The following is a 55,752-nucleotide window of genomic DNA, read 5'->3' as shown; positions in this document are numbered from 1 at the left end:
ACGATGGATTTGAGGGAACACTCGCCGCGCCGTTAGCGTTGCACCCGCCGTTCTCGCCAACGCTGTCCGAGAGCTTTAGTCCGTGCCCCCTCGGAAAGCCTGCGAATGACGACCTCCCTCGAACGTGCGCGTGCCATCGTCGCGCCTGATCCCACCGTCCGGATGCTCGCGGTGTTCGCCCTGGCCCTCGGCGGCTTCGGCATCGGCACCACCGAGTTCGTCGCGATGGGTCTGCTGCCCGACATCGCGACGGGCTTCGGCATCAGCGAGCCCACCGCCGGTCACGTCATCTCCGCCTACGCGCTGGGCGTCGTTGTCGGAGCGCCCGTCATCGCCGCCCTCACCGCACGCTGGCCCCGCAAGGCCCTGCTGCTCACCCTGATGGCGGTATTCACCCTCGGCAACCTGGCCAGCATGCTGGCGCCGACCTATCCGACCCTGGTGATCGCTCGGTTCGTCGCGGGTCTACCGCATGGTGCGTTCTTCGGGATCGCGGCGCTGGCCGCCGCCCATCTGATGGGTCCGCAGAACCGGGCCAAGGCCGTGGCGTATGTGCTGTGCGGACTGACCGTCGCGACCGTCCTGGGCGTGCCGCTGGCGTCCTGGCTCGGCCAGGCCCTGGGCTGGCGCAGCGCGTTCGGCCTTGTGGTGGGCGTCGGCCTGATCACCCTGGCCGCCCAGTGGCGGTGGCTGCCCCAACACCTACGGACCATGCACGTCACCAGCCCGCTGACCGAACTCGGCGCGCTGCGCCGCCCTCAGGTGTGGCTGGCGGTGTTGGTCGGCATGATCGGCTTCGGCGGCATGTTCGCCGTGTACACCTACATCAGCACCACGATGACCGATGTGACGGGCTTGTCCCGGTCGATGGTTCCCGTCGCGCTCATGGTGTTCGGCCTCGGCATGGTTGCCGGCAACCTCATCGGTGGCCGGCTGGCCGACGCCTCGGTGATCCGGGCGCTGTACCTGTCCTTGGGCTCGCTGGCGGTGCTGCTCGCAGCGTTCTCGCTGGGCTCGCACAACCCGTGGACCGCGCTGCCGCTGCTGTTCGGCGTCGGCATGGCCGGCTCGGCAGTCGGTCCCGCGCTGCAGACGCGGTTGATGGACGTCGCCCGCGACGCCCAGACGCTGGCCGCCGCGCTCAACCATTCCGCCCTCAATATCGGTAATGCGACGGGCGCCTGGGTGGGCGGCCTGGTGATCGCAGCAGGCCTCGGCTACACCGCACCTGCGGCTGCCGGCGCCCTGCTGGCCGTCGGCGGATTGCTGGTGTTCACCGTGTCGGTGGCACTGCAGCGCCGGAGCTCTACTCCTCGATGATGTGGACCGCGGCCTCTTCCGCGGAGGCCGCGCCACCGTTGATGCCGACGTCGGTGCCGAGCAGCTCGGCCTCGTCGTCCTCACCGAAGCCGGCATCCGGGGCGACCAGCCGGCCCGAACGCTGACCGCCGACCTCGTCGTCGCCGGCCTGCTCGTCGGGGGAATCGTCGTCATCGAGCTGCATCGCGGGATCGGGCTCTTCCTCGGCCAGCTGCTCATCGAGGGTCTCGTTGTCGCGGGGTTCGCGCCAGCGGTCCGGTGGTGAGTAGCCCTCGTCGAGCAGGTCCTCGACACCTCGGTCGATCAGGGTGTCTTCCTGAGTCAACTGGTCTTCGTCATCGATGCTGTACTCGTCAGAACTGCTCATGATTCAACGATGGCACAGATCCGTCACAGTGACCGGCTGATGATCTCTTTCATGATTTCGCTTGTACCGCCGTAAATCTTATTGACCCGAGCCGCCGCGTAGGCCCGGCCGATCGGGTACTCCATCATGTAGCCGTAGCCGCCGAAGAACTGCACGCAACGGTCCACCACGGCCACACCTTTGTCGGCGGCGATCAACTTGGCCATCGACGCGGTGGCCGGATCGTTGCGCCCGTCGATGTAGGACTGCACGCAGTAGTCGACCGTCGCCTTGATCGACAACACCTCGGCCTTGAGCTCTGCGAGGGCAAACCGGTTGTGCTGGAAACCGATCAACGGCTTGCCAAACGCTTCGCGCTCCTTGGTGTAGCGGATCGCCTCGAGCACGGAGGCCTCGGCCATACCGGAGCACACCGACGCGATGGCCAGGCGCTCGCGGGCCAACTGCTCCATCAGCTGATAGAAGCCCAGGCCCTCTTGTTCGCCGAGCAGGTTCGCGACCGGAACCCGCATGTCAGAGAAGAACAGCTCCCGGGTGTCCTGGCCGTGCTGGCCGACCTTCTCCAACACCCGTCCGCGTTCGAAGCCCTGCAGCCCGTCGTTGGTCTCCGCAACGATCAGCGAGATCCCCGCTGCACCTTGCGAGGGGTCGGTCTTGGCGACGATCACCAAAATGTCGCAGTGAGTTCCGTTGGAGATGAACGTCTTCGACCCGTTGATGATGTAATCGTCACCGTCACGAACGGCCGTGGTGCGGACCGCCTGTAGATCCGAGCCGGTGCCAGGCTCGGTCATCGCGATCGCCAGGACCGCCTCGCCGCTGACGATCTTCGGCATCCAGCGCTGCTTCTGCTCGGTATTGCCGTAGGTGTTGATGTAGTGCGCGACGATCGGCGAGTGCACCACCCATCCCGATGCTGAATCGTGCGCCAGCGCGAGCTCCTCGGCGACCACGGCCGAGAAACCGAAGTCGCCCCCGGCCCCGCCGTACTCCTCCGGTAGATCCAGCCCCAGCAGTCCCGCGTCGCCGAGCTTGTTCCAGAATTCACGGTCGACCTGGTGATTGCGGGCCCAGCGTTCTTGATTGGGCGTGGCCTCTTTGCGAAAGAAGTCTGCGGCGTGACGGCGCAGCTCCCGGTGTTGATCCGTCTCCCAGGACGCCCGGTAGTCGGGAAACAGTTCAGACATCGTCGCCACCTCAGCTTGGTCGCAGTCACCAATTACGATACAAATGTATCGTCTGGAAGTCAGATGTACAGGGAGATGTCGCCATGGTCAACCCGCGGGCCACCAACGAGGACCTGACGGCAAAGGCCCGCATTCGCAATGCCGCACTCGACCTGTACTCGAAATCCGGTCCGGACCGAATCTCATTGCGCACCATCGCTTCCGAGGCCGGAGTCACATTGGGCCTGGTACAGCACCACTACAAGTCCAAAGCCGGACTACGCGCGGCCGTGGACCAGCTGGTGGTGGACTACTTCGCGGCGGCACTCGCAACGGTCCCCGACATCGACCGCCCCTCGGATCTCGCCGCCGCCCGCGACAGCGCCGTCCGCCAGATGCTGGAGGAGAACCCGGCGGTGGTCAACTATGTGCGCCGGGCGATATTGGACCCGTCCGGCGAGAATCTGCATCTTCTCGACGTCCTCGTCGAGCTGACCGCACGCGAGGTCAGCACACTGCGCAAGGCAGGCCGTGCATCGACTAAGCGCCGTGAGTCGACCCAGGTCGTGGCAGTCCTGGTACGTCAGATGGGCGAGATGCTACTGGCCCCGTTGGTCGATGCGGTGTGGGACCGCGTTGACGGTTCCGGAGCCGAACGCAGACCGCGGCTGCGGATCACCGTCGAGGACAGCTGAGCCAGTCACCGCCGTCCCACACGTCTGCGCGGCCAACGGCAGTTGCTCAGCGGAAGATTCCGTCCGGAACCGACGGATGGGTTTGACGCTCCGCCGTTGGCGGCCGCCTCGGCCAGAGGGGTACCACTGCCGAGCGCAGCTTCCACAGAGCCACCCGGGAAAGCTGACCCGCTTCCTGAGAAATTCCGCATTTTCAGCTGAGAATTCTGGAATTTTCGAACCCAGTTCCCAATTAGACGTAGTAGGTGGCAACCGGAAGTAGTGGGACTTCTGGTGCCGCCGGCAACGGAGGGTTGGGAAATGAAGTCATATACCATCGCCACATTAACTGCGGGCGGGTTGGCCGCCGCCGGTTTCCTCGGGGGCGTCGCCGCTGCCGCCCCGACCGAACAGTCAGCCGAGCAGACCGTAAAGAGCCTACAGACCAGCGGATATCACGTGATCGTCAACCGCACGGGCGCCGCGCCACTGGCCAATTGCACCGTACTCGGCGTACGCCAGGGCCAGACGATCGCCACCAATGACTCCAGGGGCGGCAGTTCCATCAACACCACCGTCATTTCAAAGACGGCATATGTCGATGTCGCCTGCTGAGTGAGGAATAAAACAGGGAGCGCATTTGTTTGATCCGCCAAACCGCATGTAGCTGTTTGGTGAAATCACGATGTCCGCAATCGGCCGCACAGTTTGTGCGGCCGATTGTCATTTGCCCGGCAGTTGCGGTGAGCGTCGCGTCGAATCGACTTGTCAGGGGGTCGGCGTACGGTACCGAACATGAGTTCGATATTGGCATCCGAGAGGGATCTCGAGCGGTCGATCGTCGGCGAAGCCCTCGATCACCTCAACGCCGCCTGCAAAGAAATCGATGCGCTGTCGGTGCATGCCCTGACGCGCTCGGAGCTCCATGAGGTGTTGAGTCGGCTCGACGCCGGGGAAAAACGTTTGGCCACCGCACAACAACGGCTGCTGGGGCGAATGGTGGCCACCGAGACCGCGTCGCCGCCGCGGTTCGATCCGGCCGCCGTGCTGGCCCGAAGACTTCGGATCTCGCCGGCCGAGGCCCGGCAGAGAATCGCGGCGGCGGAGCAAACGTCCGACTGAGGGTAGAACCGAGAAGTTCGGCGGCGGGCGCAGTGGGGTACCCCATCGGCTGTGGCATTCGACATCACCCCCACAGCGGCGCAACATGACCTCGCCCGACGGGCACACGAGTTCGCCGAGCAGGTCATCAGGCCGGTCGCCGCCGAATATGACCAGCGGCAGGAGTTTCCGTGGCCGGTGCTCGAAGAAGCCGCCACCCAGGGCTTCTACAGTCCACTGTTCTACCGAGACCTGATCGGCGATCCCACGGGCCTGTCTCTCCCGATGTTCATGGAGGAACTGTTCTGGGGGTGTGCCGGGATCGGCTTGGCCATCGTTATGCCGGCACTCGCGCTGTCGGCGATCGGCCAGGCCGCCTCACCGGAACAGATGCTGCAGTGGGCACCAGAGTGTTTCGGCACGCCGGGCGACCTCAAACTGGCTGCGCTGGCGATCTCCGAACCCGAAGGCGGCAGTGACGTACGAAACCTCCGCACGTATGCCACCCGGAGCGGCTCGGGACCGGACGCGGACTGGATCATCGACGGCCACAAGATGTGGATCGGCAACGGCGGCATCGCCGATGTGCACGTCGTCAACGCCGTGGTCGACAAGGATCTCGGCCACAAGGGGCAGGCCCTGTTCGTGGTGGAGGGTGGCACGCCTGGCCTGGAGATGGTGCGGAAACTGGACAAGCTCGGCTGCCGTGCCTCCCACACCGCCGAGCTCAAGTTCAACGGTGTCCGGGTACCGGCCGGCAATCTGCTCGGCGGACAGGAGAAGCTCGAATACAAACTGGCACGGGCCCGCGAAGCGGTGGAGGGTGCGCGGCATTCCGGCTCCGCCACCCTGGGCACCTTCGAACAGACCCGGCCGATGGTGGCTGCGCAGGCGCTCGGGATCGCCAGGGCCGCATTGGAATACGCCACGGAATACGCGAACCGCCGGATCGCGTTCGGTAGCCCGATCATCGACAACCAGGGCGTGGCGTTTCCGCTCGCCGACCTGGCCACCCAGATCGACGCGGCCCGGCTGCTCACCTGGCGGGCGTCGTGGATGGCCGCCAGCGGCGTGCCGTTCGAACGGGGCGAGGGGTCGATGTCGAAGCTGGCCGCCAGCGAGGTTGCGGTCAGAACCACCGAGCGGGCCATCCAGACCATGGGCGGCTGGGGTTACATCACTGAGCATCCCGTCGAGAAATGGTATCGGGACGCCAAGCTGTACACGATCTTTGAGGGCACCAGTGAGATCCAGCGCATGGTCATCGCGCACGCTCTCGGCGCCGCCGACGGAAAGCCTCCACTACACGTCGACTTGGAGCCGTCCGGTGGGCCGTTGAACCGCTGGTTCGGTCGGGGCACGCCGCTGCGCACCCGGGCCGCGAACACGGCGCTGTCCGCCAGGGATCGGGTGCCCGATCCGGTCATGCGGCTGGCGATGAAGGTGATACAGCCGCCCCGGAAGTGAGGCCGCCCGATAGATTCGACGGCCATGACCGTCACCGTCGACGCGCTCGATGTCGCCGATCCGCCGGACGCCTGGGCGCGAGCGGGATTCAGTGTGGATCCCGATGGCACCTGCCGGGTGGGCCACGTGCGCATCCGTCTCATCGGCGACGATCGCGGCACCGGCATCACCGGGTGGGCATTGCGCGGTCTGCCGGGGTACGGACCGGTCGAGGACCTCGACGGCATCCCCACACGGCGATCGACCACGAACATCGCAGACCCCGGCACCCACCCGAACGGCGCCACCGCGATCGACCACGTCGTGCTGTTGTCCCCGGACCTGCGCCGCACCGTTTCGTCACTGGGCGCCATCGGCGTGCAACCACGCCGGGAGCGGGATGCCGAATTGGGCGGCCGGCCTATGCGGCAAATTTTCTTCCGGCTCGGGGAGCTGATCCTGGAGGTCGTCGGGTCGCCGGAGACCGCGTCGGACGGTCCCTCGAAGCTGTGGGGGATCACGTATGTCGTCGACGACATCGACGCGACCGCCGCCTTTTTCGGCAACCACACCGCACCGATCAAGGACGCCGTACAGCCGGGGCGCCGAATCACCACGGTCCGGAACCGCGACTTCGGTATGTCGGTCCGCACCGCCGTGATCTCGGCGACTCCACGCCGTTGACGTGTGTCGGGGCGCCGACCACCCGATGCCGTTGCCTATCCTCAGCGCATGACCGACGCCGGACCCCTGAACCACGACGTCGTGGTGATCCACACCGACGGGGGCTGCCGGCCCAACCCCGGACCTGGCGGATGGGGTGCGGTGCTGCGCCATCGTGAGCATGTACGCGAGATGTACGGCGGCGACCCCGGCACGACGAGCAACAACCGGATGGAGCTGATGGCGCCGATCATGGCGCTCGAGGCGCTCACCCGGCCCGTGGTGGTGCATCTCCACACCGACAGCACCTACGTGCGCAACGGCATCACCAAGTGGGTGCTCGGTTGGGAACGCAACGGCTGGCTGACCGCGGCGAAACAGCCGGTGAAAAACGTCGACCTTTGGCAGCGGTTGCAGGCTGCCTGCGCGCAACATCAGGTCGAGTGGTTCTGGGTGAAAGGTCATTCAGGTATCGCCGACAACGAACTGGCCGATGAGCTGGCTACCAAGGGCCTGCGGGAAGCACTCGACGGTTCCCGCGATCTAGTGTCCTGACTCCCACACCACCTCATCCGGCGTCTTGTCCGGGCGGAGACCCCGCCAACTGGGCTGGCGCAGCCGGTGATCCGAGGTCCGCTCGCTGTAGCGGACCTCACCGACCAGTTCGGGCCGGACAAAGGTGACGCCCTTGGCGTCTAGCTTGGGCAGCGGTGCGTCGAACGGCGATTCCTTGGTGTGCAGGGGTTTCAGCATGCCCTTGAGCTTGGTCAGTTCCTTCTCGGTGAACCCGGTGCCGACCCGCCCGGCGAACTGCAATCCGTCGGGGCCCGGCACCCCGAGTACCAGTGCGCCGATCCCGCTGCTGCGCCCACCCTCACCTTGGCGCCAACCACCGATGATCACTTCCTGGGTGTTCCAGATCTTGTCCTTGATCCACGACGCCGAACGCCGGCCCGGCTGATACGTCGAATCGCGCTTCTTGGCCACCACACCTTCGAACCTTTGCTCGCGGGCATGGTCCATGGCTTCCGGACCGTCCCCGGGCAGCGGTTCGGGGACGATCAGACCCCCACCGATAGCTAACGCCTCCAACAACTTTCGCCGGTCGGAATACTTGGCCCGCAACAACGACCGGCCATCCAGCCACAAGATGTCGAACGCCCAGAACTCCACCCGGGTAGACCGGGCCCGGTTCTGCATCTCGCCGAAGCTGGGCACCCCATGGTCATCGAGTGCCACCGCCTCGCCATCGAGAACAACGTGGTGATCGGCCAGATCGGCTGCCAGCGCCTGAAACTGGGGGTATTCCGCGGTCACGTCGCGTCCGCGGCGCGAACGGAGTTGCAGCCGACCGTGATCGGCATCCACCAGCACCCGGTACCCGTCCCACTTACCCTCGAACGCCCACTGCGTCGCCTTGAGCTTGTCGACCGAACCCTCGGTGGCCAGCATGGGCGCGAAGTCCTTGGGGTCGGGCGTCGAGGATTTCTGGTCCTTCATCCGGTGCGCCAGCCAGTTCTTTCCCTCGGTTTGGATCAGCGCGTACCGGCCCTGGATCTTCGCCCCGTGCAACGTGACGATGACTTCCCCGCCCTTGTCCGGCCCGTGGGGTGAGTTGTCGTTGAACTTCTCCGTCTCGTAGGTACCGGTGTCCCACACGATGACCTTGCCCCCGCCATATTCCCCTTTCGGGATCTCGCCGTGGAAGGTCAAATACTCCATCGGGTGGTCCTCGGTGTGCACGGCAAGCCGGTTCTCCGAGGTGGTCTCCGGCAGATTCTTCGGCACCGCCCAGCTCACCAGCACTCCGTCGCGTTCCAGCCGGAAGTCGTAGTGCAAGCGGCGGGCATGATGCTCCTGGATCACGAACTTGTCGTTGTTGCCCGTCTTCGGTGACTGTTTCGGCACCGGCTCCGGTGTTTTGGCGGCGTCACGCATGCTGCGGTAGGTGGTCAGCTTGTCGGCCACAGGTGCATCGTCATCCAGTCCGGACAGCAGGTCGCCGTCATCGGAAACCCGTTGCAGCACTTCATCGAATCGCAGGTGGCGCAGATCAGGATCGCCGATCTCGTCCCAGGTGCGGGGCACGGCGACGGTCGGGTGTTCCCGGCCCCGCAGCGAGTACGGGGCGATCGTGGTCTTGGCGGCATTGTTCTGGCTCCAGTCCAGGAACACCTTGCCGGAGCGCAGGCTGCGAGTCATGGTGGCGGTTACCAGTTTCGGCATCGCCTGTTCCAGTTGCACAGCTACCCGTTTGGCCAGGACCGAGGCGCCCCGCGAGCTGATCGCCTCGGCCAGCGGCACATACAGATGCAGGCCCTTGCTCCCGCTGGTGAGCGGATACGTCGTGAGTCCGATGTCCCCCATCAGCTCGCGCACCGCCTGCGCCACCTCGCACAGCTGCGGCATCGTGACACCCTCACCCGGGTCGAGGTCGAACACGATGCGGGTCGCCGGCCCCTGGCCGCCGTCGGAATCGAACCGCCATTGCGGCACATGCACTTCGAGTGAGGCTTGCTGCGCAATCCAGGCCAGGCCCTCGCGGGTGTTGATGATCGGGTACGTGGTGGTGCCCGACTTGTGCACGATGGTGCCGCGCTCAAGCCACGCCGGCGCCGAGGACGCCAGCTGCTTTTCGAAGAACGACGCCTCCGCGACGCCGTTCGGCCAACGCTTTCGGGTCACCGGGCGCCCGGCGATGTGCGGCAGCATCACCTCGGCGATGCTGAGGTAATAGTCGAATACCTCGGCTTTGGTGGTACCGGTGGCCGGATAGAGCACTTTGTCCGGATTCGTCAGCCGAACCCGCTCATAGCGCTCCATCACGCCCGCCATGAGGCCAACGTATACCCAACATTCGAGACAGAGACTCCGACGACATGTCAGCATGGCCGGATGGCACTGAATCGCATGGCCTGTTTGCTCCTCCGATGGTCCGTGGTCATGTTGATGCCCGCAGCGGCCGTGGTCAGTACCCCAGCGCCTACGGCGTCGGCGGATCCCTGCTCGGACGTGGAGGTGGTGTTCGCTCGCGGCACCGGTGAACCGCCCGGCATCGGCCGGGTGGGCCATGCGCTGGTCGACCAGCTCGGCCCGCGGATCGCACCCCGCAGCCTCGGTGTGTATGCGGTCAACTATCCGGCCGGGATCAATTTCCTGACGACCGCGGACGCCGCGAACGATGCGGCCGGGCACATCGCCTGGTTGGCCGATCAATGTCCCGGCACCCGGGTGGTGCTCGGCGGGTTCTCCCAAGGCGCGGCGGCGGTGTCCATGCTGGCCGGTGTGCCGCCGATCGGTGACCGCATCGGCACCATCGGCTCAGCTCCCCCGCTGCCGCCGGCCGGTGCCGATCGGGTGGCGGCGGTCGCGGTCTTCGGCAATCCCGGCAACCGGTTCGGCACCCCGCTGTCCGGGACCGGGCAATTCGCCGGTCGGGCCATCGACCTGTGCAGCCCCGGCGACCCGATTTGCGTGCAGGGTGGGCGCCTGCGCGCCGCGCACAGCGCCTACGAACTTCCGCCGTATCCCGACCAGGCCGCGACTTTCATCGCCGGACGGGTCTAGCCGATCACACCTACCATGGAGCCATGAGCCGTGCCCTGGTGATCGGCGAGGCGCTGATCGACATCGTCGAGAGCGACGGTGCGGTTATCGGCGAGTACGTCGGGGGCAGCCCCCTCAACGTCGCCGTCGGACTGAGCCGGCTGGGCCGCGGCGTCGACTTCCTCACCCACATCGCTGAGGACGATCACGGCAAGCGGATCGTCGAGTATGTCGAAGATTCTGGCGTGCAACTGGTTTCGGGCAGCACGACGGCCAGCAGAACCGCGACCGCTGTGGCCACGCTGGATGCGGCCGGATCGGCTGACTACGCCTTCGACATCGACTGGCAGCTCGCCGGCACCCCAGAGGTGGCCACCCCGCTTCTGGTGCACACCGGCTCGATCGCCACCGTGCTGGAGCCGGGATGTCGCGCCACCGCCGCACTGCTGGACGCCTACCGCATGTCGGCGACCATCAGCTTCGACCCGAATGTCCGGCCGGCCGTGATCCAGGACGATGACATCGCCCGCGGCCGCATCGACCGGCTCGTCGAACGCGCCGACATCGTCAAAGCGTCCGAGGCCGATCTGCGCTGGATGGACCCCCGGCACTCCCCCGAACAGATCGCGCGGGCCTGGCTGGAAGTCGGTCCGTCCATCGTCACGGTGACCTCGGGCGAGCGGGGAGCCTTCGCCCTGTGCCGAGCCGGGTTGGTGTCGGTTCCGGCGCAGCCGGTGCAGGTGGTGGACACCGTCGGGGCTGGTGATGCCTTCATGACCGGCCTGCTCGACGCGTTGTGGTCGTTGGGTTTGCTCGGCGCTGACCGTCGGCGTGACCTGGCCCGGATAACCGTCGAGGATCTCGAAAACGTGTTGAACGCCGCGGCGTTGACGGCGGCGTTGACCGTCGGCCGGGCCGGCGCCGATCTGCCCGACCGTGCGACACGAGACGGCGCTCAGGGCTGACCGATCGCGCTGACGATGCGCTCGGCCACCGCGTCCGCCTGTGTCTCGGGCAGGCGGGCGTATCCGCACACCAGCCCCCGAGCATCGGCAGGACCGGCGAAGTAGGTGGACAGCGGCGATGCCGTGACGCCCTGATCAGCGAGCTTCGCGGCGGTCGCGATGTCGTCGGTCCCGTCGGCCAACCGCACCACGACGTGCAGACCCGCCTCGACCCCCTCCAGTCGGAGGCTCGGGCACCGCCGGCCGAGCGCACCGACGAGCGCCGACCGCCGCGCCGAGTACGTGCGCGCCGCCCTGGCGAGGTGACGGGTCATCGCACCCGACTCGATGAACCGGGCCAGCGCCAGAGTGGTTACCCCGCATACGGATTCACCGCTGCGCTCCAGTACGTCGGCGACGGCATCCCGCAGCCCGGGCGGGGGCAGCAACCAGGCCAGCCGCAACGCGGGCGTGAGGATCTTAGACGCTGTCCCGATGTAGGCCACACAATCGCGGCCGTCGTCGATTCCCCGCAATGCGGGAAGCGCGGAAACGTCGTAACGGAACTCGCCGTCGTAGTCATCTTCGATCAGCAGGCCACCGGTCTCGACCGCCCACTGCACGAGCCGGGCGCGACGTGCCACGGGTAGCCGCGCCCCGAGCGGATACTGGTGTGCCGGAGTGCAATACACGGCCGCATCCGAATCACGAAGCGATGCCGGATCCAGGCCGTCGCCATCGACGGTCACCGCACGCGTTCGGGCACCGGACATTTCGAACGTACGCCGCGCCTCGTCATAGCCCGGCTCCTCGAACGCGATATCGCGTCCGCCCAGTCGGGCCGCCGCGGTGACCGTCCGCAGCGCCGCGGCCACACCGGGCACGATGACCAGTTCACCCGGGTCAGCGGCGATCCCGCGGGTGCGACGCAAATGCTGCGCCAGGGCCACACGGAGTTCAACGTGGCCATGTGGGCCGGCGGCCTCGGCAGGCACGGCTGCGGCTGCCGCCGCTCGCCACGCCCGTCGCCAGTCGCTCGTCGAGATGAGACTCGGGTCGGGGTGACCGGGCATGAGGTCCCAGACCGGCGGTGGCGGAAGCGGGACCGCCGGCATCGACCTGCTGACGGTGCCCGACGTGACGTGAGAGGCCGCGCCTGCGCGGGCTGCGGCGTCCGCACCAGCGGCGACCCGTGTGCCGGACCCGTGACGGGCTGTGGTGTAACCGGCCGCGGCGAGCTCGTCGTATGCGTCGACCACCGACGAGCGCGCCACTGCGAGTTCGGCGGCCAGGCTGCGGGTCGACGGTAGTGCGTCGCCGGGGCCGAGCCGGCCCAGCCGGATCTGCTCGATGACTGCCGCGGCAATGCGTTGGCGTAGCGGCGACGGGCCGGCGGGCAGCTGCCAGGCCAAGTGCAGCTCGGGTGCGTGGCGTGGCATGTCGTCACAATAGTGGTCTGTCCGGCATGGCGAATTCTGGACCTTCTGAGCATGCCGGAATTCCCAGAGAATGCGTCGTGTGAAGCAGATCAGGAGAGAACGCGAGCGCGCCCGCACCGACCGGCCCGACCTGGACGCGGTGCTCGACGCCGCGGCCGTGGGCACGCTGGCAACCGTCGTGGACGGACAGCCATGGGTGGTGCCCATGCTCTACGCCCGCGACGGTGACCGGATCATCCTGCACGGGTCGACCGGCGCGGGTGCGCTACGCCATGTCGCGGCCGGAGCTCCTGCCGCGCTGTGCGTGACGCTGCTCGACGGAATAGTGGTGGCGGACACGCTTTTCGACTCCACGGCCAACTACCGTTCCGCTGTCGTACGCGGGCACCTGACCGTCATCGACCCGGCCGAGGCGGGATACGCGCTGGATCTGATGAGCGATGCCCTCATCCCCGGCCGCAGCGCTGAGGTGCGGTCCAGCACCAAGAAGGAGCTCTCCGCGACACTCGCGTTGGCGCTACCGATCGAGCCCGACGGCTGGACGGTAAAGGTACGTGACGCACCGCCCTCCCCGCCGGACGACGCGGCCGATTCCGGCGGATGGGCCGGTGTCGTGCCGCTGCGGACCGTGGCCGGGGACCCGATTCCGGCGCCCTGGGTCAATGGGGACATCCAGGCACCGGAGTCCGTGCACCGCCTTGTGGGACGCACAGCAGTGACCCCCTGATCGCCGTCAGGGGGCCACTGATCATGTCCAGTCGGATTATTCGTCCGCGCCGCCGCCGGCGGTGCTCGCCTTCTTCTCCGCCTTGGTCTTGCCGCCGAGCGCCTTGTTCACCCGGTCACCGAACCTCTTGACCGACTTCTGCACATCCGCGCGCAGCGTGTTCACCGCCTGAGAACCACGCGCCTGCCCCTTGGCGCCGGCGCTGAGCCTGCTCGGTTTGGCTGCCGGGCCGGTCTTGACGACCTCCGCTCCGTCGTCGGACTTCTCGGCCTCATCCTCGGTGGCGACGCCGCCGTCGTCGTCGGCCGTCGCCGCAGCAGCCTCGATGCCGACTCCGCGTGCGGTGTCACCGTCCGTCGCCGCTCCCTCGATCCCGGCGATGTCGCCGGTATCTACCGTGATGGCAGCGGCTTTCAAATTGGGCGCCTCAGCCACCGACAGTGAGGGCGGACTGCTCACCGCCGGCGGGTGAATCGCATCGGCGATGGTTTCGCGGAGTGCGAGCAATCCCGCCACCAGGCCGCCGGGCCCGAGCAGACCGGGAATGCCGATTTCGGGCGGGCTGCTGTTGAGGATCGTGTTGACCATGTCCGACGGGAAACTGATGACCGCATTGGCCACCGCTTCGAAGTCACCCGCCTGCACTCCGTCATAGATCGCCTGTCCGGTGTAGCCGATCTGCGCCACGGGCGCGAGCACCTGAGTCAGCAACGGGAAGCCGACGCTACCGATGAACGCCGGGATCGCCTCCGCGATCACCGACGAAATATTGTCGAACGGGTTCTGCAGGACCGCGACGATGTTGGGCAGTTGGATTATCGCCGGGAATGCGCCTGCCACGACCGGGGACAGGAAGGCGGTGGCCAGGTTGACGACACCGTCGTAGATGTTGCCTTCCTGGATCAGCGTCACGGCGTTCTGGATCTGCGCCGGCACAGTGCCGATGCCGTTGAAAAAACCGGTGAAGAACGCGCTCGCGACCGAGGCGAACACCTCGGCACTGATCAGACTGTTGTCGACGACCTTGCCCAACACCGGTGCCGGGTTGGCCAGCACGGTCTCGACCAGATCCCCGACATTGGTCGCGGTCGTACTGAAGACGGTGGCCCACAATTCGATTGGGTTGACGAGGGCGTTCAACTCGACAGCGACGGCCGACGATGTCGTGGCCGGCACCTCGATATCCGGCGGCAGGGCCTGAACGGGCCCCACAGCGATGGCACCTGCGCCCACGAGCGCCACACCTGCCATCAGATACGAACGAGCAACTGCTTCCATATTGATCCCCTCTGAAAGGTGGATGGATGAGAGCCCGGGCAAACAGAAAGCTACCTGAGAATTTGCTGAACGAATTTATCTTCCCCGCGGCGCCGCGTAAGTAGTCCATAAGGCCTCGCTGCCGGCTATCAGAATGCATTCATCAATCAGCAGATTGAGGCATCATTCGGCCGGCCACCAGCCAACTAATGGCAGGGCGAGACATGTTAAGAGCGAAAATACTTCCGGCGTCAAATAAGCCGGCTGTCCCCGATCTGCCGACCCAATTCGCCACCGGGCAACCGCGATCACCCCGACGGGTGGCCGTTTCCGCCATACTGGCCTTATGCGATCCATCTGGAAGGGTTCGATCGCCTTCGGCCTGGTGAACGTCCCGGTCAAGGTCTACAGCGCGACCGAAGACCACGACATCAAGTTCCATCAGGTCCACGCCAAGGACAACGGACGCATCCGCTACAAGAGGGTTTGCGAAGTGTGCGGCGAGGTCGTCGAGTTCCGCGACATCAACAAGGCCTTCGAGTCCGACGACGGCCAAATGGTGGTGATCACCGACGAGGACATCGCCACCCTTCCCGAGGAACGCAGTCGCGAGATCGAAGTCGTCGAATTCATCCCGGCCGAACAACTCGACCCGCTCATGTACGACAAGAGCTATTTCCTGGAGCCGGATTCCAAGTCGTCGAAGTCCTACGTATTGCTGGCCAAGACCCTCGCCGAGACCGACCGCATCGCGATCGTGCACTTCTCGCTACGCAACAAGACGCGGCTGGCGGCCTTGCGGGTCAAGGACTTCAGCAAGCGCAATGTGATGATGATCCACACCCTGCTGTGGCCCGACGAGATCCGCGATCCCGACTTCCCGGTGCTGGACAAGGAAGTCGAGATCAAACCGGCCGAGTTGAAGATGGCCGGGCAGGTCGTGGAGTCGATGACCGACGATTTCAAGCCGGACCAGTTCCGCGACGATTACCAAGAACAGCTGCACGAGCTGGTCCAAGCCAAACTCGAAGGCGGAGAAGCGTTCTCGGTTGAAGAGCAACCGACCGAGCTCGACGAGACCGAGGATGTCTCCGACCTTCTCGCCAAACTCGAGGCCAGCGTGAAGGCCCGCGGGGGTGCGGCGAAAGAGAAGGAGCCGGCCAAGAAGGCGCCCGCGAAGAAAGCGCCGGCCAAAAAAGCAGCGGCCAAGAAGGCCGCCGCCAAGAAGTAGCTCAGCGACGGCAGTCCAGATCCACGTACACCGTGGTGTACTGCAGGTTCTGCCCGGGGTTGAACGACGTGATGCTGGCCGCGCCGGTCGGCACCTGCGGCGCGGTGACCGAACGGCCTTGCCGAACAGCACTCACCGTGCAGTCGTCGATGGCTTTGGTGCCCACCTTGCTCAAGATCACCCGGTAGCCCTGGCCTTCGAGTTCACTGATGGTCTCGCTCGCCGACGCGTCCGTCGGCGCCGCGCCGGCCGGCACAGCCAACCCAATCCCGAGCCCACACAATCCGACAGCGGCGGCACACACGCTACTCAAGTTCCGTTTCACTTGGTCAGCCCATCCCTTCGGTTTCGATGAAGTGGGCTAAACCTAAATCGGCGAATTCCGTTGTCGGACAATCTCATACCGAATCCACACCGGTTAACACGCAGCGTACGCCGCTGAAACACAGCGTTAACATCAACGCCGTTGAACGTCCTCAAGCGACGACGTCGACGCGCAAGGCCTCGTGTTCGTCCAGCATGCGGCGCAGCGCCGCATCCATCGGATGGGCCGATTCGAGGTCATGGCTGCAGCGGCGGTCGACCGCGACAACGGTGCCCAACCGCAACGGCGTGTGCTCGATCTGATCGACGAAGGCATCGAACATCGCGCGCGGGGTGGCCAGGTAATACAGCCCATGGTGCATGTCGGTGAACCGAGCGCCGTACATGAGTCCGCACTGGGTGAACACGAACAACTCCGACACGGGGGGGCCGGGATGCCCCAGTTCCTCCTGCCCCCATACCTCCGCCGCCAGCCGAGCCGAAGCGAGGCGGTCCTGCACGTCGTCGGTACATGCGAGCAGGCGATGGACGAGCGGGCCGGCCGTCGAGGGATAGCGGTCGATCGCGGGATGGAAATACTCCGCGAACACGTCGCCGAAGAAGTCGTATCGCTGCCGAGTCATCGAGACTCCCCACCTTGAGCTGACAACTCAATTGTGCTCCTGCGACCGGGGCCGCGGTGGCGCTTTGGCCGACGCGTGACGGCGGTACGGCGTTCCACGGGCCGACTAGAACGTGTTTCAGAAATGCCTCACGAGCGGTGCTTCACCCTGCTAGCGTGACGCCGAGCAAGCGAACGGAGTGCATGTGATCCTGGATAGATTCCGACTGGACGACAAGGTTGCGATCGTCACCGGAGCGGGCCGCGGACTGGGTGCCGCCACCGCCCTGGCATTCGCGGAAGCCGGTGCGGACGTGGTCATCGCCGCCCGCACCGAGGCCCAACTCGACGCGGTCGCCGAGCAGATCGCGGCGGTAGGACGCAAGGCTCACGTCGTCGCCGCCGACCTGGCCCATCCCGAGACCACCGCCGAACTGGCGGCTACCGCGGTGGAGGCGTTCGGGAAACTAGACATCGTCGTCAACAACGTCGGCGGGACCATGCCCGCACCACTGATGAACACGTCGGCCAAGGACCTGCGTGATGCGTTCACGTTCAACGTGTCCACCGCGCACGCGTTGACCTGCGCGGCGGTGCCGCTGATGCTCGAGCACTCCGGCGGCGGCAGCATCATCAACATCACCTCCGCGGTGGGCCGCCTGGCCGGGCGCGGATTCGCCGCCTACGGCACCGCCAAGGCGGCCCTGGCGCATTACACCCGGCTCTCCGCGCTGGACCTCAGCCCGCGTATCCGCGTCAACGCGATCGCGCCCGGCTCGATCCTGACCTCGGCACTCGACATCGTCGCGTCCAACGACGCGCTGCGCGACCCGATGGAGAAGGCCACCCCGCTGCGCCGGCTCGGCGACCCGGCCGACATCGCCGCTGCCGCGGTGTACCTGTCCTCCCCTGCGGGCAGCTATCTGACCGGCAAGGTCCTTGAGGTCGACGGCGGCCTCAACATGCCCAACCTCGATCTGCCCATCCCCGACCTCTGAGGAGTGAGATGACCATTCGTGTAGCCGCAGTCGGTACCGGGAACGTCGGCAAGCATGCGCTCAAGCAGCTCGTCACCAACCCGGACTACGAACTGACCGGTGTGTGGGTGTCGTCGCCGGCCAAGGCCGGCAAGGACGCCGGTGAGCTTGCCGGTGTTGATGTTTCAACCGGCATCCTGGCAACCAACGACCTCGACGCGATCCTGGCGGCCAAACCGGACTGCGTGGTGTACACCGCCCTCGCCGACAATCGACTGCCCGAGGCACTCGAGGACTACCGGCGCATCCTGGCCGCCGGTGTCAACGTCGTCGCCAGCTCGGCGGTGTTCCTGCAGTATCCGTGGGAGGTCCTGCCGGCAGAGCTGATCGAGCCGATCGCCAGTGCTGCCGAAGCGGGCGGGGCCAGCATATTTGTCAACGGCATCGACCCCGGCTTCGCGAATGACCTTCTGCCGCTTGCTCTTGCGGGCACGTGCCAGCAGATCCAGCAGATCCGGTGCATGGAGATCGTCGACTACGCGACCTACGACAGCGCAGCGGTGATGTTCGATGTGATGGGTTTCGGCAAGCCGATCGACGAGACGCCGATGCTGCTGCAACCAGGGGTGCTGAGCCTGGCCTGGGGTTCGGTGGTGCGTCAGCTGGCCGCCGGTCTCGGTATCGAACTCGATGAGGTGACCGAGGAGCACACCCGGGTGCCCGCCCCCGAGGACTTCGACATCGCGGCCGGGCACATCTCCGCGGGTACTGCCGCCGCGCTGCGGTTCGAGGTACGAGGCATCCGCGACGGCAAGGCCGCCGTAGTGCTCGAGCACGTAACTCGATTGCGCGACGACCTGTGCCCCGAGTGGCCGCAACCCGCCCAGGAAGGCGGCTCGTACCGGGTGGTGGTGACGGGCGAACCGTCCTACACCTTGGACCTGTGCCTCAGCAGCCCCAACGGTGACCACAACCATGCGGGCCTGGTCGCCACGGCAGCACGGGTGGTCAACGCCATCCCGGCCGTGGTCGACGCCAAGCCGGGTATCCGCACGACGCTGGATCTGCCGTTGATCACCGGTAAGGGTCTGTACTCTGACCAGCGCTGACAGTCCCATTTGGACGTAGACTTGCTCCAGGATCGGAGTAGGTCATGAGCAACATGGTTCGGTGCTTGGCCGCAGGGCTGGCCTGTTCGGCGATTGTGTCGGCCCCGGCCGCCGCGGCCGCTCCGAACTGCACCAGTACGTCGCCGCACACCACGCAGTGCCAGACCAAGGGCAGCACCCAGATCGTGACGTCCCCGCCGCCCATGAACAATTACGGCCCCTGGTACGGACCGGTATTCGGGTTCGGTGGCATCGGTATCGGCTGGTGACGGCCGCGCTCGCCGGCGGGTTGAGTAGCACCGCAAGGTTTCGGGTACCCTAACTTTTCTATTCGCATACCCGGATAGAAGGCGGGGACGTTGTTAGAGGACACCAAGACGCGCGTGGTGCCGAGTTGGCTGCTGCTCGGCCCGGCGTTCGTCGCCGCGATCGCCTATGTCGATCCCGGCAACGTCGCCGCCAACGTGAGCGCGGGAGCCCAGTTCGGCTACCTGCTGGTGTGGGTCATCGTCGTGGCCAACGCGATGGCGGGGCTGGTGCAGTACCTCTCGGCCAAACTCGGTCTGGTCACCGGCCGCACCCTGCCCGAGGTGGTAGCCGACCACACCCGCACCCCGACCCGCCTCGCCTACTGGCTTCAGGCCGAATTAGTCGCTGTGGCAACCGATCTCGCCGAAGTCGTGGGCGGCGCGATCGCATTACACCTGCTGTTCGATCTGCCGCTGCTGGTCGGCGGTGTGATCACCGGCGCGGTGTCACTGCTGCTGCTGAGTGTGCAGAACCGGCGGGGACAGGGGGTCTTCGAGCGGGTTATCACCGGGCTGCTGATGATCATCGCCATCGGTTTCCTGACCAGCTTGTTCGTCAAAACTCCCCCGGCGGCGGAGGTCGCAGCGGGACTCATCCCCCGCTTCCAGGGCGCCGAAAGCCTGCTGTTGGCCACCGCGATGCTCGGCGCCACAGTGATGCCACACGCGGTCTACCTGCATTCCGGCCTGGCCCGCGACCGCCACGGCCACCTGCAACCGGGCGCCGTGCGGCGCCGCCTGCTGCGGATCACCCGCTACGACGTCGGCCTGGCGATGCTGCTGGCCGGCGCGGTGAACCTGGCCATGCTGCTGGTCGCGGCCACCAACTTGCAGGGACACGACAACACCGATTCCATCGAGGGCGCGCACGCCGCGGTACGCGACACCTTGGGCCCCACCGTCGCGCTGCTGTTCGCCATCGGATTGCTGGCGTCCGGCCTGGCGTCCACCTCCGTCGGCGCCTATGCGGGCGCGATGATCATGCAAGGGTTGCTGCGCCGTTCCTACCCGTTGTTGCTGCGCCGTTTGGTCACCCTGATCCCGGCCCTGGTCATCCTGGCCATCGGCGTGGACCCCAGCCGCGCCCTGGTGCTGTCCCAGGTGGTGTTGTCGTTCGGCATACCGCTGGCGCTGATCCCGCTGGTGCGGTTGACGAGCAAGGCGAGCCTGATGGGCGACGACGTCAACCACAAGGTCACCACGGGGCTGGGCTGGGGCGTTGCCGGGTTGATTAGTGTGCTCAACGTGGTGCTGATCTATCTGACCGTCACGGGCTGAATGCTTCACCCGTACTTCGCCTACGGCTCGAATCTGTGCGTGACACAGATGGCCCGGCGCTGTCCGGGCGCGGTCGCTCCTCGGCCGGCCCGCCTCGACGGCCACAGCTGGCTGATCAACCAGCGCGGCGTAGCCACCGTCGAGCCACTCGGCGCATCGCAAGTCCACGGCGTGCTGTGGCAGGTCACCGACCAGGACCTGGCCGCACTGGACAGCGCCGAGGGAGTCCCGGTCCGCTATCGCCGTGAACGGCTGACCGTACACACCGCCGGAGGCCCCGAGCCGGCCTGGATCTACATCGATCATCGCGTCCAGCCCGGTCCGCCGCGGCCGGGTTACCTGGAACGCATCCTCGCCGGTGCGTTACACCACCAACTTCCGCATCCGTGGGTCGAATTCCTGCGGCTCTGGGCCGGTTAATCGCTGGTCACGGCTGATGCCAATTCGTTTATCACATCAGCGATTTCATTGCGCTCACGCCAGGCCCGCCGCTGCCGCATCGCGCCGTTCCCCTCGGCCGCGATGCGCGCGATCTCGCCGCGCACCATCTCGTAATCACCCAGCGCATCCAACGCGGGCCGTACCGTCTGAACGAACCGGTCCAAAAGGTCGCGCACCGGAACTGTCGACTGGTCTCCCAGCAGGTCGATACCGTCGCCTTCGAGCCCGTCATGGGCGGCCTTCCAATGTGCCGATCGAACCGCGTAATCCGCCAGCACCGGAACGGATTCCCCCTCGGCACGCAGCTGCAGTGCCGTCATCACCCCGGCACGGATCAGGGTGGCCAGCAGCACCGTCTCGGCCACCGTCGCCGGCACGTCGGACACCCGTACCTCAACGGTCGGGAAATTCGCCGACGGACGCACATCCCAATAGATCATGCCGTCGTCCAACGCGGCCCCGGCCCGCTCCAGCATGGCGACGCAGGCGTCGTAGTCCGCGGCTGAACCGAAGTGCGGCGGAGGTCCCGAGCTCGGCCACCGCGACCACAGCACACTGCGGAAGCTGGCGTAGCCGCTGTCGGTGTTGCGGTAGATCGCCGAGTTGGCGGTCAGCGCCAACAGCACGTGCAGCCAGGGCCGGAGCCAGTTGCTGACGTGGATCGCGGCCTCCGAGTCCGGTACCGCGACGTGGACATGACAGCCGCAGATGCCCTGTTCGTGCGCGATCATGCCGAACCGGTGGGCGATCCTGCGGTAGCGCGCAGTCGGTGTCACCGGGAATTTGTGTGGCACGGTCGGCGGCAACCCGACCGCCAACAGCTGTGCCCCGCTGGCCGCCGCTGCCTCGGTGGCGACCCGGCGCAATCTGGTCAGTTCCCGACGCAACGCGCTGCTGCTGCCCAGCACGTCTGTGGTGGTTTCGACCTGGCAGCTGGTCAACTCCAGTTGCAGGTCGACCCCGTGCTCGGCGGCATGCGCGGCGACCTGTTTGTTGCGGGCGATCGGTTCGCCGCTCTGCGGGTCGATGAGTAGGAACTCTTCCTCCACACCCATCGTCGGATGACTTGTCACGGCTCAGAATTGCCCGCGGCAGACGCGCCCAAACCTGTGGTCTCCGTGCCTAAGATCGGGTGATGCCCAACGATTTCCGTTTTGGTGTCAGCCTGCGCGCCACCGGGTCCCAATCGCAGATCGCCGACGTGGCCCGCCGGGCCGAGGACCTCGGCTTCGACGTCCTCAACGTGCCCGACCATCTGGGTGCGGCCGCCCCGTTTCCCACCCTGACAGCGGTGGCTGCGGCCACCAGCACACTGCGCGTCGGGACGTTCGTGCTCAACGCCGGCTTCTACAAGCCGGCGCTGCTGGCCCGCGACGCGAGCGCCCTGTGGGATCTGTCCGAGGGACGCTTCGACCTCGGTCTGGGCGCCGGCTATGTGCGCGAGGAGTTCGACGCCGCCGAACTGCCCTTCCCCAGCGCGCGCGAACGCATCGACTACCTGCGCCACACCACCGAGTATCTGAACGAGCATGCGCCCGACATCCCGATCCTGATCGCGGGCAACGGTGACCGGCTGCTGACCGTGGCCGCCCAGACTGCCGATATCGTCGGCCTGACCGGCGGCGATCACGTCGAAGGCGACCCACTGGCCGAGCGGATCTCGTTCCTGCGCAAGGCCGCCGGTGAAAGGTTCGACGACCTGGAGCTCAACATCGCCATCACCGCGATGCCCGCCCCCGGTACCGAGATGCCCATCCTGAACGTGCCGCGCCACTTCCTGCCGGGGCTCAGCGACGACGAGCTGCTCCGTCACCCCGGTGTGCTGTCCGGGTCTGTCAGCGCCATGGCCGACCGAATTCGCGGCCTGCGCGACAAGTACGGAATCACCTACATCATCGTGCAGATCGCCCACGCCGAGGCATTCGGGAAGGTGATCGCCGAACTCCGGTAGAAGTCTTCCCATCCGGGGATCGATCAGCTCCGAATACCGGATGTGGAACACATTCATCCTCGTGGGCGCACCGTCGCGGTGATAGGTAGCGGCGTCGCCGGCCTCACCGCCGCGCATGTCCTGTCCGCACGTGACCGCGTCACCCTGCTGGAAGCAGATACGCGCTTCGGTGGGCACGCCCATACCCAACACGTCGACGAAGACGGGCGCACCGTCGCACTCGACACCGCCTTCCTGGTGCACAACGACCGCACATATCCGACCCTGTGCCGGTTGTTCGACGAACTCGGGATCCGTACGCAGGACGCCGACATGTCGATGTCCGTACGCGATGACGGCACCGGCCTTGAGTACGCCGGAGCGCGAGGCGTGGGCGGGCTGTTTCCCAGCTGGTCCAATCTGGGCCGGCCACGCTATCTGCTGATGCTGGGCGAGATCACCCGATTTCACCGGCTGGCAACCCAATTACTGCGGCACACGGCGAGCGGAGACGAGGTCACCCTCGACGAGTTCCTGCACCGGCACGGATTCTCCCGGTATTTCACCGACCGATTCATCACCCCACTCGTGGCCGCGGTGTGGTCCTGCCCGCCAGGTGAGGCGTTGCGCTACCCCGCGAGGTACCTGTTCGTCTTCCTCCAACACCACGGCATGCTGTCCGTGTTCGGTTCTCCGACATGGCGCACCGTGGCCGGCGGGTCGGCCATCTACGTCGAAGCCATCGTGTCCCGGTTGCCCGAGGCGATGACGGGCGCGCGCGTTCGATCCGTGCGGCGGTGCGCGGACGGCGTGCTGATCAGCGTCGATGGGCAGCCGCCGCGGCGGTTCGATGCCGCGGTCATCGCCACCCATCCGCACCAGGCACTGCTGATGCTCGACCACCCCACCGAGGACGAACGGCGCATCCTCGGGGCCATACCCTATAGCCTCAACCAGGCTCAGCTGCACACCGATGAGTCGGTGCTGCCCCGCCTGCCGAAGGCGCGGGCTTCCTGGAACTACCTGATCGATTCCGAAGACCACGCGGTGACAGTCAGCTACGACATCACCAGACTGATGAGGCTGGGCGGCTCTCGGCGGTATCTGGTGACCCTGGGCGGCGCCCATCGGGTGGACCCGTCGAAGGTGGTCGCCGAGATGGTCTACGAGCATCCGGCCTACACCAGGGAATCTGTTGCTGCACAACAACTCCTGCCCGGCCTCAACGACGGCCGGATCGTCTTCGCCGGCGCCTACCACGGCTGGGGATTTCATGAGGACGGCGCGGCATCGGGATTGCGGGCTGCGGAGCGATTGGGCGCCCGGTGGACCGGCGGGGCCCTTGCGGAGCCCCTGGCATGCTGACACCCGCGCTGTACCGCACCAGGATCACCCACGTCCGCCGGGCGCCCGTGCACCATCGGTTCAGCTACCGCGGATACAGCTGGTACGTCGATCTCGACCGGATGCCGCGCTTGCCGCGATGGCTCGGACCGTTCGCCCGGTTCGAGGCCGACGACCATTTCACTGGTGCGGCGAAAGACTCACTGCGCCAACGGGTCGACGCCTTCCTCCGGTCACGTGATGTTGATCTCGGCGGCGGCCGGGTGACCGCGCTGCTGCAGGCGCGTGTGCTCGGATATGTGTTCAACCCGCTCAGCTTGTACTGGTGCCACGACGCAGCCGGTGCACTGCGCTACGTGGTCGCCGAGGTCCACAACACCTACGGCCAGCGACATGCCTACCTGCTACCTGCCGAACAACCCGCGAGCGTGCCCAAGCGCATGTACGTCTCACCGTTCAATGCCGTCGAAGGCCACTACCGGGTCCTGGCACCGGAACCGGGCGAACACCTCGACGTGACGATTTCCCTTCATCGCCAAGGCCATCCGGCCTTTGTCGCCACGCTTCGCGGCGACCGTAGGCCGGCGGACCTGCGGGAAATCCTCCGTCTGCAACTGAGCACACCGCTGGCGCCGCTGGCCGGAGCCATCGCCATCAGGGTCGAAGGGATCAAGTTGTGGCTGCGCCGCGTTCCGGTCATCCCCCGCCCCACCGAAGAAGTCGAGAACCAAGGAAGGCCACTGTGAGCACCCGGACCGGAACGTCGCCCGCCATCGACCCGACCCGCTGGCCGGACGTGGCGCGCCCACCACGTGGCCCGGTCGCGGCGGTATCCGGCGCAGTGGCTGACCGGCTGTTGCGACGGGCCGTCTCGACACTGCCGGTGCGGTTGACGTTCCCTGACGGAACCGTGATCGGGGCCGCCGATCCGACCCTGCCCACCATGGTCGTCGAACGACCACAGGCCCTGGCCCGACGGATCGGCTGCCACGGACTGATCGGATTCGGCGAGTCGTACATGGCCGGTGAGTGGCATTCCGATGATCTCGTCGGGTTGCTCACCGAGTTCGGCAAGTCCATGAGCGATCTGGTTCCCGCTGCGCTGCAACGATTCCGGACGGTGACGCTGCCCCGGTCGCCGCGCTCTGCCCACAACGACCCCACGCAGTCCCGCCGCAACATCGCGGCGCACTACGACCTGTCGAACGAGCTGTTCGCGGAATTTCTCGACGAGACGATGACGTACTCCAGTGCGCTCTTCCCGCAACTGCCGGGCACGGCGGCCGGCCTGGCCGACGCCCAGCGCCGAAAGATCGAACGGCTCCTCGACACGGTGCACGTCGGGCGGGGCAGCCGAGTCCTCGAGATCGGTACCGGCTGGGGTGAACTCTGCATCCGTGCCGCCGAGCGCGGCGCGCGAGTCCGCTCGGTGACCCTGTCCGCCGAGCAACAACGGCTGGCGCGGCAACGGGTGGCAGCGGCCGGCCTGTCGGACCGGGTCAGTATCGAGCTACGAGACTACCGCGACATCGACGGCTGCTACGACGCTGTGGTGTCGGTCGAGATGGTGGAAGCAGTGGGATATCGGTTCTGGCCCACCTATTTTCGAGAGCTGGACCGGCTCGTCACCCCCGGCGGCAGGGTTGCGATCCAGGCGATCACCATGCCGCACGACCGCATGCTGGCCTCGCGTGACACGTACACCTGGATCCAGAAGTACATCTTCCCCGGCGGGCTGCTGCCGTCGGTCGAAGCCGTCATCGGTCTCACCGAGCGACACACCCGGCTGCGCACCGTCGACATGTTGTCTCTGCGGCCGCATTACGCCGAAACCTTGCGGCTGTGGCGGCAACAGTTCCTCTCGCGCCGTGACGCGGTGACGGCACTCGGCTTCGACGATGTCTTCACCCGCATGTGGGAGCTGTACCTGGCGTACTCCGAAGCGGGTTTCGCCTCGGGCTATCTCGACGTATACCAGTGGGCATTCGCCCCGACAGGAGGACACCGGTGAACCTGCTCATCGTCACCGCGGTATCGCTCGCCGCTCTCGCCGTCGTGCACGGGGCGACGTTCGTGATCGGACGAAACCTCGGGCGGTACAACGTCGTCGACGTAGCGTGGGGCGTCGGATTCATCGCGGTAGCCGCCGTCAGCACCGTTCTCGGAAGCGGCGACCTGTTCCGGCGCATCCTGCTGTTGGTCCTCATCACGCTATGGGCAGGCCGGCTGTCGTGGCACATGGTGCTCAAGACCGCGGGCAAGGGCGAAGATCCGCGCTATCAAGAACTGTTGGGTGGTGACTATTCGACCGGTCATGTGCTGCGCAAGGTGTTCGTGATCCAGGGAGCGGCTACCTGGTTCGTTTCACTGCCGGTGCAGCTGTCCTCGACCTTGGGGCCGACCCCGGCGGTTCTACGACCGGTCGTGATTGTGGGCGTTCTGATCTGGGCCGTCGGACTGACGTTCGAGGCGATCGGCGACCACCAGTTGCGCCGGTTCAAATCCGACCCGGCCCACCGGGGCGTGATCATGGACCGCGGGTTGTGGGCCTGGACCCGCCATCCGAACTATTTCGGCGACAGCTGCGTGTGGTGGGGACTGTGGCTGGTGACCGTCTGCGGCTGGCTGTCGCTCGCGACGGTGCTGTCCCCGGTGCTGATGACGTATTTCCTGGTGTACGCGACAGGTGCCCGGCTGGCTGAGAGACATATGGCAGGCCGGCCGGGCTTTGCGGAGTACTGTTCGCGCACTTCATTTTTCATACCGATGCCACCCAGATCTGGATAAACATGACGGCGCAGGCCCCGGTGACTAGGCTGCTGTGGGTGACCGCCGAACTCGACGCGTTGCTGCGGCGGGTGGCCCGACGCGATGTCGACGCCTTTGCCGAACTGTACGACCACACGCGGTCGCGGGTGTTCGGCTTGGTCACTCAGGTGCTGCGGGACCCGGGATACAGCGAGGAAACCACCCAGGACATCTACCTGCAGGTGTGGCGCTCCGCGAACAGCTATGACCCGACGGCCGGATCGCCGATGGCCTGGCTGATGACCCTCGCCCACCGACGGGCAGTCGACCGGGTGCGTGCCGAACAAGCTGCCACCCGGCGTGAGTCCCGATATGGCGCCACCAGCGTCGATCCGCCCGCCGACCATGTCGCAGACTCCGTGATCACCCAGGACGAACAGCGCCGGGTGGCTGAATGCCTCTCGTCGCTGACCGATGCCCAGCGCGAGTGCATCCACCTCGCCTACTACGACGGGCTGACCTACAGCCAGGTCTCTCAACGGCTGGCGGCCAACCTTGCCACCGTCAAATCGCGGATGCGCGACGCCCTCCGTGGCCTGCGCAATTGTCTGGGGGCGGCATGACCGAACCACTTGACTCCGAACTTCTCGATCTGGCAACCCCGTACGCGCTGCACGCGATATCCGACAGTGAGCGCGCCGACATCGAACAACGCCTGGCCGCTGCTTCTCCCGAGGTCGTAGCCCAATTCACGACCGAGGTGCGGGATGTGCGGGAAACCATGGCCCGCCTGGCGGGATCGACAGCTCTCGAGCCGCCGCCGCAACTGCGCGAGCAACTGTTGGCGGCGGTCTCCGCGCCCGAACTGCGTCCACGGCCCACTGCACGCTGGCGAAACATCGGGCTGGCGGCCGCAGCGGCGGTCGTCATCGCCTTGGCCGGCATCGGCATCGGCATCGCAGTGCGCCCGAGTCCGCAGACCACGACGGCCGAGCAGATCTTCGCCGCTCCTGACGTGCGGACGGTCTCCGGCACCATCCCCACCGGCGGTACCGCGACCGTGGTGTTCTCCCGCGAGCGCAACGCCGGCGTGCTGGTGATGAACGGTGTGACGCCCCCGCAGACCGGCACGGTGTATCAGATGTGGCTGTTGCGCGAGGGCTCCGCGACGTCGGCCGGCACCATGGACTCCGCTGCCGTCGCGCCGTCGACCACGGCCGTGCTACCGGACCTCGGCGACGCGTCGGCACTGGCCTTCACGGTCGAGCCGGGCGTTGGCTCGACCGCACCAACCACGCCGATCTTCGCCGAGCTGCCATTGCGGTGACACGCATGAGGCGGCGGCACGCCGGGTATCACTGACCTCACCGCACGAGCCGGGAAAAGGAAGTGGTGAACCCGATGGCACAAACCGCAGACGACCTCAGCAAGGCACCCACACCAGATCAGGCCGAGGACAACGCCTTCTTCCCGTCGCCGTACTCGTTGAGTCAGTACACCTCGGCCAGAACCGACTTCGCCGGGGTCGAACACGCGGGCGCCTATACCGAGGGCCGGTGGAAGGTGCTGATGATCGCGACCGAAGAACGATATGTGTTGTGCCAGAACGGAAAGATGTTCTCCACCGGCAACCATCCGGTGGAGACGCTGCTGCCACTGCACCATCTGATGCAGACCGGGTTCGACGTTGACGTCGCGACCATCTGCGGGTACCCGGCCAAGCTGGAGTTGTGGGCCATGCCCCACGATGACCGAGCCGTGTTGTCGACGTATGAGGCCCTCAAGCCCAAACTCAAACAACCCCTCAAGCTGTCCGAGGTGGTCGCTGATCTACATGCATCCTCTGACTACCTCGCGGTGTTCATTCCTGGCGGTCACGGTGCCGTGGTGGGGCTGCCGGGCAGCGAAGCGGTGGGCCAGACCCTGAATTGGGCGTTGGACCATGGCCGGTTCATCGTCACGCTGTGCCATGGGCCGGCCGCGCTGCTGGCCGCCGGCCTCGGCAAGTCGCAGTCACCGTTCGCCGGTTATTCGGTGTGCGTGTTCCCCGACTCGCTCGACGAGGGGGCCAACATCGACATCGGCTACCTGCCCGGGCGGCTGCAGTGGCTGGTCGCCGATCTGCTGGCCAAGCAGGGGCTCACCGTTGTCAACGACGACATGGCCGGCACCGTGCATCAGGACCGCCGTTTGCTCACCGGCGACAGCCCGCTGGCCTCCGATGCGCTGGGCAAGTTGGCCGCCGATTGCCTGCTCGACGCGCTCGGGCGCGACCATCGGCCTTGACTGCGTTTTCAGACGCCGACGTGCCCGTCGATGCGCTCGCGGATCAGATCCGCATGCCCGCAATGGCGGGCATACTCGGCGATCATGTGGGTGTAGATCCAACGCAAGCTGACTTCGCCACCCATGAATCCCGCGGTGTCGTCGAGTTCGCGCGCGGCACAGTTGCGACGGGCCTGCTCGATCTCGTCGCGCCAGATTTGCGTCGCGTCGCGGAATGACGACTGTGCGGGCACCTCGAAGCCTCCGTCATGGCCGTTGGGGTCGCGTGGCCCGAAGATCGGTGGCGCGTCCTCACCTGTCAATACCCGACGAAACCAGTTCCGTTCCACTTCGGCGGCGTGCTGGACCAGACCCTGCAAGGTCAGTGCCGACGGCGGCACAGAGGCCGACCGCAGCTGTTCGTCACTCAGGCCTTGGCATTTCAGCGCCAGCGTGGCGCGATAGAACTCCAGCCAGCTCTCCAGCGTCGTACGTTCATCGGCATTCATCGGCGGCACGGGCCGCTCCGTCGACGTCATAGTCACGATGCTGCCATCACTGCGCGGGCGGAGCGGAATCACCGAATGCGCCGCTTCAGGCGGGCGCTGCGGAGGATCTGCATCGCCATGTTGGTAGAGGTGAGCATCGGGAAAACCCCGAGAAAGGTCCGCTCCGACGGAGTGTGGCCGTGCAGCTGTTCGAGGCTGCCGAAGACGTAGAAGCATCCGATACAGAACAGGGTGGCCGGAACAGCGAGCGCCATGACGCTGCCCCGGTCGGAGAGCACCTGCCGCGCCAGTGCCAGTTCGTCGTCGGTCAGCGCCTCCTGTTTGCGCACCTTGCGCAACGTTGCCGGCAGGGTGCCGATGCCGAGTTCCGACGTGACGTGGCTGTGGCTCCTCATCCGCCGGGTGAACATGAACGCGATGGCGGCGAACACCCAGATCAGTGCGAAGAAGACGATCGACAGCATGCCGAAGAGAGTCGACGTCGTCATGTCACGCCTCCACTCGTTGGCGTTGGGGCAGACGATGCCGCAGCGGCCGCTGCCGGATGAACGTCGGCCACCAGAACCACGGACCGAGGAAGCGCAACAGGCACGGCACCACGAACGAGCGCACCACCAACGTGTCGAGCAGCAGACCGATACACACCGTCGAGCCGACCTGACCGATGGTGTGCAGATCGCTGATCAACATGGCCAGCATGGTGAATGCGAACACCAGACCTGCCGACGTCACCACCCCGCCGGTACTACCCAGCGCGCGGATCAACCCGGTGTTCAGCCCGGCGCCGGACTCCTCCTTCACCCGGGAGATCAACAGCAGGTTGTAGTCAGACCCGACCGCGACCAGGATGATGAACGTCAGCGGGAGCACCAGCCAATGCAAATGTAGGCCGATGATGTGCTGCCACACCAGAACTGACAGTCCGAACGCTCCCGCGTAGGAGAACGCCACCGTGCCGGGAATGACCAGGGCGGCGACCAGGCTCCGGGTCAGATACAGCATGATCAGGAAGATCAACACGAACGCGGCGATCGCCACGATGAGCAGATCGGAGGCCGCATAGGCCTTGATGTCCTTGTTGTTGGAGCCGGCGCCTCCGATGTAGATCTTCGAGCCGGCCAGCGAGGTCTCCTTGAGCGCGGCCTTGATCGCGTCGGGGAACTGTTCGACATGGTCGATCCCTTCCGGCCCCATGGCGTTGCCCTCGTGGGTGACGATGAACCGGGCGGCCTTGCCATCCGGCGACATCATCAACTGCATACCGGTCTTGACGTCCTCGTTGTCGAACGCCTCCCTCGGAATGTAGAAGAAGTCGTCGCTGCGGGACTCGTCGAAGTCGTTGCCCACGTTGATCAGGTCGTAGTAGGTCTGATCGGTCTGCGTGGTCTGCAGATGGGAGGGGCCGTAATTGTTGGTGATGACGCCAAGTAGCGACCGGCTGTCGGACATCATCCGCTCCAACTGCGAGATCAACTGTGGCATCAGTCGATCGATGGCCTCGAATGACGTGACGGCATCAGCGATCTGCGCATCCAGGCTGTCGATCCCATCGAGGGAATCGAACAGCGATCGCATCGCCCAACAAGCCGGGATGTCGAAACAGTGTGGCTCCCAATAGAAGTAGTTCTTCAACGGCCGCAGAAAGTCGTCCAGGTTGGAGATTCCGGCATTCATGTCATCGGTGACCTGCTTGAGGTTCTCCAGCGTCAACACCGTCGAATGCAGTTCGTCGGCCATCTGCTGGGTCAGCCCGATCACCTTCTGCAGCACCTCGACCGACCGCGCCTGGATCTCGGCCTGCTTGTCGGTGTTCTCGTTCTGCTGCTCGTTGAACGGCAACTGCTGGCCGCTGCCACTGCCCTGGGTGGTGAACAGATACGGAATCGTGGCGTGCTCCAACGGCCGACCCAGCGGCCTGGTGATGCTCTGCACCATGGCGACACCGGGAAGCCGGATGAGGCTCTTGGCAACCCGGTCCAGCGAGATGAAATCGGCTGAATTGCGCATGTCGTGATCGCTCTCGACCATCAGCATCTCGCTGAACAGCTTGCTTTGCGAGAAGTGCCGATCCGAGGCCTCGAAACCGAGATTGGCTGGGCCGTCGGCGGGTTGGTAGGCACGGTCGTCATAGCTGACCTGATAGGTGGGGACGAAAACCGCGCCGATCATGACGACGGCGACACTTGCGACGAAGACCGGCTTGGGCCATCGCACGACGCTCGTGGCGATCCGCCGGTACAGGTGTCCCTTGGCCACGCGCTTCGGATCGAACAGACCGAAGAGGCTGCCCAGCGTCAGTATCGCCGGCGCGAGGGTGAGGGCTGCGGCGATGGTGAACAGCATGCTGATGGCGACCGCCGGGCCCATGGTGTGGAAGTAGTCCAGCCGCGCCAGGCTCAAGCAGTAACACGCGCCGGCGATGGTCAGTCCAGACCCGATGATGATGGGGGCGACGCTGCGGTAAGCGGTGTAGAACGCCGCTTCGCGGCTCTCACCGTCCTGCCGGGCCTCCTGATAGCGGCCCAGCAGAAAGATGCCGTAGTCAGTGCCCGCTCCCAATGTCAGTGCGACAACGATATTCACCGCGAACGACGACAACGGGATGACGCCGAAATGCCCCAGTGTCGCGATAACGCCCTTGGCGACCAGCATTTCGATCAAGACGCTGACCAGCGGCACCAGCAGGTTGGCCAACGAGCGGTAGACCACCAGCAGCATGATCACGATCAAGATGATCGTGAGGATCGTGATGTTGTTGAGGCTGGAGTTCGCGATGGTCAGTGTGTCGGAGGCCAACGGGGCCGCACCACTGACATAGACCTTGAGTCCCGGCGGCGGGGTGTCGTCGGCGATGAAGTCCCGCACCGCGTTGACCGACTCGTTGGCCTGAAGCTGCCCGATGTTGCCGGCGAGCCGCAGCAGAACGAAAGTCGCTTTGCCGTCGACACTTTGAGCCCCGGCTGCGGTGATGGGTTTGCCCCACAGATCCATCACGTACTGCACGTGCTCAGGGTCTTGCTTGAGCCGGTGCATCAGGTCGTCGTAGTACCGGTGGTCGCCATCATCGAGCGGTCGGTCGGCTTCGAACACCAGCATGGTCAGGCTGGTCGAAGTTGATTCCTGGAACTTCTCTCCGATGCGCAGCATTGCGACCTGGGACGGGGCATAGCTCGGGATCATCGACCCGGCCAGTTCCTCGGCGACCCGCTCGACCTGCGGGATGAAGGTATTGGTGGTGACGGCCAGCAGCGCCCAGAACACGATGATCGGCACCGCCAGGATGCGCACCGACCGCGCGACGACGGGCCGGTGCGCGCGATGGCTGCTCACGCGGACTTCACCCGGCAGGTGACGTCGGCTTCGGAGTGGGTGGACGACTGTTCGTCGCGCACAACGCCATTGACCAACATCCGGCAGCCGACCTCGCCGCCGTTGACCTGAGCGGACAGGCTGCCGGACACGACGGTCAGCGTCGTCGTCTCGGTGTGTGTCCACGGGAGTTCGGTGAGATCCACCTTGTGCGGATGCCCATCGATGTCGACGTAGCTGACGATCCCGCCGTCGCCGATGGTCCCGTAGAGCTCATAGGTGAGCTGTTTAGGGGTGAACTGCTCGGGCGCTTGTGCGGCGGGCACCGCGGGAACCGGTCCCGGTTCGGACATCTGGTGCACCTTCCAGACCGCGGCCCCTCCCACCCCGAGAGCGACAACCGTCACCAGCGGGAGCCACCCCCTCTGCAAGATGGCCAGGCTGCGGGGTTCGCGCCGCACTCCGCGGAGTTCTCGACCACGGTCGTTCGTGGGTTGCTCCCCGATCATGACGGACATATATATCCCATATAGGAATTACTCCTCAAGCTATCGGTAAGGCATCGCCATACATTCACAGCAGGCTGACAGGCGTAAACACGACCCTCCCGACTGCACCGACACCATCGCACACCGCGACCAACCTCCGCATTTACTTCCTGTTAGTGATATAAATGGGCCGTGACGGGCACACACACCGACAGCAGCGTGGAAGCGGTTTCGGAGATGCTCGTAGCCAGCGCCGACCTGATGTGGCGACATCTCGCCGACCGCAAGGGGCTGAGCGCGAGCGCGACGCTGGTCCTGGTCCGCCTCAACCGGGAAGGTCCCATGCGAGTCACCGCACTCGCCGAGGCCGAGGGCGCGAGCCAGTCCGGCATGACGCAACTGGTTCAACGTCTGGAAAGCCAAGGGCTCCTGGAACGTTGCAGTGACCCCGACGACGGCCGGGCATGCCTGGTGAAGGTCAGCGAGGGTGGCCGGCGCCTGTGGGAGGAACGTGCCGTTGTCCGCAAGCAGCGCATCGCCGAGTTGCTGGCAGGACTGCCGGAGGACGACCGGACGACGCTGTGGCTGGCCTCCCAAGTCGCGGCCCGACTGGTCGATCAGATGCGCGAGATCGCCGACTCCCCCGACAACTAGGGTGATGCCCGAGACCTTCACACGTCGACAATCACACCGGCCACCATCGCTGCGAACCCTGGGAAACACGTAGTCTCGGTCCGCGCCGGTGCTACGTTGACGCCGACCGCAGGAGGCGCACAGATGTCCATGCAAGGCTCGGTGACCGTGCGGATGTCCGCGCCGGCGGACCGCATTTGGGAACTCATCTCCGACGTACGCAACACCGGGAAGTTCTCGCCGGAGGTGATGGAGGCCGAGTGGCTGGGCGGCGCCACCGGCCCGGCCCTGGGCGCCCGGTTCCGTGGGCACGTCAAGCGCAACGAGATCGGTCCGGTCTATTGGACGACCTGCGAGGTGACCGCCTGCGAGCCCGGGCGTGAGTTCGGCTTCGCGGTGCTCGTCGGGGACCGGTCGGTCAACAACTGGCACTACCGGTTGGAGCCCGCCGGAGCCGATACCGACGTCACCGAATCCTTCCGCATGACCCCGGGGGCGTTCACCACTGTGTTCTCACTGCTCGGCGGGCAGCTTCGCACGCGTCGCAATATCCGTGACATGCGCAAGACGCTGGAACGGATCAAGGCAGTGGTGGAGGACCCGGGGCAATAAACAGCCCGCAACCGGCGACGCGTTGTGGCCGTACCTGTGCGCGAGCTGTGTATCGATGAGGATTCCATCTGTCGTGCCGGGAGGCCATGGCGACGCCGGTTGGAATTTAGTTATGCTTAATATTGCTTAGGCATACATACGGGGGTCGTCCGTCGACGCCCGCACATCTGGAAATCACGCGGTCGGGAGCGATGTGACCAGGTCACTGGTCGTCATCAAGGAGGTCGACATGACTGCACTCATCCCCCCACCCGTCGACCTGAGGTCTCTGCAGCCCGCCGAGCCATTACCGCCGCGACGCAGATTCATCCCCCGGTCACGTCGAGCCAAGGCCGCCATCGCCGGCGGTCTGGTCGTGCTGCTCGTCGCCGGACTGCTCGGCGCGACGTATACGTCCTCGCCGGGCGGCACCTTGTGGGGCGTCCAGAAGGCGATCTTCCCCGACCACGCTCAAGACGTTGCCCTGACCGCTGTAGTCAACGACTTGAAGAAGGCGCAGGACATCCTCGGCAGCGGGCAGCAGCCCACACCGGATCAGCTGACCGACGCGCGCACGGCGCTCAACCAGGCCAAGCAAGGCCTGGACTACGTGTCGCCGTCACCTGAGCGAACCAGTTTGCAGAATCTCTATCTCCAGCTGACACAACAACTTCTGCAGTACACACCCGATTCGGTGCTCCAACTCGCGCCGTTGCCCGTCCCGCCTCCGGCGCCACCGGCCGCCGATCCTCAGCAACAGGACGCCGTGGCACTGACCAGCGGCACCGCGCCCACGTGGGGATACGGCGCGTCCGACGACTACATCCCAGCACCGGCCGGCATTCCGGAATCGCCGATGGCCGATTGGCCGCAGCCCGTCGACCCGCCGATGACGCCCAACCTGAACAACCTGGGCTACTACGACCCATCTTGGGGCCAGCTCTACGGCTACAACCCCGGCGGTTGGTACAACTACGACCTCAGTGGCTACAACCAGTACGGTTACGACTTCATCGGCTTCGACCGGTGGGGATATGACCGCTGGGGTTACGACCGGTGGGGATATGACCGCTGGGGCTACAACTGGGCCGGCTACAACTGGGCGGGCTACGACCGCCACGGCTGGGACCGCAACGGTTGGAACGAATGGGGCCAGCGCCGCGGCTACCCGGGTGACCCACGCCGGCAGGATTGGTATGACCGCTACCACCCGTACCACCAGTACTACCAATGGAAGTTCCACATCCACGACCCGGTGTACCGCCGCACGCAGTGGAACAGAGCCCATGGCTTCAACCCCGACCGGTACCAGGACTGGAACCGGCACCGGGACTGGCACAATCCGCGCAACCGAGATTGGGCACCGCCCGCCCCGCCCAGGGGCATCAAGGTGGACATTCACCTCTCGGTCCCGGTGGTGAACCTGAATGCCTCACTGACGCAGTTCATCTCCGACGACAAGGTGAGGCGTGTCTCCGGGCCGCTGATGAAGGACCTCGCGGACAAATCCGCCCGTGACTTCACCAAGGAACTCACCCGTCCGGTCACCATCCTCACCGGGCCGCCTCAGCTGTCGACGCTCAAGGACAAGTCCGAGACACTCAAGACCAGAGACCAAACCTCCAGTGCACCACCTGCATTGACCGCACCGGTGCCGGCGGCACCGCCGTCGAAGGTGAAACCCGGGTTTACCGCACCCAAACTCGACCCGGTGCCCGCCTACACACCGCCGGCGGCCGACGAGCCGCGGGACAAGCGGGCGCCCAGGCCCGATAACGTGGCGCCGGGAACAGACGACAGCTCCTCCGGGCTGAAGCCCGCCGGCCCGAAGGATGCGCCGGAGCGCCCCGGGGCTCGGCCGTCCGAGCCGACACCGGACAACCCTGCGGTGACGCCACCGGCCGATGCCAAACCGGCGAATCCACCAGAGCCCGAGGTGACCTCGCCCCGCGAAGACTCGAAACCGCGCCGGGACAACCCTGGACGTGAGGCACCGGTGCAGGAAGCACCGGTACGGGAAGCGCCCGCACAGGACGCGCCGGTCCGACAGGAGCCACCGCAACAACGCACCACACCGGAAGCGCCGCGGCAGAAGCCTGCTCCGGAACCGCCGGCCCAAACGCCTGCTCCGGCTCCTGAAGCCCCTGTCCGGCAGGCGCCCGTTTGGCAGCAGCCCGAGCGGCAGGCGCCACCCCAGCGCGAGGCCCCGGTTCGGCAGGAACCCGAACGCCAAGCACCGCCGCAACGCGAGGCCCCGGTTTGGCAGCAACCCGAACGGCAGGCGCCCCCGCAGCGCGAAGCGCCGGTTCGGCAGCAACCCGAACGGCAGGCCCCGCCACAACGGGAGGCGCCGCGGTCTGATTCGGGCCCACGTCAGGCGCCTGAACAGCCAAAGACAAAGGGACCCAAGTGTTCGTCGTTCCCGATGTGCTGAACGCCAGCGTCGGACTGGTCAATCACGGCTGCGCCGGAGCAGCTAGACGATCACCGCGCCCGCTGCGAACGGCAGAACGTATAGCCGGCCTCAGCGAGCGGCGTGTTCGCGCCTGCCCAGCGCCTCGACGACAACGGGCGCCGCGAGTTCGATGCCGAGAAGCAGGTCGTGGAATCGGTGAGGCCGCCCCAGGGTCGCGCGGGTCACGATCCGCCCGATACCGCCTAGGGCCATGAGCCCCGCGAGCATCCGCATCCGGTTCAAGTCCGGTTCGCGGGCGGACGCGGCGTCGAGCCACCCGAGCCCGTATCCCGCGAATACAGGACCCATGAAACGGACGTGAGAGTCCACCGTCGCGTCACCGGTCATTCCAGGCTCGCCACGCACCCCACCGATGAGCTGGACGCCTCCAATTGCGATGCACGTCCATCCGGTCACCCGCCCCAAGATTCTGAGTCCTGTCATGATCTCAGGCTCTCACGGGGACGGATCCGAGCGCGGCGGTCACGGGCATGGCGACATCGGTCACCAACGCCCCGATGCCACCGATTGGTCCTCGGCCAACTACCATGAGGCGTCCCTATGGGTTTTTCCGACGCCTGTTTCGATAGGTCACGGCCCCCGTAGCTCAGGGGATAGAGCACGGCTCTCCTAAAGCCGGTGTCGCAGGTTCGAATCCTGCCGGGGGCACAGTTCAGAGATGGTATCTAGCGGTACTAAAAACCTCTATCCATCGTTTATCCATCGCTTATGGCCCGTTCCAGCAGGTCCGCCACCACGATGTGGACCCTCCCCCGCGCCATGTACTTGTCCTGAGTCATCGAGATCCTCGAATGCCCGAGGTGATCGGCGCCGATGCGCGCTGAGAGGCCCTCGTCGTCGATGAGGGTGGCCACCGTCTTGCGGAAGCTTGTGAACCGTTCTGAAGGTCGAATGTCACAGGAGGACGGCAGGTGAGGACGACATATAGGCGAGCGTCGCGCCGCCGGCTCGACGTTTCCAGCCTGGCCCTGACATTGCTCGGCCTGGCCTCCGGTGTGTTCTCCTATGGTCTGGTCACCTGCGCAGACGCCAACGCTCTCGTTATGGCCCCGTCGATTGTTGCTGTCGCAATCGGCATCACTCACGTGATAAAGCGCGAAGCCCGTCGCGGGTAAATGTCGGCCAACTCGACGCTTCCGCGAGGTTTCTGACGAACAGGTATCGGCTCGGACACGGCCACACCCCTACTGCTCGTCGACGACAGTCAGCGATGGTGGAGGAGATCCAGCTAACCCTTCGGTGTAGTCTCCGATTCATTCCTGAGGGGGGATCACGGATGACAGAGCGTCTTTCGGTTGACAATCAAGGCTTGAATGCGGCGGCTGCCGATAGTGCGGAAATCGCCGGCTCGCTGGGATCCACTGTGGCGGGCGCGAGCTCTGGTAGCCAGCCCAGTCATGCTGGGGTGTCGGCGATTGACGCTGCTCTGGCGTCGGCGCGGGACCGGCAGGCCACGCGGGTCAGCAACCATGCGCAGTACATGCGGCTGGGCAGCGGGGTGTATCGCCGCACCGATGATGAGGCAGCTGCCACTGTGGTGCGGACGATATGAGCCCTGCCGCATCGTGTGCTGGGGCAGTGCCGGGTCGTTCGCAGATCGAGAACTGGGATATCGATCACCTGGAAACTTCAGCCACACGGTGGCGCGCATCGGTCTGCGAGTTCGAGGAGCTGTTCGCTCAACATCGCCAGAAGGTTAATGCCCCAGGAGGAACTGAGTGGGAAGGCACCGCCAAGGATGCCGCCCTGGACCGCGTCACCGCTGACACTGCCGTGGTCGGCCGGCACGGTGAAATCGTGCGCTCCGCGGCTGATCTCGCGGATACGAGCATTGGGGACCTTCGTGCCGCCCAGCGTGCCGCGATTACCGCGATCATCGAGGCCGAGGCCGATGGATTTAGAGTCGGTGAGGATCTGTCGGTAACCGACACCCGGCGTATCGATATTGCGACGATGGCAGATCGTTACACCGCTGCCGCCGAGCATGCCGAGAACATCCACTGGAATGCCAGCCAACTGCTGGCCACTGACACCCTGATCGGTCAGCGTCTCATCTCAAAAGCCGCTGAACTGAACGGCACCAGGTTCGACGGCGAGGGGACGATCCAGGCCGCCAGCTTCGGGGCTGGCTTCAAGCAGTCACCATTCGACGATCTGCTCACCAAAGAGCAGGCGCTGGCGGCGTGGGAAAAGCTTCAGGCAGACATCGCTTCCTACAACTCCAGATGCGCTGTGCATCTCGTCGGGCCGCTCCCGCCGCCGCAATATGCGGCCTGCCAACAAGAACTAGCATTCCTGCAGGGCCAGGAGGCCGCACTCAGAGCCAGGCTCGCCGACTTCGGTATCCACCCCGGCGAGGGGCCGTTCGGTACCGCCGCAGGCGGGGACTTAACCTCGATTGCCAACCAGATCGGCGCTGAGGTGGCAGCCATTCCCTCAGGCACGGGTGTTTCACAAACTCAGACACTGGCAGAACGGGTGACGGCTCTGCACCTAAACCAGGCTGACGCGGCACGAGTGACAGACATTGCTTCCAGAAGGGCGTTTGGGGAGACGCTCGGAGTGGTGAAACTGCCCGACGGGTCCAACATTGTGTTGCCCACCGCGCTGTGGATGCGGAAAGCAATGCGTATCAATCCCGATGGATCGGTGACCGTGTTCGAAGGTGACCTCACCCAGTTCACGCCGTATTTGGGTCGATGAAGGAGACAAAGATGAATGCCGTCACTACCTCGGTACTCGACTTCGAGGTCTACCTGCTGGTGACCATGAAGTACGGAATGCTAAACCGAAAGGCCGTGCTCGAGGCGAAACTTGCCGAGCATGGACTGTCATTCGGGGATGCCGAACGTACGCATCGCCGCATCGCCGAACTGCTGGCAAACGAACCAACACAGTTCGAGTCACTCCGGGCTCTGATCGGTGCGGAAACGCAATCCAACGAGGTCCTCCGGTTCAGCGGAATACTATGGCCGGACTTCGATTTCACCGCAGAGCCAAGCTCGACTGGGGCAATTCAGTCGGCGGGCTACCAGCGCGCAAGGGGGCGCGTAGTGGTCGCTGATTCTCCGACAGAACAGCCACCGTGGAGCATGGATGCGGCCGATTTCGGCCGACATTTCGGTCCCGTGACGGTCGGTCACCAATCAAGCCTGTTCGACGACACGCTGCCCGCGCACGAGGGGCATCAATTCGATTGGCGTGGAAAACAGTACGGAGCTGGATTCAGCTGGGGGCTGTTCCTGTTCGCTTCACTGATGTGGACCTGAGCCAGGAAGCGTGAAGACCTCGATCTGGAGACCCGGCTTGACCGTCGTTGGCATGTAGCGCGGCTGCGGGAAGGAACCGCAGTTCATCTAGACGACGCGCAGATGGCGCTCAGCCGCCTCTCTGAAGAGGTTTCGCGACTCCCTGATCTTGTCGGCGGGCCCCAGTAGCGTCGTCGGCAGATCGACGCTCAGGGGGATGACAGTGAATCGCACGGTGCAGTACTGGCGGCTGTTGCAGCCGGACGGTGCGCCGCTGCCCGGTGAGTTTCCGGCCGAGCAGGTGGTTCAGCGGCTCAGCCGAGCCGAGGCCAACGGGCTGAACCGCTACCGCCGCTGCCCCGACGGGATGCTGCTGATCGCGCACGGCACACATGATGAGCGGATGCTGATCTTGGACAAGGTGCGGCGGGAGAACCTGCCCAGTATCGGCAGCGCCGCCGGAGCTCGCCGCGCGATCGGGCTGACCCCCGATGAAGGTCTGCTGGAACCGACATATTGCTTGTTCGGTGAGCGCAACATCGTTGCCATGCTGACCAGTGGTGACGGCCCTCGGGCCCGGCGGTTGGTCGACTATCTCGAGTACAAGCTCGACATTGCGGTCGGCATCGAACCAGTGCTGACCCAAAACCTCGACCAGGCGCTCGATGAGATGAGCGTGTCGCGGGTGGACGTCGCGATTCCGGCCAATCGCATCAACCGCGATCTGGTCGGTGGTGACTGGGTCCAAGCGCTCGACGGCGCCCGCGCACTGGCCCACGATGGCGTCGTCCGTATCGGGATTTCGGTGGGCCGTCGCGGAACGGGCGCACAGAAGGACACGATCCGCCGGCGGATCCGCGAGCTGATCGACACCCTGCGGGGTTCGGGCGCGCTCTCGGAGTTCGAAAGTGCGCGTGTTGTCGGATCGATCAGCGGCACCCCGCAATCGGTTGACCTGCTCGAAGACCGATTCGTCGAGCGCACCATGGTCGACGCCGACCGGTTGAACGATCCGGAGCGCTCGACCGCTTATGCGCGAGAGCTGTTGCGGCAGTCGTTGACCCGCAACCGTGAGTATCTGCTGTCCGCCGTACCTGACGTTCCGGGCGTACCCGCGCACTATCCCGACACACTGATCGAGATACCCGACGATGAACGCGAATAAGCACCCCGTCCTACGGTTCAGCCTCCGGGAACGGCTGCAGCACAACTGGGTTCGCCATCAGTGGGCCGACTGGCTGGTGGCGGTGGTCGTCGTCGGCGGATGGCTGGCGCTCGGCCGGGTCGATGGGCTGCCGTGGGCGCTGACCGACGTTCCCCACGACGCCCGGCGCACCACCTACCAGATCCTGGCCACGGTGGCCGCCACGATGGGCGGGTTCACCCTCACCAGCATCTCCATCCTGGTGAACCTGCTACGAACACCGATGACCACCGTGGACAAGCTGTTACCCGCCGACGACAAGCGTCGGGTCGGTGCGGCATTCGTCGCGGCGCTCCCCACCCTGTTTTCGTTGTTCGTCGCGGCGCTCGTGGGGCTGACCACCGATGCCAACCTCGATACCGGTTACTGGTGGTTACAGGCGACGATCATCGGCGCAGCCGTGGCGGCCATGGCGTCGCTCGCGCGGGTCGTGTGGATCCTGCGACGCCTGCTCGCCCTGTCGTCGGACTGATAGACCGCGACGCTCAATTCCCGACGAGGGGCCGACCACTGGCCTGCCAGGCTGTCATCCCGCCCTCGAGCTCGACCACATCGGTATAGCCCAACGACTTCAGCGTGGTCGCGGCGGTTGCGCTCATGGGCCCGGTTCGGCAGTAGATCGCAATCACGGCATCACGATCACCGGGTAGCCGGTCGGACTGCTCGGCGATCCGATCGAAGGGAATCGACAGGTCGGTACCGGGAATGTCGCCTTGATACGGCACGTGCACATTGATCGTCAGTGTGTCGGATTGCCCGATGGTGGTGGTGAATTCGTCTACACCGACCAGCCGATGGTGGGCAGCGGGTGCGTCCGCCCGGGGTGCGGGCGATCCGCCGCATGACGCGACGGCCACCGAGACGACAACGGCCGATACCACTACCCATCCGCGCTTGGACATGTCGACAATCATACCCCCTGGGGGTACTTGCGGAGCGCTTCGCGACGGTGCTACGGTCGCTGCGTCCGATACCCCCTGGGGGTATACAACGAAAGGAGCGGCACCAATGACAACTTCGTCGACGCAGGTCGATTGGCATATGCGCGGAGAATGGTTCGACGTGTGCAGCTGCAAGTTGCCTTGCCCGTGCAGCTTCGCCCAGGAGCCCACGCACGGAGATTGCTTGTTCACCCTGGTGTGGCACGTCCGCGAAGGGCATTACGGCAGCACTGATTTGGCGGGCCTCAGCGTGATCGCACTCGGCGAGTTCGCGGGCAACATGTGGATCGGCGACCCCAACGCGACGATGAAGTTGATGTTCTACATCGACGAAAAGGGCGACGCCGCCCAGCGGGAGGCACTCGAGCGCATCTTCACCGGCAAGGAAGGCGGTTGGCCGGCCGAGTTCGCCAGCCTGATCGAGGAAATGCGAGGCATCGATTACGCCCCCATCCGTTTCGAGGCCGCCGACGATCTTGCCTACTGGCGCGCCGAGATCCCGGGCAAGGTCAACCTGCGGGTGGAGGCCCTGACTGGTCCGACAGCCGATCCGAACCGCCGGGTGACCACAACCAACGCACCGGGCGCCGAGGTCGGCCCGGGCCAGGTTGCGACATGGGGCGTGGTCAAGGAAGACCACGCCGTAGGTTTCGAGTGGTCGCATGAGCACAGCGGCGGCTCGAGCAAGCACTTCCCGTTCGATTGGCGCCCCGGGTCCGAGAACGCGGCCTCCGATCCCGCAAGCGAGCAAGTCTCGTCGTCCTGCACCTGCGGCTGCTGAGTCCGTCGCGAGGCCCGGGCGGCAGGCACCCGTTCTGCCGCTCGGGCCTTGGGTAAATAGTCCCACAGCGGGCAAAATTCACCGCGCCGCTCGGCTACATCATGCGACACAGGTGTCACAGCTGCCGACTGGCAACACTCCGACAAGCGCCCCGCCGGTCTCATTTCCCTTGGCAAAAGAATTCAAAGGCCTGACCGGGAAGAGCTCCGCGAGAGCAAATACGCTGCACCGCGAGGTCCCAGGCGATTGCCAGGAACATGATGAGATGCACTAATGTTATTTACAGACGGGGGTCTTGAGCTCGTACACAGCTAACAAAACCCGGAGGCGAGAAAGATGCGTTCGAAACTGAAGAAGGTCGCGGCAATCGGGCTGGGCACGCTGGCGGTGCCGGTCGGCGTAGCAGTCGCAGCAGCCGCTCCAGCGTCGGCGGGTCCTGAGATCTGCGCGACGGGGCCGTACGGCTATGTGCAGGCTTGCGTGGAAGGTCCCGGCTGGGGCCGTTGGAATGGCTGGCATGGCCGCGGCCATGGACACGGCCATGGCGGCTGGGACGATTGATTCGGCCTTGACCACGGGGTAACGCCGTGGCGTGAATCCGAGAACGGATTCCGCCCCGGCGTTATTTTTTTGCCACGACGTCTGACGCGTCCACATACCCACCACCGTGGTTGCTGTGACCACTGCCCCACTCCGGCGTTCGTCTGCCTGGCCACGATGGCGGGGTCGAGTCACCTTGGATGCGGCCAGCCCATCGCTGCGGCCGCGGGTCCTGCGCATCTTTGTCGCCCTGGTGTGGTGCTGCGGCCAGTATCGCCCCCCGCGCCCATGATGCTGACATGCAGAAACCTCCGTAAAATCACGCCAAAATTTTCTAGCACTCGCCTGCATCGAGTGCTAATATCGGCGATGCACAGTGATTGGCTGCCCGCCAGGGTGGCGGGCTCTGAGATCGCACGGGAGGTGAATTGCTGTGCTTCGTTTTGATCCGTTCAGCGACCTTGATGTTTTGACCAGGAGTTTGCTGTCAGGGGATTCCGGGTCAGCACGCACACCGAGGTTCATGCCGATGGACCTCTGCAAGATCGGTGACCACTACGTCTTGACGGCCGACCTTCCCGGTGTCGATCCGGGCTCGGTGGACGTCAACGTCGACAACGGCACACTGACCATCTCGGCGCATCGAACCGCCCGTTCGGAGGAATCCGCGCAGTGGCTCACCAATGAGCGCTTCTTCGGAAATTTCCGGCGCCAGTTGTCGCTCGGCGATGGAATCGATACGTCGGCGATCTCTGCCACGTACGAGAACGGTGTCCTCACCGTCACCATCCCGATGGCCGAACGTGCCAGGCCCCGCAAGATCGAAGTGGCGCACGGCGCCGACCGCAAGTCGATCGAAACCACCACTGTCGATGCGGACTAGTTGATCCCGCCGCGGCGGTCCAGCCTGTACTTCAGGTTGGACCGCACCGCGGGCCATTCGATGTCCAGAATCGAGTAGACGACGGTGTCGCGTCGCGATCCGTCGGGCAGCAGTTGATGACTGCGCAGCACACCATCAAGCTTGGCGCCCAGCCGCTCGATCGCCGCCCGGCTGGTGAAATTGAAGAAGTGGGTGCGCAATTCCACTGCCACGCAATTCAACTCGTCGAAGGCGTGGCCCAGCATCAACAGCTTGGTCTCGGTGTTCACACCGGTGCGCCGGACATCGGCGACATACCAGGTGTGGCCGATCTCCAGTCGCCGGTTGGGCCCGTCGACATTGAGATAACTGGTGGAACCCACCAACCTGCCGTCGAGAGTACGGACCACGAAGCTGACGCCGTGGTCGGCCTCGCGCAGCGCGAGCAGGTGCCGCACCCATTCGGCCGCGGCGCCGGGCCGCGGCGGCGCGGTGTACCAGAAGGACCCCAACTCACCGTCGGAGGCGACAGCGTCGATCTCCGGTACATGGCTGGTGGTCAACGGCTCCAACGTCACCCAGCGCTGCCCGGTCAACGTCACCGGCGACACGAATTCACTCACGATCGTCCCAACGTCGACACCAGAGACCACACAGAGCACAGGGCGGCCAGCACGCCCATCGCGCCACCCAGATACAGCCCGTACCCCGCGGCCACCGGACCTTTGACATTCAGCATGTAGTACCACACCGTCAGCGCCACCAGGGCGAGCGAAATCGCCAGCCCCGCAACCGAAGCCCAGCGCTGCGACAAGCCACGGCCGGCCATTGCACCGGCCACGATCAGGCCGGCGCCCAGCAGGACGATCAGCTGCCCGGCCCCGAATCCGGATGGCAGCACAATGCTGCCCACCGCGCCCCCGATGGCGTTCGCCCGGCCGCCGCCGTCGACACTGGTGGTCAGCCATGGCAACCAGGCCACCACCACGAGGACAGCGGCACACAGGGCTACCAGCCACCCCGGGGCCACGCGCCGACCTGGACGCAGACGAACCATAGCGACGAGACTATCGGGTGTGACCGAACTACCCGACTGGGCCAGACAGCTCGATCTAGCGCCTCATCCCGAGGGCGGCTGGTATCGCGAGACGTGGCGGAGCGAACTGACGGTGAGTCAAGCCTCGCTGCCTACGGGCTACTCGGGACCGCGCAGCGCCGGTACCGCTATCCTGTTTCTGCTCATGCCCGGCCAACAGTCCGCCTGGCACACGGTGCGCAGCGCCGAACTGTGGTTCCACCATCGCGGCAGCCCGTTGGTGCTGGAGACCGGTGCGGAGAAAGACACCGCGACAAGCCTTCTGCTGGGGCCGGATATCGCCGCCGGGCAGCACCCGCAACTGCTGGTGCCGCCCGGCCACTGGCAACGCGCCGCGCCACGCGATGACGAGCCGGCCCTGGTCAGCTGCGTGGTGGTGCCGGGATTCGACTTCGCCGACTTCGCGCTCAGCCCTGCAGCGACGACAGATTGAACCCGGCCCCGGTCGGGTCGGTCAACGCGGCCAACCGACCGTAAGGGGTGTCCTCAGCCGGGCGTACCACCGAGCCGCCGTTGGCGACGACGAGCTCGATCGTCTTGTCCACGTCGTCGGAACCGAAGAACGTGGTCCACGCCGACGGCGCACCCTCGGGGATGAACGCCGATCCGTCCATCACCCCGACCAGCGCCTGGCCGTCGAAGTTCGCAGTGCTGTAACGGAATTCATCGGTATCTGACACGACTTCGGTGCTCCAGTCGAAGACCGCCCGGTAGAAGTCCAGCGCCTTGGCGTAGTCGCTGGTGGTCAACTGGTGATACACCGGCGCGCTCGCCTCGTTGAACACCGCGAAACCCTCGTGCCCACCCGGTTGCCAGATACCGAAGATCCCGTTGGCGGTATCGCTCATCATCGCCATCCGTCCCTTGGCCGGAATGTCCATCACGCCACCGCAGTTGCCTCCGCCGGCCGCGACGGCAGCGGCCACGGTGGCGTCGGCATCTGCGGTGTGCAGATAGGTGGTCCAACCGTCAGGTGCGTTCCACTGCGGGTCGTTGCGCATCAGGCCGGCGACCACCTGGCCGTCGACCGACGCGGTGACGTAACCGCCGTACTCCGGGCCTCCGGTCTCGTACGTCCAGCCGAACACGGCGCCGTAGAACTGCTGGGCACGCTCCAGGTCGGACGTGGCCAGGTCGATCCAGGTGGGGGCGCCCAGCGGCGCGCTCTGACGGATAACCACGATATTGCTCCTTCACGGATTGGACAGTCGCTAGGTCTGACTGTCACCGTGCGGAAAACTCATCGCTGACTGCCGAGCAGACGCAAAACTGCCTGTTGCCGCGTGAAACGGAACCGTTCTGTGTCTGTTCGTGGGAACTACGGATAGCGCGCGGAAATCGTCGCGCGGTGCTCGGCCGGCGAGCCGAACAGCGAGCGGTTGAGCGCGGCCCGTTTGAGATAGACGTGCACGCCGCTCTCCCAGGTGTAGCCGATGCCGCCGTGCAACTGCATGGCCTTGCCTGCCACCTCGACCGCGGTCTCGGTCGCATACGCCTTGGCCATGGCGACCGCGCGGGGATCCGGGGACGCCACAGCGGCGCTCACGAGTTGTCGGGCCACCGAAATCCGCACGAGCATGTCCGCACAGGCATGCTTGACGGCCTGGAACGAGCCGATCGCGCGGCCGAACTGCTGGCGGACGCCGGTGTAGGACACCGTGGCGTCGAGCATGGCCTGCGCGACGCCGAGGCTGTCACACGCCACGGCCAGCGCACCGCGGTCGACGAGCGATCGCAGCTGCTGCTCGGCGTCGCCCTCGAACTTCCACACCGCGTCCTCGTCGACCTCCACGCCCTCGGCCGTCACAGTGGCCAGCCTGCGGGTCTCGTCGAGCACCGGTTGCTCGGCGACCGACAGCCCGGGGGCGTCGGCGGCCACGTCGACCAGCACCGCGACACCGTCGGCATCACGCGCGGGGATCAACAACCGCTCGGCGCCGGCCGCGTCGGGTACGAAACCCGCCCGGCCGTGAACCCGCCAGCCAAGCCGTGTGATGGTCAGATCGAAGGGCGCCGCCTCGCCTGAGCCCGACATGGTCAGCACCGCCCGAGTTTTCCCCGCCACGACGTCCTGCGTCAGCGCGTCCCGGGGTTCGTTGGGTTGCAGAGCATTCAGCGCGCCGATCGCCATGACAGCTCCGCCCAGGTAGCCGGTGGTGGCCGCGGCCCGACCCAGCTCCTCACAGATGACCGCCACTTCGGCGAACGTGGCTCCGGCACCGCCGGACTGCTCCGAGGCGTCCAGCCCGACCCAGCCCGCCGCGACCAGCAGCGGCCATTCGATGCTTTCCTTGGCCAGCAGATCGGCTGCGACCGAACGCAGTTCGTCATGGATCGCCGCAAAATCAGGAACGTCGCTCATCACACCGCACTCGGCTCTCGGGGCAGGCCCAGACCGCGCTCACCGATGATGGTGCGCTGGATCTCGCTGGCGCCGCCGGGGATGGTCCATTCCCACGACCCGATGAAATCGAGCATCCAGGCGCCCGACTCCCAGCCGCTGGAGGCCGGTTTGGCCAGCACGGTGTGCGCGTCGAGGCCACCGAGCTCGGCGCCGAATCCGGTCATTCGCTGCAACAATTCGCTGTAGTAGAGCTTGACGATCGAGGCGTCGGCCGGTCCGGCCTGCCCGGCCTCGCTGCGCTCCACCAGATCCCGGCACAACCCGCGCAGGCCGGTCAGCTCGATCTCGAACTGCGCCAACCGGTCCGCCACCACGGGATCGTCGAGCGGCGCGGCGGCGAGCAGCCACTTGAAACCCGCGTTGCCGAGGCGCTCGGACAGTTCCAACATGGTCATGCCGCGTTCGGCGCCGAGGGTGGCCTGGGCAACCTGCCAGCCCTTGTTGAGCGGGCCGATCAGGTTGGCCGCGGGCACCGCGACGTCGTTGAGGAAAATTTCGCAGAAATGCGAATCCCCGACGGCGTTTCGGATCGGCCGCACGTCGATGCCAGGGGTGGTCATGTCCATCAGGAAGTAGGAGATGCCATGGCGTTTGGGGGCTTCCGGATCTGTACGCGCCAGCAGCAGACACCAATCGGCATGGAGAGCACCACTGGCCCACAGTTTCTGGCCGTTGACGATGAACTGATCGCCGTCGGCGCGGGCGGTGGTGCGCAGCGCGGCGAGATCGGATCCTGCCTCCGGCTCGGAAAAACCTTGTACCCAGATCTCGCCGTCGACAATGGCGGGCAGGTGTCTGCGCTTCTGCTCCTCGGTGCCCGCTGCCAACAAAGTGGACGCGGCATGGTGGATCCCGACGAAGGCCAGCACCAGCCGGGGCGCGTCGTGGGCGGCCAACTCCTGATACAGCACGATCTGCTGTGGAACCGACATGCCGCCGCCCCATTCGGCCGGCCAATGCGGCACCGCGTACCCGGCGGTGTGTAGCTCAGCGAACCAGGACTTCTGGAACGCCACGAACTCGTCATCACCGACGCCGGTCTGGTTGGCGCGCCAGTCTTTCGGGACGTGGGCGGCACACCAGTCCCGCACGGTGGCCCGAAACTCCTCGAGCTCGCTCATGAGAACAACCCGGTGAGTCCGCGCCGCCCCAGCCGCTGCGTCAAGGTGTCGCGCGTTTTGGACACGCCGAAGGGTAAGCGGCGCAACGGCTGACTGTAGCGCGACAGCCACGACAACGTGGTCTCATCGCAGAAGCCGACCGCGCCGTGCAGCTGATGGCACACGCGGAACACCACCTCGGCGGCTTCGATCACGGCCAGCCGCAATGCCAGCGCATCGTTGATCGCCTCGTCGGCCGGATTGGTCACCAGGCTCCACAGTGCGTATTTCGCCACCATATCCACGCCGCTGCGTTCCACCTCGGCATCGGTCAGCTGGAACTGCACACCTTGGAACGAGGACAGCGGCTGGCCGAACTGCTTGCGCAGGCTGACGTGTGCGACCGTCAGATCGATGGCGCGGTCCAGCATGCCGAGCAGGGTCCACGACGGCAGGGTCAAAGCCAGTGCCACGTCGTCGAGACCGTCGCTGTCGGCCGCGGCAAGCTCCAGTGCGGTGGCGAACGACGGCCCGGACGCGCCGATCCCGCTCACCGTGCTGCGCTCACCGTCCAATGTGACGGCGGCCCAACGGTTGTCGAGACCTTCCAACGAGGCTTCCGGTGCGTCGGCGTCGACGACGACCAGCCCGTCCACCTCGAGGTCCGCCGGGCGCGCCAATCGCTCGGCCACCGGGTACGGCAGCGCCCAGTAGCCGGCGCTGCGGCACACCGCGGCCGCCGCTTCCAAAGAGTCCGCGTCGGTGCGTGGTTCCAGCTCGAACACGCCAAGACCGTCCAGCACCGGGGTGACCAAGCCGGCGCGGGTGTCCGGCTTGGCGTCGGCCTGGGCCAGCAGCTGATCGCCACCGGCGGCTTCGAACGCCTTCAGGGCCTCGCGGCCGAACTCTTTCGCGTCATCGCTGAGATCCAGAATCATCGCGTCACGCCTTTCCGGCCAGCATGGTCCGGGACAGCAGGATGCGTTGCATCTCGATGCTGCCCGAGGACACCGTCGACGCCTGCGAGTAGCGCCAGTGATCCTCGACCTCGGCGCGGAAGTACTCGGTTTTCGGACTTTCACCGCGTGGCACTGCCGCAGCGATCTCCATGAGCACTTCGGCACTCTCTTGATCCAGCCGCGTCACGGCGATCCGATATGCCGCGGAGTCACCGGGATTCACGCGCCCGGTGGCCTGCATCGACACCACGCGGTAGGCCATCAGCCGGGCCCGGCGGCAATGCGTGAGCATCCGCGTCCACCGGCCCCGCAGTTCGGCGGGCAGTTCCTCCCACCTGTCCCCCAGCACGTCGGGTGCGGCCTGCAGCAGCCGTTCACACCGCGCATACCGGGCGATGCCGACGCGCTCGAAGGACACCACGTCCTGCACGATCGACCACCCCTGATCCACCGTGCCGAGCACATCTTCCTCGGTCACCAAGAGGTCGTCGAAGAACACCTCGTTGAGATGGTGCGGGCCCATCATCGTGCGGATCGGGCGCACCGTGATCCCGGGTGAGTCCATCGGCACCAGGAAGATGGTCATGCCCTGTTGCTTCTTCTCCCCTTTCGAGGTCCGGGCCAGCAGAAAGATCCACTGCGCCATCGTGGCGTACGAAGTCCAGATCTTCTGACCGTTGACCCGCCACCCGTCACCTTCCCGACGCGCGAACGTCCGCAACGACGCCAGGTCCGATCCGGCCTCCGGTTCGGAAAAGCCTTGGCACCAGATCACTTCACCGTTGGCGATCGGCGGCAGATGCTTGCGCTGCTGTTCTTCGGTGCCGTGCCGCATGATGATCGGCCCCACCCAGTTGACGCCCATGTACTGGGCACCGCGCGGCTCGTGGTGTGCCCACATCTCCTCGCGCACCACGGTCTGCTCCCACACCGAGGCGTCACCGCCGCCGAACTCCTTCGGCCACGACAGGCACAACAGGTGCTGCTGCGCCAGCGTCCGGCAGAACTGCTGGGCCACCGCGAGATCGGCGGGGTCATCGGTGAACGCGCCGAGAAAGTCGGCGGGCACCTGGTCGGCGATCAGTGCGCGCAGCTCACCACGCAGCGCATCGGCGGCTTCGCCAAATTCGAAATCCACTCCCGGCCTCTCTATTTCGTCCTGGCCGCATCCAGCTCGGAAAGCACTGCGTCGGTGTCGGCCCCGAGCTCCGGCGCATACCCCGCGATGTGGCCGGGGGTGCGGGAGAACCAGGTCGGCACACCCGGCATCCGTACCCGGCCGTGCGGGGTGTCGATGGTCTCGAACAGCCCGACGGCATTGAGGTGCTCGTTGTCGAACAGCGCGTCCGGGGTGAGCATGGGTGCGGCCGGGATTTCCAGCTCTGCGAACAGGTCCAGCCACTCCGCGGTGGTGCGTTCCTTGAGCGTCTGGGCCACCAGGCCGTACACCGTGTCGATCTGTCGGGCCCGCTGTTCGAGCGTCGCGTACTCGGCGCTGTTCCAGGTGGGCTGCACCCGGTCGATGAATGCGTTCCAGTGCTTGTCGTTGTAGACCAGTGCGGCGATGTGGCCGTCCTTGGTCTCGTACGGCCTGCGGTTGGGGGTGACCGCCCGCGGGTACACCGCCGGACTCAGCGGAGGGTCGAACATGGCGCCGTTGGCATGTTCGACGAGCATGAAGGAGGCCATCGTCTCGAACATGCTGACCTCCACCTCCTGCCCCTCTCCGGTGCGTTCCCGGTGGAACAGCGCCATCGTGGTGGCGTACAGCGCGGTCAACCCGGCCACCTTGTCGGCCATGATGGTGCCGACATACGAGGCTTCACCCGTCAATTGCTGTTGCACAGCGGGCAATCCGCATTCGGCCTGGATGGTGTCGTCGTAGGCCGGGCGGTCGGCGTCCGGGCCGCGCCGGCCGTACCCGTAGCAGTTGGTGTAGACGATGCCCGGGTTGATGGCCGCCACGTCGTCATAGCCGAAGCCCAGTTTGGAGATGGCCTTGGCACGCATCGAATGGATGAACACGTCCGCATCGGCGATCAGCGCACGTAAATCCGCCTTGCCCTGCTCCGACCGCAGATCCAGCACCACACTGCGCTTGCCGCGGTTGACGTTGACGAAGACGCCGCTCATGCCTGGCACCGGCCCGACCGAAATGTACCGGGTGTTGTCCCCGGCCGGGGTCTCGACCTTGATCACGTCGGCACCCATGTCGGCCATGATCTGGGTGCAGTACGGCCCCATCACCATCGCTGTCAGGTCGATGACCCGAACCCCCTGCAGGGGACCGCCGGTCATGCTTTCACCCCTTGCGCGGCGCGACCGAAGCTGTAGCGGATGTGCTCGGTGTGACCGTCGGGGACCACCGGGAAGATCACCGGTTCACTGATGTCACGGATACGGTCCATCTGCTCCCCGACTTCCTCCACAGTCCACGCCGGCCGGTACACCCCCGGGCTCTCGACCACAGCGGCACGCGCCAGCCTTCCGGCGATCGCCACGAAGTATTCACCTGTGACCGAGCAGGTTTCGTGCGCCAGCCAGCCGACGGCCGGGGCCACCAGCTCCGGCCCCATCGGCGGATAGGCCGACGTGTCCAGCCCCTCGGCCATCCGGGTCACCGCACCGGGCACGATCGCGTTGCACAGAACGCCTCCAGCGGCGCCTTCGAGCGCCACCACGTTGCACAACCCGAGGATGCCGGCCTTGGCCGCCGCATAGTTCGCCACCTCGTGGTTGCCGTAGAGCCCGCCGATCGAGGAGGTCAGCACCACCCGGCCGTATCCGGCCTCGCACATCAGCGGAAACGCCGGGCGCACAACGTGAAATGCGCCACGCAGATGCACGTCGAGCACGGCTTCGAAATCGTTGTAGGTGAGCTCCTTCAGCGATCCGCGGCGCACCGTACCCGCGTTGTGGATGAGGATGTCGACGCGGCCGAACTGCGCGACAGCCTTGTCGATGATGGCCTGCCCGCCCTCAGCAGTGGCCACCGAATCGGTGACGGCGACGGCCTGTCCACCGGCCGAGACGATTTCGTCGACCACCTGCTGGGCCGGTGCGGCGTCGGAGCCGTCGCCGGTGAGGCTGCCGCCCGGGTCGTTGACGACCATCTTGGCGCCCCTTGACGCCAGCAGCAGGGCGTATTCGCGGCCCAAACCTCGGCCGGCGCCGGTGATGACAGCGACGCGATCGTCAAATCTGAGTGTGCTCAAGCGAAGGGCTCCTCGCCCTCGAGTTTGGTGCGCTGCAGCAACCGGCCCGAGGCTGGGTCGTATGGCGTGGCCCGGTGCATGGTGCCGGTGTTGTCCCAGATGACCAGGTCACCGACGGTCCACTTGTGCCGGTAGGTGAATTCGGGCCGGGTAGCCCAATCCCGCAGCCGCACCAGCAGTTCGGCACTACGCCGGAAATCCACGTCGACGATGTGCCGCGCGGTCGCACCGAGCACCAGCGATTTACGGCCCGACTGATGCGTCCACACCAACGGCAGTTCCCGATCGCCGATCGCCATCATGCGCTTGAGTGTCTTGGCGTTGGGCTCAGGGTCGTAGTAGAACAACGTGTTCCACGCCGAGTGCATGACCCGTAGGCCCTCGATCTCGGCCTTGTCCTCGTCAGCCAGGTCGTCGTAGGCAGCGTAGGTGTTGCAGAACTCGGTGTCGCCTTCTTCGGGGTTACCCAGTGCGACGCTCTGCAGCAATGAGGCCAGGATCGGTACCTCGTTCATGGTGCCGTCGATGTGCCAGTACAACGAGCCCTTCAGGTAATCGGCCTGCTTGTTCACCTGTGTGTCCAGGGACACCTTGTAGAGCTTCTCGCCCTGGTGCTCGGCGGCGAACCTCCCGAGGGTCTCGGTGAACGCGATCTGCTCGTCATCGGTGAACCCGATCTGCGGGAACACCAGCACGCCGCGCTGCTCCAGCAGTTCCCGGATCCGCCCGGCATGTTCACCGGAGAGCAACGTGGCCTTGTCGGCCCGGATCTCGGTTCCGATGCGCGGCTGGATGTCCCGGGTATCGAGCACAGTGGTCATCGTCATGTGGTGAGCTCTAATCCGTCGAGGTCGCCCTTGTCCCGCCATTGGGCGATCAGCTCGTCGAAGGCGTAGAAGCCAGGCGAGTAGAAGTCGCCGAGGAATGCGCCGTTGCGTTCCGCGCCACCCCGGCCCTCGTTGTTGTAGTAGCCGGGCGTGCAGGACAGTTCGAACGCGGAGTTGTCGATCGCCAGCTCGCGGACCGTGGACACCCAGGCGTCCTGTCCCTCCTTGCTGGGCTCGACGGTGGTGGCACCGCGGTTCTGCGCCTCGGCGATGATGTAGGCGATGTGCTTGGCCTGCTGTTCGAACATCGCCGTGGTGTTGGCCGATACGCCGCCCTGGATGAAGCCCATGAAGAACTGGTTGGGGAATCCGCGGCTGGTCATCCCGTGCAGGGTCTTGTAGTCGTTGCGCCAGTAGTCGAACAACGACAGCCCGTCGCGGCCTTCGATGCGCTCGATCGCGAACCGTCGGCTGATCTCGGTGGAGATCTCGAAACCGCTCGCGAAAATCACGCAGTCGACTTCGTATTCGACGCCGTCGGCGACTATTCCCTTTTCGGTCAGCCGCTCGACACCCTTGGAAGCCGACACATCGATCAGCGTCACATTGGGGCGGTTGAACGTTTCGAGGTAGTGCTCGCTGGACGTCGGCCGCTTGCACATGAAGCGGTAGTACGGCTTGAGCGCCTCGGCGGTCTCCGGATCCTTGACGATCTCGGCGACCAGGCGGCGCAGCCGCTCCATGATCTTGAAGTCTTCCTCTTCTCGGAAGGCCATGATCTGCTCGATGGTCACCTCGGCCGGGTTGTCACTGGCCGCGATCCGGGCCGTGAGGTTGCGGCCGAGCTCGGTCCAGAAGTCGCACACCAGGTCTGGTTCGCCGAACACCACGCCGACGAACGGCGACCAGTTGTGGAAGTTGCGCTTGCGTTCTTCCTGCCACCCAGGTTGCAGCGACGCGGCCCAGGCCGGATCGGTGGGGGGGTTGGTGCGCGCGTCCACCGATGACGGCGTGCGCTGGAAGACGAACAGTTGTTTGGCGTCGCGGCCCAGGTGCGGCACGAGCTGGATACCCGTCGCACCGGTGCCGACGAGGGCGACGCGCTTGTCTGCCAGTTTGTGTAGGCCGCCGTCGGCGTCGCCGCCGGTGTAGTCGTAATCCCACCGCGCGGAATGGAACACGTGCCCGGTGAAGTCCTTGATACCCGGGATACCCGGCAGCTTCGGCCGGTTGTAGGAGCCTTGCGCCATGACCACGAACCGGGCCCGGATCTCATCGCCCCGATTGGTGCGGATCTGCCAACGCTGAATCGCGTCGTCCCACCGCAATTCACGCACCTGAGTGGAGAACAGGGCGCCGTCGT

At 65.7% G+C, this 55,752-nt stretch carries 60 protein-coding genes, 1 tRNA gene and 2 pseudogenes (1 of these 63 running past the window's edge); 37 read left to right on the top strand and 26 right to left on the bottom strand.

All coding sequences use genetic code 11. The annotated features are described in order from the left end of the window. The first annotated feature begins 105 nt into the window (after positions 1–105). On the top strand, positions 106–1,320 hold the full coding sequence (locus tag K6L26_RS07520; protein ID WP_064896812.1) for an MFS transporter: 1,215 nt from the start codon (positions 106–108) through the stop codon (positions 1,318–1,320). On the opposite strand, the gene K6L26_RS07515 is transcribed toward K6L26_RS07520, so the two are convergent. Together K6L26_RS07515 and K6L26_RS07510 are read right to left on the bottom strand one after the other, a co-directional pair. After that, complete coding sequence (locus K6L26_RS07515) at positions 1,307–1,687, bottom strand: DUF5709 domain-containing protein (RefSeq protein WP_064896813.1); 381 nt, start codon at positions 1,685–1,687, stop codon at positions 1,307–1,309. The two genes, K6L26_RS07520 and K6L26_RS07515, sit on opposite strands and share 14 nt — an antisense overlap. 23 nt (positions 1,688–1,710) lie before the next feature. Continuing rightward, positions 1,711–2,874, bottom strand: coding sequence for an acyl-CoA dehydrogenase family protein (locus K6L26_RS07510; RefSeq protein WP_064896815.1), 1,164 nt, complete (start codon positions 2,872–2,874; stop codon positions 1,711–1,713). Between the two features lie 83 nt (positions 2,875–2,957). Here K6L26_RS07510 and K6L26_RS07505 point away from each other — a divergent pair, with 83 nt between their 5' ends. The 6 genes from K6L26_RS07505 (at position 2,958) to rnhA (ending at position 7,292) form a co-directional block, all read left to right on the top strand. Beyond that, the gene (locus K6L26_RS07505; protein WP_064896817.1) at positions 2,958–3,548 is read left to right on the top strand and encodes a TetR/AcrR family transcriptional regulator; all 591 of its coding nucleotides are present in this window, start codon (positions 2,958–2,960) and stop codon (positions 3,546–3,548) included. 300 nt (positions 3,549–3,848) lie between these two features. Beyond that, positions 3,849–4,142, top strand: coding sequence for a hypothetical protein (locus K6L26_RS07500; protein WP_036392266.1), 294 nt, complete (start codon positions 3,849–3,851; stop codon positions 4,140–4,142). 180 nt (positions 4,143–4,322) lie between these two features. Beyond that, complete coding sequence (locus K6L26_RS07495; protein WP_051752824.1) at positions 4,323–4,649, top strand: hypothetical protein; 327 nt, start codon at positions 4,323–4,325, stop codon at positions 4,647–4,649. Positions 4,650–4,700: 51 nt separating this feature from the next. Further along, positions 4,701–6,095, top strand: a complete 1,395-nt coding sequence (locus K6L26_RS07490) for an acyl-CoA dehydrogenase family protein (RefSeq protein WP_221852869.1) — start codon at positions 4,701–4,703, stop codon at positions 6,093–6,095. Positions 6,096–6,119: 24 nt separating this feature from the next. Next, on the top strand, positions 6,120–6,758 hold the full coding sequence (locus K6L26_RS07485; RefSeq protein ID WP_064896819.1) for a VOC family protein: 639 nt from the start codon (positions 6,120–6,122) through the stop codon (positions 6,756–6,758). 48 nt (positions 6,759–6,806) lie between these two features. Further along, the gene (gene rnhA / locus K6L26_RS07480) at positions 6,807–7,292 is read left to right on the top strand and encodes a ribonuclease HI (protein WP_019344599.1); all 486 of its coding nucleotides are present in this window, start codon (positions 6,807–6,809) and stop codon (positions 7,290–7,292) included. Here rnhA and K6L26_RS07475 read toward each other — a convergent pair. Next, entirely contained in the window at positions 7,281–9,560 is a 2,280-nt protein-coding gene (locus K6L26_RS07475) for an ATP-dependent DNA ligase (RefSeq protein ID WP_064896968.1), read from the bottom strand. The genes rnhA and K6L26_RS07475 overlap by 12 nt on opposite strands. A gap of 126 nt (positions 9,561–9,686) precedes the next feature. Here K6L26_RS07475 and K6L26_RS07470 point away from each other — a divergent pair, with 126 nt between their 5' ends. Then, positions 9,687–10,304, top strand: a complete 618-nt coding sequence (locus K6L26_RS07470; protein ID WP_372516593.1) for a cutinase family protein — start codon at positions 9,687–9,689, stop codon at positions 10,302–10,304. A gap of 23 nt (positions 10,305–10,327) precedes the next feature. Next, positions 10,328–11,248 (top strand): carbohydrate kinase family protein, encoded by a 921-nt coding sequence (locus K6L26_RS07465; protein ID WP_064896821.1) that lies wholly within the window; start codon positions 10,328–10,330, stop codon positions 11,246–11,248. Here the strand turns inward: K6L26_RS07465 and K6L26_RS07460 are convergent. Further along, entirely contained in the window at positions 11,239–12,666 is a 1,428-nt protein-coding gene (locus K6L26_RS07460) for a MocR-like pyridoxine biosynthesis transcription factor PdxR (protein WP_064896823.1), read from the bottom strand. The two genes, K6L26_RS07465 and K6L26_RS07460, sit on opposite strands and share 10 nt — an antisense overlap. Before the next feature lie 79 nt (positions 12,667–12,745). Between K6L26_RS07460 and K6L26_RS07455 the strand changes: the two genes are divergently transcribed. Further along, positions 12,746–13,393, top strand: a complete 648-nt coding sequence (locus K6L26_RS07455; protein WP_064896825.1) for a pyridoxamine 5'-phosphate oxidase family protein — start codon at positions 12,746–12,748, stop codon at positions 13,391–13,393. 36 nt (positions 13,394–13,429) lie between these two features. Here K6L26_RS07455 and K6L26_RS07450 read toward each other — a convergent pair whose 3' ends face one another. Then, positions 13,430–14,671, bottom strand: a complete 1,242-nt coding sequence (locus K6L26_RS07450) for a hypothetical protein (RefSeq protein ID WP_165608717.1) — start codon at positions 14,669–14,671, stop codon at positions 13,430–13,432. A 325-nt stretch (positions 14,672–14,996) separates the two neighbouring features. On the opposite strand from K6L26_RS07450, the gene K6L26_RS07445 reads away from it, so the two are divergent. Beyond that, the gene (locus K6L26_RS07445; protein WP_019347028.1) at positions 14,997–15,881 is read left to right on the top strand and encodes a non-homologous end joining protein Ku; all 885 of its coding nucleotides are present in this window, start codon (positions 14,997–14,999) and stop codon (positions 15,879–15,881) included. A gap of 1 nt (position 15,882) precedes the next feature. Here K6L26_RS07445 and K6L26_RS07440 read toward each other — a convergent pair whose 3' ends face one another. Both K6L26_RS07440 and K6L26_RS07435 read right to left on the bottom strand, forming a co-directional pair. Continuing rightward, the gene (locus tag K6L26_RS07440) at positions 15,883–16,206 is read right to left on the bottom strand and encodes a hypothetical protein (protein WP_245008700.1); all 324 of its coding nucleotides are present in this window, start codon (positions 16,204–16,206) and stop codon (positions 15,883–15,885) included. A 151-nt stretch (positions 16,207–16,357) separates the two neighbouring features. Further along, positions 16,358–16,828, bottom strand: coding sequence for a glucose-6-phosphate dehydrogenase (locus K6L26_RS07435; RefSeq protein WP_064896826.1), 471 nt, complete (start codon positions 16,826–16,828; stop codon positions 16,358–16,360). Between the two features lie 184 nt (positions 16,829–17,012). On the opposite strand from K6L26_RS07435, the gene K6L26_RS07430 reads away from it, so the two are divergent. The 5 genes and pseudogenes from K6L26_RS07430 to K6L26_RS07410 all read left to right on the top strand — a co-directional run. Further along, positions 17,013–17,804, top strand: coding sequence for an SDR family oxidoreductase (locus K6L26_RS07430; RefSeq protein WP_036392980.1), 792 nt, complete (start codon positions 17,013–17,015; stop codon positions 17,802–17,804). 8 nt (positions 17,805–17,812) lie between these two features. After that, positions 17,813–18,892, top strand: a complete 1,080-nt coding sequence (locus K6L26_RS07425; protein ID WP_064896828.1) for an NAD(P)H-dependent amine dehydrogenase family protein — start codon at positions 17,813–17,815, stop codon at positions 18,890–18,892. Positions 18,893–18,936: 44 nt separating this feature from the next. Then, the gene (locus K6L26_RS07420; RefSeq protein ID WP_019347231.1) at positions 18,937–19,161 is read left to right on the top strand and encodes a hypothetical protein; all 225 of its coding nucleotides are present in this window, start codon (positions 18,937–18,939) and stop codon (positions 19,159–19,161) included. Positions 19,162–19,251: 90 nt separating this feature from the next. After that, positions 19,252–20,478, top strand: coding sequence for an Nramp family divalent metal transporter (locus K6L26_RS07415; protein WP_064896830.1), 1,227 nt, complete (start codon positions 19,252–19,254; stop codon positions 20,476–20,478). Next, positions 20,479–20,889, top strand: a pseudogene (locus K6L26_RS07410) (gamma-glutamylcyclotransferase family protein); the annotation flags it as partial. A 5-nt stretch (positions 20,890–20,894) separates the two neighbouring features. Here the strand turns inward: K6L26_RS07410 and K6L26_RS07405 are convergent. Continuing rightward, positions 20,895–21,992 carry a glutamate--cysteine ligase 2 gene (locus tag K6L26_RS07405; protein ID WP_043369938.1) on the bottom strand — a complete coding sequence of 366 codons (1,098 nt, stop codon included), beginning with the start codon at positions 21,990–21,992 and terminating at the stop codon, positions 20,895–20,897. A gap of 62 nt (positions 21,993–22,054) precedes the next feature. Between K6L26_RS07405 and K6L26_RS07400 the strand changes: the two genes are divergently transcribed. From K6L26_RS07400 to hchA, 8 genes are all read left to right on the top strand, one after another. Next, positions 22,055–22,870, top strand: a complete 816-nt coding sequence (locus K6L26_RS07400; RefSeq protein WP_019347227.1) for an LLM class F420-dependent oxidoreductase — start codon at positions 22,055–22,057, stop codon at positions 22,868–22,870. Positions 22,871–22,921: 51 nt separating this feature from the next. Beyond that, complete coding sequence (locus K6L26_RS07395; RefSeq protein WP_372516592.1) at positions 22,922–24,214, top strand: NAD(P)/FAD-dependent oxidoreductase; 1,293 nt, start codon at positions 22,922–22,924, stop codon at positions 24,212–24,214. Further along, positions 24,208–24,939: a DUF1365 domain-containing protein gene (locus K6L26_RS07390; RefSeq protein WP_064896832.1), complete on the top strand. Its 732-nt coding sequence runs from the start codon at positions 24,208–24,210 to the stop codon at positions 24,937–24,939. Before K6L26_RS07395 ends, K6L26_RS07390 begins: the two co-directional genes overlap by 7 nt. Further along, complete coding sequence (locus K6L26_RS07385) at positions 24,936–26,204, top strand: class I SAM-dependent methyltransferase (RefSeq protein WP_064896834.1); 1,269 nt, start codon at positions 24,936–24,938, stop codon at positions 26,202–26,204. The genes K6L26_RS07390 and K6L26_RS07385 overlap by 4 nt, the downstream gene beginning before the upstream one ends. 8 nt (positions 26,205–26,212) lie before the next feature. Then, the gene (locus K6L26_RS07380; RefSeq protein ID WP_372514823.1) at positions 26,213–26,980 is read left to right on the top strand and encodes a DUF1295 domain-containing protein; all 768 of its coding nucleotides are present in this window, start codon (positions 26,213–26,215) and stop codon (positions 26,978–26,980) included. Between the two features lie 2 nt (positions 26,981–26,982). Beyond that, positions 26,983–27,564: a sigma-70 family RNA polymerase sigma factor gene (locus tag K6L26_RS07375; RefSeq protein ID WP_064896838.1), complete on the top strand. Its 582-nt coding sequence runs from the start codon at positions 26,983–26,985 to the stop codon at positions 27,562–27,564. Further along, on the top strand, positions 27,561–28,268 hold the full coding sequence (locus tag K6L26_RS07370) for an anti-sigma factor (protein WP_019345065.1): 708 nt from the start codon (positions 27,561–27,563) through the stop codon (positions 28,266–28,268). Before K6L26_RS07375 ends, K6L26_RS07370 begins: the two co-directional genes overlap by 4 nt. Before the next feature lie 74 nt (positions 28,269–28,342). After that, complete coding sequence (gene hchA, locus K6L26_RS07365; RefSeq protein WP_043368322.1) at positions 28,343–29,227, top strand: glyoxalase III HchA; 885 nt, start codon at positions 28,343–28,345, stop codon at positions 29,225–29,227. Positions 29,228–29,235: 8 nt separating this feature from the next. On the opposite strand, the gene K6L26_RS07360 is transcribed toward hchA, so the two are convergent. From K6L26_RS07360 to K6L26_RS07345, 4 genes are read right to left on the bottom strand one after another with little or no spacing between them, the layout of a single operon-like run. Further along, the gene (locus K6L26_RS07360; RefSeq protein ID WP_043368321.1) at positions 29,236–29,745 is read right to left on the bottom strand and encodes a DinB family protein; all 510 of its coding nucleotides are present in this window, start codon (positions 29,743–29,745) and stop codon (positions 29,236–29,238) included. A 38-nt stretch (positions 29,746–29,783) separates the two neighbouring features. Next, positions 29,784–30,203, bottom strand: coding sequence for a hypothetical protein (locus K6L26_RS07355; protein ID WP_019345068.1), 420 nt, complete (start codon positions 30,201–30,203; stop codon positions 29,784–29,786). Position 30,204: 1 nt separating this feature from the next. Next, positions 30,205–33,045: an MMPL/RND family transporter gene (locus K6L26_RS07350; RefSeq protein WP_372516591.1), complete on the bottom strand. Its 2,841-nt coding sequence runs from the start codon at positions 33,043–33,045 to the stop codon at positions 30,205–30,207. Further along, positions 33,042–33,533: an MmpS family transport accessory protein gene (locus K6L26_RS07345; RefSeq protein WP_080989452.1), complete on the bottom strand. Its 492-nt coding sequence runs from the start codon at positions 33,531–33,533 to the stop codon at positions 33,042–33,044. Before K6L26_RS07345 ends, K6L26_RS07350 begins: the two co-directional genes overlap by 4 nt. Positions 33,534–33,704: 171 nt before the next feature. On the opposite strand from K6L26_RS07345, the gene K6L26_RS07340 reads away from it, so the two are divergent. From K6L26_RS07340 to K6L26_RS07330, 3 genes are all read left to right on the top strand, one after another. After that, positions 33,705–34,166 (top strand): MarR family winged helix-turn-helix transcriptional regulator, encoded by a 462-nt coding sequence (locus K6L26_RS07340; RefSeq protein ID WP_109749052.1) that lies wholly within the window; start codon positions 33,705–33,707, stop codon positions 34,164–34,166. A gap of 129 nt (positions 34,167–34,295) precedes the next feature. Beyond that, positions 34,296–34,757 carry an SRPBCC family protein gene (locus tag K6L26_RS07335; RefSeq protein ID WP_043368730.1) on the top strand — a complete coding sequence of 154 codons (462 nt, stop codon included), beginning with the start codon at positions 34,296–34,298 and terminating at the stop codon, positions 34,755–34,757. Between the two features lie 229 nt (positions 34,758–34,986). Beyond that, positions 34,987–37,170 (top strand): hypothetical protein, encoded by a 2,184-nt coding sequence (locus K6L26_RS07330; protein WP_047038697.1) that lies wholly within the window; start codon positions 34,987–34,989, stop codon positions 37,168–37,170. Between the two features lie 90 nt (positions 37,171–37,260). On the opposite strand, the gene K6L26_RS07325 is transcribed toward K6L26_RS07330, so the two are convergent. Further along, positions 37,261–37,635: a DUF4345 domain-containing protein gene (locus K6L26_RS07325; protein ID WP_064896840.1), complete on the bottom strand. Its 375-nt coding sequence runs from the start codon at positions 37,633–37,635 to the stop codon at positions 37,261–37,263. A 152-nt stretch (positions 37,636–37,787) separates the two neighbouring features. Here K6L26_RS07325 and K6L26_RS07320 point away from each other — a divergent pair. Continuing rightward, positions 37,788–37,860 (top strand) — tRNA-Arg (locus tag K6L26_RS07320). A 47-nt stretch (positions 37,861–37,907) separates the two neighbouring features. Here the strand turns inward: K6L26_RS07320 and K6L26_RS31965 are convergent. Further along, positions 37,908–38,081, bottom strand: a pseudogene (locus tag K6L26_RS31965) (site-specific integrase); the annotation flags it as partial. Between the two features lie 407 nt (positions 38,082–38,488). On the opposite strand from K6L26_RS31965, the gene K6L26_RS07315 reads away from it, so the two are divergent. From K6L26_RS07315 to K6L26_RS07295, 5 genes are all read left to right on the top strand, one after another. Further along, positions 38,489–38,764 carry a hypothetical protein gene (locus K6L26_RS07315; protein WP_043368739.1) on the top strand — a complete coding sequence of 92 codons (276 nt, stop codon included), beginning with the start codon at positions 38,489–38,491 and terminating at the stop codon, positions 38,762–38,764. Continuing rightward, positions 38,761–39,915, top strand: a complete 1,155-nt coding sequence (locus tag K6L26_RS07310; protein WP_064896841.1) for a hypothetical protein — start codon at positions 38,761–38,763, stop codon at positions 39,913–39,915. The genes K6L26_RS07315 and K6L26_RS07310 overlap by 4 nt, the downstream gene beginning before the upstream one ends. 11 nt (positions 39,916–39,926) lie before the next feature. Continuing rightward, positions 39,927–40,481, top strand: a complete 555-nt coding sequence (locus K6L26_RS07305; RefSeq protein ID WP_019345743.1) for a hypothetical protein — start codon at positions 39,927–39,929, stop codon at positions 40,479–40,481. Between the two features lie 196 nt (positions 40,482–40,677). Further along, positions 40,678–41,625, top strand: coding sequence for a hypothetical protein (locus K6L26_RS07300; RefSeq protein WP_019345744.1), 948 nt, complete (start codon positions 40,678–40,680; stop codon positions 41,623–41,625). Next, on the top strand, positions 41,612–42,136 hold the full coding sequence (locus K6L26_RS07295) for a hypothetical protein (RefSeq protein ID WP_019345745.1): 525 nt from the start codon (positions 41,612–41,614) through the stop codon (positions 42,134–42,136). The genes K6L26_RS07300 and K6L26_RS07295 overlap by 14 nt, the downstream gene beginning before the upstream one ends. Before the next feature lie 13 nt (positions 42,137–42,149). On the opposite strand, the gene K6L26_RS07290 is transcribed toward K6L26_RS07295, so the two are convergent. Beyond that, positions 42,150–42,566: a rhodanese-like domain-containing protein gene (locus tag K6L26_RS07290; RefSeq protein ID WP_043368743.1), complete on the bottom strand. Its 417-nt coding sequence runs from the start codon at positions 42,564–42,566 to the stop codon at positions 42,150–42,152. Between the two features lie 106 nt (positions 42,567–42,672). Here K6L26_RS07290 and K6L26_RS07285 point away from each other — a divergent pair, with 106 nt between their 5' ends. The 3 genes from K6L26_RS07285 (at position 42,673) to K6L26_RS07275 (ending at position 44,809) form a co-directional block, all read left to right on the top strand. Beyond that, positions 42,673–43,386: a DUF1326 domain-containing protein gene (locus tag K6L26_RS07285; protein WP_076216414.1), complete on the top strand. Its 714-nt coding sequence runs from the start codon at positions 42,673–42,675 to the stop codon at positions 43,384–43,386. A gap of 336 nt (positions 43,387–43,722) precedes the next feature. Next, a complete protein-coding gene (locus K6L26_RS07280; RefSeq protein WP_076112062.1) occupies positions 43,723–43,947 on the top strand; it encodes a hypothetical protein in 225 nt (74 codons plus the stop codon). 412 nt (positions 43,948–44,359) lie between these two features. Beyond that, entirely contained in the window at positions 44,360–44,809 is a 450-nt protein-coding gene (locus K6L26_RS07275; RefSeq protein WP_036392234.1) for an Hsp20/alpha crystallin family protein, read from the top strand. On the opposite strand, the gene K6L26_RS07270 is transcribed toward K6L26_RS07275, so the two are convergent. Next, the gene (locus K6L26_RS07270) at positions 44,806–45,411 is read right to left on the bottom strand and encodes a GNAT family N-acetyltransferase (RefSeq protein WP_064896843.1); all 606 of its coding nucleotides are present in this window, start codon (positions 45,409–45,411) and stop codon (positions 44,806–44,808) included. The genes K6L26_RS07275 and K6L26_RS07270 overlap by 4 nt on opposite strands. After that, positions 45,408–45,845, bottom strand: coding sequence for a hypothetical protein (locus K6L26_RS07265; RefSeq protein WP_043368720.1), 438 nt, complete (start codon positions 45,843–45,845; stop codon positions 45,408–45,410). Before K6L26_RS07265 ends, K6L26_RS07270 begins: the two co-directional genes overlap by 4 nt. A 19-nt stretch (positions 45,846–45,864) precedes the next feature. Between K6L26_RS07265 and K6L26_RS07260 the strand changes: the two genes are divergently transcribed. After that, complete coding sequence (locus K6L26_RS07260) at positions 45,865–46,317, top strand: cupin domain-containing protein (protein ID WP_064896846.1); 453 nt, start codon at positions 45,865–45,867, stop codon at positions 46,315–46,317. Here the strand turns inward: K6L26_RS07260 and K6L26_RS07255 are convergent. The 9 genes from K6L26_RS07255 to K6L26_RS07215 all read right to left on the bottom strand — a co-directional run. Beyond that, positions 46,292–47,065: a VOC family protein gene (locus tag K6L26_RS07255; protein WP_019345753.1), complete on the bottom strand. Its 774-nt coding sequence runs from the start codon at positions 47,063–47,065 to the stop codon at positions 46,292–46,294. The two genes, K6L26_RS07260 and K6L26_RS07255, sit on opposite strands and share 26 nt — an antisense overlap. Before the next feature lie 137 nt (positions 47,066–47,202). Further along, the gene (locus K6L26_RS07250) at positions 47,203–48,246 is read right to left on the bottom strand and encodes an acyl-CoA dehydrogenase family protein (RefSeq protein ID WP_109749053.1); all 1,044 of its coding nucleotides are present in this window, start codon (positions 48,244–48,246) and stop codon (positions 47,203–47,205) included. After that, complete coding sequence (locus tag K6L26_RS07245) at positions 48,246–49,409, bottom strand: acyl-CoA dehydrogenase family protein (protein WP_064896850.1); 1,164 nt, start codon at positions 49,407–49,409, stop codon at positions 48,246–48,248. Before K6L26_RS07245 ends, K6L26_RS07250 begins: the two co-directional genes overlap by 1 nt. Continuing rightward, complete coding sequence (locus K6L26_RS07240; RefSeq protein ID WP_064896852.1) at positions 49,406–50,326, bottom strand: acyl-CoA dehydrogenase family protein; 921 nt, start codon at positions 50,324–50,326, stop codon at positions 49,406–49,408. The genes K6L26_RS07245 and K6L26_RS07240 overlap by 4 nt, the downstream gene beginning before the upstream one ends. A gap of 4 nt (positions 50,327–50,330) precedes the next feature. Then, on the bottom strand, positions 50,331–51,485 hold the full coding sequence (locus K6L26_RS07235) for an acyl-CoA dehydrogenase family protein (RefSeq protein WP_064896854.1): 1,155 nt from the start codon (positions 51,483–51,485) through the stop codon (positions 50,331–50,333). A gap of 11 nt (positions 51,486–51,496) precedes the next feature. After that, the gene (locus tag K6L26_RS07230) at positions 51,497–52,645 is read right to left on the bottom strand and encodes a CaiB/BaiF CoA transferase family protein (protein WP_064896856.1); all 1,149 of its coding nucleotides are present in this window, start codon (positions 52,643–52,645) and stop codon (positions 51,497–51,499) included. Next, positions 52,642–53,562, bottom strand: coding sequence for an SDR family NAD(P)-dependent oxidoreductase (locus K6L26_RS07225; protein WP_064896858.1), 921 nt, complete (start codon positions 53,560–53,562; stop codon positions 52,642–52,644). Before K6L26_RS07225 ends, K6L26_RS07230 begins: the two co-directional genes overlap by 4 nt. Beyond that, a complete protein-coding gene (locus K6L26_RS07220) occupies positions 53,559–54,389 on the bottom strand; it encodes a TauD/TfdA dioxygenase family protein (protein ID WP_064896859.1) in 831 nt (276 codons plus the stop codon). The genes K6L26_RS07225 and K6L26_RS07220 overlap by 4 nt, the downstream gene beginning before the upstream one ends. Next, a protein-coding gene (locus tag K6L26_RS07215; RefSeq protein WP_064896861.1) for a flavin-containing monooxygenase crosses the window boundary here: on the bottom strand, positions 54,386–55,752 show its 3' portion. 478 nt of this gene lie beyond the right edge of the window; the window shows 1,367 of its 1,845 coding nt (coding positions 479–1,845); its start codon lies beyond the right edge, outside the window; its stop codon occupies positions 54,386–54,388. The genes K6L26_RS07220 and K6L26_RS07215 overlap by 4 nt, the downstream gene beginning before the upstream one ends.

It is taken from the genome of Mycobacterium farcinogenes (genome assembly GCF_019739075.1).
GTDB lineage: Bacteria > Actinomycetota > Actinomycetes > Mycobacteriales > Mycobacteriaceae > Mycobacterium > Mycobacterium senegalense.
The sequence above is the reverse complement of the archived record's forward strand: the minus strand, read 5'-3'. Positions and strand labels throughout refer to the sequence as shown.

Coding starts and splice junctions, on each gene's coding strand:
- K6L26_RS07470 (WP_372516593.1), top strand. CDS start 9,687: ATGCCCGCAGCGGCCGTGGTCAGTACCCCAGCGCCTACGGCGTCGGCG.
- K6L26_RS07315 (WP_043368739.1), top strand. CDS start 38,489: ATGACAGAGCGTCTTTCGGTTGACAATCAAGGCTTGAATGCGGCGGCT.
- K6L26_RS07295 (WP_019345745.1), top strand. CDS start 41,612: ATGAACGCGAATAAGCACCCCGTCCTACGGTTCAGCCTCCGGGAACGG.
- K6L26_RS07250 (WP_109749053.1), bottom strand. CDS start 48,246: ATGAGCGACGTTCCTGATTTTGCGGCGATCCATGACGAACTGCGTTCG.
- K6L26_RS07520 (WP_064896812.1), top strand. CDS start 106: ATGACGACCTCCCTCGAACGTGCGCGTGCCATCGTCGCGCCTGATCCC.
- K6L26_RS07245 (WP_064896850.1), bottom strand. CDS start 49,409: ATGAGCGAGCTCGAGGAGTTTCGGGCCACCGTGCGGGACTGGTGTGCC.
- hchA (WP_043368322.1), top strand. CDS start 28,343: ATGGCACAAACCGCAGACGACCTCAGCAAGGCACCCACACCAGATCAG.
- K6L26_RS07325 (WP_064896840.1), bottom strand. CDS start 37,635: ATGACAGGACTCAGAATCTTGGGGCGGGTGACCGGATGGACGTGCATC.
- rnhA (WP_019344599.1), top strand. CDS start 6,807: ATGACCGACGCCGGACCCCTGAACCACGACGTCGTGGTGATCCACACC.
- K6L26_RS07495 (WP_051752824.1), top strand. CDS start 4,323: ATGAGTTCGATATTGGCATCCGAGAGGGATCTCGAGCGGTCGATCGTC.
- K6L26_RS07515 (WP_064896813.1), bottom strand. CDS start 1,687: ATGAGCAGTTCTGACGAGTACAGCATCGATGACGAAGACCAGTTGACT.
- K6L26_RS07465 (WP_064896821.1), top strand. CDS start 10,328: ATGAGCCGTGCCCTGGTGATCGGCGAGGCGCTGATCGACATCGTCGAG.
- K6L26_RS07375 (WP_064896838.1), top strand. CDS start 26,983: ATGACGGCGCAGGCCCCGGTGACTAGGCTGCTGTGGGTGACCGCCGAA.
- K6L26_RS07400 (WP_019347227.1), top strand. CDS start 22,055: ATGCCCAACGATTTCCGTTTTGGTGTCAGCCTGCGCGCCACCGGGTCC.
- K6L26_RS07330 (WP_047038697.1), top strand. CDS start 34,987: ATGACTGCACTCATCCCCCCACCCGTCGACCTGAGGTCTCTGCAGCCC.
- K6L26_RS07450 (WP_165608717.1), bottom strand. CDS start 14,671: ATGGAAGCAGTTGCTCGTTCGTATCTGATGGCAGGTGTGGCGCTCGTG.
- K6L26_RS07500 (WP_036392266.1), top strand. CDS start 3,849: ATGAAGTCATATACCATCGCCACATTAACTGCGGGCGGGTTGGCCGCC.
- K6L26_RS07300 (WP_019345744.1), top strand. CDS start 40,678: ATGACAGTGAATCGCACGGTGCAGTACTGGCGGCTGTTGCAGCCGGAC.
- K6L26_RS07390 (WP_064896832.1), top strand. CDS start 24,208: ATGCTGACACCCGCGCTGTACCGCACCAGGATCACCCACGTCCGCCGG.
- K6L26_RS07510 (WP_064896815.1), bottom strand. CDS start 2,874: ATGTCTGAACTGTTTCCCGACTACCGGGCGTCCTGGGAGACGGATCAA.
- K6L26_RS07280 (WP_076112062.1), top strand. CDS start 43,723: ATGCGTTCGAAACTGAAGAAGGTCGCGGCAATCGGGCTGGGCACGCTG.
- K6L26_RS07420 (WP_019347231.1), top strand. CDS start 18,937: ATGAGCAACATGGTTCGGTGCTTGGCCGCAGGGCTGGCCTGTTCGGCG.
- K6L26_RS07485 (WP_064896819.1), top strand. CDS start 6,120: ATGACCGTCACCGTCGACGCGCTCGATGTCGCCGATCCGCCGGACGCC.
- K6L26_RS07285 (WP_076216414.1), top strand. CDS start 42,673: ATGACAACTTCGTCGACGCAGGTCGATTGGCATATGCGCGGAGAATGG.
- K6L26_RS07230 (WP_064896856.1), bottom strand. CDS start 52,645: ATGACCGGCGGTCCCCTGCAGGGGGTTCGGGTCATCGACCTGACAGCG.
- K6L26_RS07460 (WP_064896823.1), bottom strand. CDS start 12,666: ATGCCACGCCACGCACCCGAGCTGCACTTGGCCTGGCAGCTGCCCGCC.
- K6L26_RS07345 (WP_080989452.1), bottom strand. CDS start 33,533: ATGATCGGGGAGCAACCCACGAACGACCGTGGTCGAGAACTCCGCGGA.
- K6L26_RS07445 (WP_019347028.1), top strand. CDS start 14,997: ATGCGATCCATCTGGAAGGGTTCGATCGCCTTCGGCCTGGTGAACGTC.
- K6L26_RS07240 (WP_064896852.1), bottom strand. CDS start 50,326: ATGATTCTGGATCTCAGCGATGACGCGAAAGAGTTCGGCCGCGAGGCC.
- K6L26_RS07475 (WP_064896968.1), bottom strand. CDS start 9,560: ATGGAGCGCTATGAGCGGGTTCGGCTGACGAATCCGGACAAAGTGCTC.
- K6L26_RS07425 (WP_064896828.1), top strand. CDS start 17,813: ATGACCATTCGTGTAGCCGCAGTCGGTACCGGGAACGTCGGCAAGCAT.
- K6L26_RS07335 (WP_043368730.1), top strand. CDS start 34,296: ATGCAAGGCTCGGTGACCGTGCGGATGTCCGCGCCGGCGGACCGCATT.
- K6L26_RS07220 (WP_064896859.1), bottom strand. CDS start 54,389: ATGACGATGACCACTGTGCTCGATACCCGGGACATCCAGCCGCGCATC.
- K6L26_RS07355 (WP_019345068.1), bottom strand. CDS start 30,203: ATGACGACGTCGACTCTCTTCGGCATGCTGTCGATCGTCTTCTTCGCA.
- K6L26_RS07435 (WP_064896826.1), bottom strand. CDS start 16,828: ATGACTCGGCAGCGATACGACTTCTTCGGCGACGTGTTCGCGGAGTAT.
- K6L26_RS07265 (WP_043368720.1), bottom strand. CDS start 45,845: ATGGTTCGTCTGCGTCCAGGTCGGCGCGTGGCCCCGGGGTGGCTGGTA.
- K6L26_RS07290 (WP_043368743.1), bottom strand. CDS start 42,566: ATGTCCAAGCGCGGATGGGTAGTGGTATCGGCCGTTGTCGTCTCGGTG.
- K6L26_RS07370 (WP_019345065.1), top strand. CDS start 27,561: ATGACCGAACCACTTGACTCCGAACTTCTCGATCTGGCAACCCCGTAC.
- K6L26_RS07505 (WP_064896817.1), top strand. CDS start 2,958: ATGGTCAACCCGCGGGCCACCAACGAGGACCTGACGGCAAAGGCCCGC.
- K6L26_RS07310 (WP_064896841.1), top strand. CDS start 38,761: ATGAGCCCTGCCGCATCGTGTGCTGGGGCAGTGCCGGGTCGTTCGCAG.
- K6L26_RS07360 (WP_043368321.1), bottom strand. CDS start 29,745: ATGACGTCGACGGAGCGGCCCGTGCCGCCGATGAATGCCGATGAACGT.
- K6L26_RS07305 (WP_019345743.1), top strand. CDS start 39,927: ATGAATGCCGTCACTACCTCGGTACTCGACTTCGAGGTCTACCTGCTG.